Raw genomic sequence first — 44149 nt, 5'->3', positions numbered from 1 at the left:
TGCTCGGGGTCACCGGCACCGTCGACGATGGTGGTCTCGTCCTTGGTCACCACGACCTTGCGGGCGCGGCCCAGCTGGTCGAGGGTGGCGTTCTCGAGCTTGAGGCCGATCTCCTCGGAGATCACCTGGCCGCCGGCCAGCGTGGCGATGTCGCCCAGCATGGCCTTGCGGCGGTCGCCGAAGCCCGGAGCCTTGACCGCGACGGAGCGGAACAGGCCACGGATCTTGTTGACCACGAGGGTGGCCAGGGCCTCGCCCTCGATGTCCTCGGAGATGATCAGGAGCGGCTTGCCGGACTGTACGACCTTGTCGAGCAGCGGCAGCAGGTCCTTGTTGGCCGAGATCTTCGAGTTGACGATCAGGATGTACGGGTCCTCGAGCACGGCCTCCATGCGCTCGGAGTCCGTCACGAAGTACATCGACGTCATGCCCTTGTCGAAGCGCATGCCCTCGGTGAGCTCAAGCTCAAGGCCGAAGGTGTTGCTCTCCTCGACGGTGATGACGCCTTCCTTGCCGACCTTGTCCATCGCCTCGGCGATGAGCGAGCCGATCTCGGGGTCGGCGGCGGAGATGGAGGCGGTGGAGGCGATCTGCTCCTTGGTCTCCACGTCCTTGGCCAGCTTGGACAGCTCCTCGCTGACCCGCTCGACCGCCGACTCGATGCCCTTCTTCAGCGACATCGGGTTGGCGCCGGCGGCGACGTTGCGCAGGCCCTCGCGCACCAGCGCCTGGGCGAGCACGGTGGCCGTCGTGGTGCCGTCACCCGCGACGTCGTCCGTCTTCTTGGCGACTTCCTTGACCAGCTCGGCGCCGATCTTCTCCCACGGGTCCTCGAGCTCGATCTCCTTGGCGATGGACACACCATCGTTGGTGATCGTGGGAGCGCCCCACTTCTTCTCCAGCACGACGTTGCGGCCCTTGGGACCCAGGGTCACCTTGACCGCGTCGGCCAGCTGGTTCATGCCGCGCTCGAGACCGCGCCGGGCGTCCTCGTCAAACGCGATCATCTTGGCTGCCATAAGGCTAGACCTCCCAGATGCAGGGTGGCTTCAATGGACCGAGCCGACGCCCGCGACGGCATGGGCCTGCATCTCCGTTCGGCAGACCCCATCGTCCCGATCCAGTGTTGGCACTCTCGAACAGAGAGTGCTAACGAACTGTTTAGCACTCTACCCTGCCGAGTGCAAGCTGAGACACCCGCATGCCCAGGTCAGTCAGTACGGCGGGCCCGCCCGGACCCGCCGTAGCCGAGTCGACGAAGGATGAGTGGTGGTTTCGCCCGGACTGCGCTGCCGTGCGACCTGCCGGTACATACCAGCTTCGTGAGTTCAGACCGCTCGCACGGACTCCGCTTGGGGGCCCTTCTGCCCCTGCGTGATCTCGAACTCGACGCGCTGGCCTTGTTCGAGCGAGCGATAGCCATCCATCATGATCGCTGAGTAATGGACGAATACATCCTTGCCACCGTCTACCGCGATGAAGCCGTAGCCCTTGTCCGCGTTGAACCACTTGACGGTGCCCTGCGCCACTTCCGACTCCTCTTACTGGGCTCATAGATCCCGCCCATTCCTACGCGAGACCCTCAATCGCCTGACATATGGAGAAATCACCAGACGATCGCCCTCGACCATACCTGTGGCACAGCGTTTGGCAACAGAGTCAATCAACAAATTACGCATTTCATCGGCGAGTGAGTCGTTCAACGTTGAATTGTCGGAAAAAACAGAAGGCGCCCCAGATGGGAGCGCCTTCTGAAGTGAGCGGGTGACTACCCTCCGGCGACCGCCGGGATGATGGAGATCTGCGCGCCTTCGGGGGCGGCCGTGTCAAGTCCGTCGACAAAACGGACATCCTCTTCGCCAACATAAACGTTGACAAAACGACGAATCTTGCCCGATTCATCCAGAATTCTCGCGCCGATCCCCGGGTAGTCGGAGTCGAGCTTCGCCAGCACGTCACGGAGAGTCGCGCCCTCCCCACTCACTTCCGCGTTACCACCGGTGTAGGTGCGCAGAATGGTGGGAATCCGCACAGAAACGCTCATGATTAACTTGCCTTTCCTGGTTGTCAGACAGCCGCGCGGAACGCGTCGAGCGAGGGCCGGATCACTGCCGTGGGCTGGGCGTCGTCGGCGACGGCGTCGAGCGTCTTGAGCCCGTCGCCGGTGTTGAGCACCACGGTCTCGGCCTCCGGGTCGAGCTGCCCGGTCTCGACGAGCTTCTTCAGCACTCCCACGGTGACGCCGCCGGCCGTCTCGGCGAAGATGCCCTCCGTAGAGGCCAGCAGCTTGATGGCGGCGACGATCTCGGGGTCCGTGACGTCCTCCACCGCCCCGCCGGTGCGGCGGGCGATGTCGAGCACGTACGGGCCGTCGGCGGGGTTGCCGATGGCCAGCGACTTGGCGATGGTGTCGGGCTTGACCGGCTGAACCACGTCGTGGCCGGCCTTGTACGCGGTCGACACGGGAGAGCAGCCCTTGGCCTGCGCGGCGAAGATCTTGTAAGGCCGGTCCTCGACCAGGCCGAGCGCGATCAGCTCCTTGAAGCCCTTGTCGATCTTGGTGAGCTGGGAGCCGGAGGCCACCGGGATGATGATCTGCTCGGGCAGCCGCCAGCCGAGCTGCTCGGCGATCTCGTAGGCGAGCGTCTTGGAGCCTTCGGCGTAGTAGGGCCGCAGGTTGACGTTGACGAAGCCCCACTTGTCGCCCAGCGGGTCGCCGATGAGCTCGGAGCAGAACCGGTTGACCTCGTCGTAGGAGCCCTCGATGGCGACCAGCCGGCCGCCGAACACGCGAGCCATGGCGATCTTGGCCTGCTCCAGCCCGGCGGGGATGAACACGCACGCGTCGAGCCCGGCCCGTGCGGCGGCGGCCGTGACCGCGCCCGCGAGGTTGCCGGTAGAGGAGCAGGAAAGGGTGTGGAACCCGAAGTTACGCGCCGCCTCGACGGCGATGGCCACCACCCGGTCCTTGAAGGAGTGGGTGGGATTGCCCGAGTCGTCCTTGACGTACAGGGACTTGATGCCCAGCGCGCGGCCGAGGTTGCCGGCCTTGACGAGCTTGGTCCAGCCGGGGTTCATGTTCGGCTTGGTGGCGACGTCGACGGGCACGGGGAGCAGTGAGCGGTAGCGCCAGATGTTGGCGGGGCCGGACTCGATGTCCTTCCGGGTGACGTCACCGAAGGAGTAGGCCGCTTCGAGCGGCCCGAAACACTCCAGGCAGGCGAAGCTGGGACCGAGTTCGTAACGGGTGCCGCACTCGCGGCAGGAGAGAGCGACAGCGGGTCCGAAGTCGTGCGACATGAAGCGAGGCCTTCCCTCATCTTCGCCTGCGGCCACCTTGACCACAGACCGGAATTGGCACCTTGTCCCGGTCGGCCTCGCCCTGTCGCGAGTCTGAATCCGGGAGGGTTGCCGGGGCTTCGCAGGGCCGGTCCCTCCACCCCTCTGGATGAGCAATATTCAGTTGTCTGAGCTGACTCTACCTGGCCAGGCGCGTCAAGCCACCAACCGTCTCACGAAGCGAGACGTACAGTCTCAGCGGTAATCTTCCCCCAGCACGCCCTGCACGTACTTGCGCGCCTGGTGGATGCGGGATTTCGCGGTGCCGAGCGGGATGCCGAGCTGCTCGGCGACCTCGTTGTAGTCGAGCTGCACGATGTCGCGCAGCACCAGGGCCTGGGCCAGGTCGGGCTTGCTGGCCTCCAGCGACTCCATCGCGTCGAGCAGGTCGAGCCGCGACCCGGCGATCACGCTGACCCGCCGCGCGTCGGGCTTCTGCATGGGGAGCTCGTCGGAGGTCTGCTCGGCCGAGCGGCGCTTCAGCGTGCGGTAGGTCGTACGGGCGCAGTTGGCCGTCACGATGTGCAGCCAGGTGCTGAACCTGGCCCGCCCCTCGAAGCGCCCGATGTTGCGCGCCACGGCCAGCAAAGTGTCCTGGGAGGCCTCTTCCGCATCCTGGTGATAGGGCAGGATTCGGGCGCAATGGCGCAGAACATCGGGTTCGATCCGCCTCAGGAGCTCGCCCAGTGCGCGATGATCTCCGGCAGCGGCGGAGCGGGCGAGTTCCTCGGTTAGGTCATCAAGCGCCATAGCTGGGATCCTATGGTCGGAGGGAGCTTTAATGAACAGCGTCCTGGTCGCCTCTAACAGAGGACCCGTCTCGTTCACCGTCTCGGACGACGGTGTGCTGACGATGAAGCGCGGCGGTGGCGGCCTGGTGTCCGGGCTCTCCGGGGTCCTGAAGGACGACGGCGTGCTGTGGGTCTGTGCTGCTTTGACCGATGGTGACCGCGGTGCCGTACGCCAGGCGCCCGGCGGCCGGCTCGACCAGGCCGGCTACGACACCGGCGCGCTGCGGATGCTCGACATCCCGCCGGCCACCTTCCACCGCGCCTACAACGCCGTGGCCAACTCCACGCTGTGGTTCGTCAACCACCTGCTCTACGACATTCCCAACGCGCCGTTGTTCGGCACCAGGTTCGAGCGCGAGTGGGAGTCCTACCGCGACTACAACGGCGCGTTCGCGCTGGCGCTGGCCGAGGAGGCCGGGCACGAGGCCCGCGTGATGGTCCAGGACTACCACCTCACGCTGACCCCGGCGATGCTCCGCGCCGAGCGGCCCGACCTGCGCATCGCGCACTTCAGCCACACGCCGTGGGCGCCGCCCGAATACTTCTCGCTGCTGCCCGACGACGTCGCGCGCGAGGTGCTCGAAGGCATCCTGGGCGCCGACCACGCCGGCTTCCTCACCGAACGCTGGGCGGGGGCGTTCATGGACTGCTGCCGCGCCCTGCTCGGCGCGGAGGTCGACCGGGCCGGCCGTACGGTCACCCACGAGGGCAGGACCACCCGCATCGGCGTGCACGGCCTCGGAGTCGACGGCGAGGCGCTGTGGGCGCGGGCCCACGAGCCCGACGTCGAGTCCAACATCGCCGCGATCAAGGAGCAGGTCGGCGACCGCCGACTGATCGTCCGCATCGACCGCACCGAACTGTCCAAGAACATCGTCCGCGGGCTGGTGGCCTACCGGGAGTTCCTGCTCGCCCACCCGGAATGGCACGGCCGGGTGGTGCATCTGGCGTTCGCCTATCCCAGCCGGCACGACCTGCCCGAATACCGCGAATACACCGCCTCGGTGCAGCGCTGCGCCCAGGAGATCGAGGACGAGTTCGGCACCGAGGACTGGGATCCGCTGATACTCAACGTCAACGACGACTACCCGCGCTCGCTGGCCGCCTACCGGCTGGCCGACGTGCTGCTGGTCAACCCGATCCGCGACGGCATGAACCTGGTGGCCAAGGAGGGCCCGATCCTGTCGTCGCGCGCCGCGCTGGTGCTCTCGCGCGAGGCGGGCGCGGCGGCCGAGCTGGGCCCGCACGCGCTCCTGGTCAACCCCTACGACGTGAGCGGCACGGCCGTGGCGCTGCACGACGCGCTGGTCATGCCCGAGGAGGAGCGCATGAACCGCCGCGATCGGCTGGAGGCGGCGGCCACCGCCCTCCCGCCGCAGAAGTGGTTCGCCGCCCAGCTGGACGCGCTGGCCTAGCATGTCGGCGATCTCAGAGAGCACCCGGCTGACCAGGGACCGGCCGACCTGGCTGATCTACCTGATCCTCGGTACGTTCGCCACGTTCATCTACGGCCTGAGCGCGGCCCTGCCGCTCCTCCGCCTCCAGCAGCGCACCTCCGGCACGGTCGCCGGCCTGCACGGCACCGCGATGGCCGTGGGCACGATCCTGGCCGGCCTCTCCCTCCCGCTCCTCACCAGGCGCTACGGCAGGCGGACCACCACCTGGATCGGCCTGGCCGGGATGAACGCGGGCGTGCTCCTGATCGTGCTGTTCTCCGCGCTGCCCCTGACGCTGCTCGGCTATGGCGTGGCCGGCGGCTTCGGCTCGATCGCCCTCTACAGCGCCATGGCCGCACTCAGCGAGCACCACGGGCCGGCCGGCCCGGCCGCGCTGAGCGAGGCGAACGCCGTCGGCGTCGTGGCGGGCGTGGCGGCGACCTTCCTGCTCAGCGCGGTCGCGCAGACCGCACTCGGCTGGCGGGCCGCGCTGCTCCTCACCCCCGCGCTCACCGCGCTGCTGGTCGTGACGATGGCGCGGGTCTGGCCCCCGGCAACGACCTCGGCGGCCCTGCTTGTCGGCGAACGGTCGACGCCGCCCGGGTGGCGCTTTTTCGTGGCGGGCGGCGTGCTGTGCTGCTGCGTGGCGCTGGAGTTCTCGTTCAACTTATGGGCCGCCGAACTGTTCGCCGCGCGCACCGGCCTGAGCGCGGCCGCGGCGGCCACCGGGCTGACCGCGTTCCTGGCCGGGCTGGCGGCGGGCCGGTTCGCCGGCGCGTACCTGGCCTTACGCCTGCCACCCGCGCGGCTCTTCCTGGGCGCGCTGGCGGTCACCGCGGTGGGCTGGCTGCTCTTCTGGCTGAGCACCTGGCCCGTCCTGTCCTACGCGGGTCTCGCGCTCAGCGGGCTCGGCGCGTCCCTGCACTTCCCGCTCGCGCTGGCCGCGCTGATCACGCACGCGGGCGACCGGCCCGACCGGGCCGGCGCGGCCGCGCCGATCTGGGCCGGGTCCGCGATGGCCCTCGGCCCACTCGCGCTCGGCGCGCTCGCCGACGGCTTCGGCACCTGGAACGCGTTCCTGCTGGTCCCCGTCCTCATCGGGCTGGCCGCCGGCGGTGTGCTCATCGCCAGGCCACGCGCCTGAGCGCTTATCGCCAGGTCGCGTGCTTGAGTACGCCGGGCAGGCCGGGGGTGTTCCATGAGTCGACGACGAGGACGCCGCTCTTGGGCAGGTACCACTCCCGCTGGACGAAGGTGGCCCGCGCCTTGCCCGTCCCGGTGACGCAGGTGCCCTTCCACGCGCGGTAGTACGCCTTGTGGCCGGGCCCGACCTGGCGCAGCCCCTTGGCCGCCGAGCCGTTGAACGTCTGGCTCCACTTGCGGTTGAGCGGGCAGGGCTCCACGTCGGTCGCCGAGTAGAAAGGCCGGTCGGGCGTGTACGGATTGAGCTCGTGACCCACCTTGATGGCCGCGGGCCCGAGCACCCAGAAGCCGCGGCACTCCGGCGTGAAGTACTCCCCTTTGGGCTTGGCGCACTTGCCGGTGACGACATGGATCCAGTCGCCCTTGCCGTACACCTTCCATGAGCTCGGAAGGGACAGCGTCAGCCCTTGGCGCAGCTTGAGCGGATGGTTCGCGGTGCTCGCCGAGGCAGGGGCGGCCGGGACGAGGAGGGCGGCGGCCACGGACAGGCCCGCCACGGCGAGGTATCTCTTCGACATCCCGCGACCGTACCGGCGCGCGCTTGCACGCGGGTTGCGTACTTGTAGGCGAGTTAGCGCGAATTAGTGCCCCTTGAAAGCCGACGCGAGCTCCCGCAGCAGGGCCACCACGCCGTCGGGGCCGTCCACCACGATGTCGGCCCGCTCGGCCAGCGCGGTCACCTCGGCCGAGCCGCTGCACACGTTCACCCCCGGCAACCCTGAGTTCCTGACCGCGTCGAAGGCCGCCAGATCGCCCAGGTCGTCGCCGACGAACATGACCGACCTGGCCGCCCGCTCGGCCAGGAACAGGCCGAGCGCGTGCCCTTTGTCCATGCCCGGCGGCCGCAGTTCGAGCACCAGCCGGCCGGGCTCGACGACCAGCCCGTGCTTCTTCGCCAGTGCGGCCAGCGGCTCACGCAGGGCCTCCAGCGTGCCCTCGGGGTCGGCGCTGCGCCGGGTGTGCACGGCGACCGCCCGGCCCTTGTCCTCGATCGCCACGCCTTTCACGCCGAGGGAGACGAGCAGCAGTTGCAGCTCGGCCTCGGCCTCGAGCACGCCGGGCGGGGGCGGCGGCGCCGAGACCCGGCCGTCCTCCCAGCGCTCGAACCCGTAATGCCCCAGCACCACCAGGCCGGGCACATCGGCCAACCCGGGCGCGTCGGTCGGGCCGGACGCGTCGGTTGAGCCCGGCGCGTCAGCCAGGCCGGACCCGAGCCGCAGAGCCGTGGCCACCGGCCGGCCGGTCACGATCGCCACCGCATTGACGTACCTGCCCAGCTCGGCGAGTACGGGCGGCGCTTCCGGATGAATCCTGGCGGAGGCGGGATCGGCCACGATCGGCGCGAGGGTGCCGTCGAAGTCGAGCCCGATCACGGCTCCCGCCGGATCCTTCAGGATCGCTTCCATACCGGGTGATCCCGTTTGTCTGATGTTCTTCACGCGCCTGCCTTACCCAGCAGGTCAGGGGCGCATGCCAAACCGTCTGGCGGCGCGCTCGCGCTGGCGCGTGGAACGCAGCCGGCGCAGCCGTTTGACCAGCATCGGATCCTGCTGGAGCGCCTCCGGCCGATCGATCAGCTCACCGAGAAGCTGGTAGTAGCGGGTGGCGGAGAACCCGAAGGTCTCCTTGATGGCCTGCTCCTTCGCACCCGCGTAACGCCGCCATTGGCGTTCGAAGGCGAGGAGTTCGAGATCGCGGTCGGAGAGGGGTCGTCTGGACGGTTCCTGGGCAGCACTGTCACCGCTGACCGGCGCAGTGTCCATGGTGTCCTCCTCGGAAGGGCGCGCGACGATCACATCGTGGGCACGCGGGCCCGTGCCAATCGTAATGTGCGGAGTGCGGGTGTTCACGGCGGATTGAGAGACGTACAGTCACCAAATGTGACCTCAGTCATCACACTTCTCACCGACTACGGACTCGAAGATGGCTATGTGGCCGCCTGTCATGGAGTGATAGCCGGGATCGCCCCCGAGGCCAGGGTGATCGACGTGTGCCACCTGATCCCCTCGGGCGATGTACGGCGCGGCGCCGCCATACTCTCCCAAACCATCCCCTATCTCCCGAAGGGCGTACACATCGGGGCGGTCGACCCCGGCGCGGGCGGAGCCAGGCGGGCGGTCGCCGTGGAGGCGGGCGGGCGGGTGTTCATCGGCCCCGACAACGGGCTCCTGTCGTGGGCCATGCACGCCAGCGGCGGGGCGGAGGCGGCCTACGAGATCAGCAACGCCGACTACTTCCTGCATCCGGTCTCGCCGACCTTCCACGGGCGGGACGTGTTCTCGCCGGTGGCCGGGCGGCTGTGCGGCGGGCTCAAACCGGCCGAGCTGGGACCCGAGGTTCCGCTCTCGCGGCTGGTTTCGCTGCCGGAGCCGACCTCGAAGCTCCGCGAGGGGTGCGTCGAGGGTGAGGTGGTTTCGGTCGACCGCTATGGCAACACCCAGCTGTCGATCGCGGCGGGCGACCTGGCGGCGCTGGGCGTGCGGATCGGGGACACGCTCGGGGTCTGGCTGGGGCGCAGGCAGTTGGCGCTGCCGTACCGGGAGACGTTCGCGGCGGTGCCGCCGGGCGAGCTGGTGGCCTTCGCGGACTCGGCCGGGCTGATCGCCATAGCCGTCAACTCGGGCGACGCGGCCCAGCGCCTCGGCCTGCCACCGGGCGCCCACGTGCGGCTCTCGCCCTCGCCCTGACCAGGCCCATGTGCGGCTCTCGCCCGCTCCGCGAGACGAAAGCCGCCAAAAGGAAATTACACCGCGTATCGGTCTGTTTACCGAAGCGTCAGATTGGACCGTCGATCGCGTGTCAGAATGCACGGGCATCGGGCGACCCCTCCCCTGCCCGCGAGGTGCACGTGTTCCCTTTGTCTGTTGTGCTGCTCTCACTGCTGTCCGCGGCCCTGCCGTCGTCGGAGCCACCCGTGCCGGAGCGCTGGCACGCGTGGCCGGTGGCCAGGGTGTTCCCGAGCTCCGTACCCGGCACCAGCCCCTCTGGGGCCCGCGTGACCTATGTCCTGGCCGGCGTCGCCCCGGAGTCGCCGTGCCGGGTGGCCTTCCAGCCCGGGGTCGCGCGGCTGCTGCGCGGGTGCGTCACGGCCTTACGCGCCACGTACGCGGACAGCACGCAGACGTTCGTGGCGACGGTCGGCATCGCCGTACTGACCGGCCCTGACGCCCTCCGGCCTCTTGACCGCCTGACGGACGACCTCCCGCTGACACTCGCGGGCCGCCTGCCGACCGGGTCACCAGAGTCCGGCCCCGGCTGTATGACCGGCGGGTCGCGAGCGATCGCCACCGGCCGTCCCGACGGGCCGTCAGGGGCCGGTACCGGCGGTCCGCCCGACGGCACGCCAGGGACCGGCGCCGACCGTCCGCCCGACGGCACGCCAGACACCGGCGCGGGCCGTCCACTCGGCAGATCGCGAGCGACCGGCACCGGCCAGCTGCCTGGGGCGGCCACCGGACGCTTGCCGGGGATCGGGCCCGAGACCGGTACCGGACGTCTGCCCGGCGAGGCGCCAGAGACCGACACCGACCAACTGCCAGACCCGGCCACCGGACGCTTGCCGAGAGTCGGGGCAGAGACCGGCACTGACCGGCTGCCGGACTCGGCCACCGGACGCTTGCCCGGAATCGGGCCCGAGACCGGTACCGGGCGCTTGGCGGGCCTGGGGTCGGGTGCCGGCCGGGGTGATGGGCTGGGTGACCGGTCCGGGACCATCGCGGGGCGGTTGCCGACCGTGCGGCCGGTGGCCTTTCCCGGTGGGCCGGCCGAGCGGTTCGGCGAGTCGCAGTACGTCACCGGCGCCCTGATCTCGTCGAACGACGCCTACGTCGTCGCGACGGCCGCCGGGTACGCGGACGGCCGGCCATACCAGCCGGGCGAGCTCGTCGCCAGACGCCTCGGTGACACCGCCCGCCGGCTGGCCACGGCCCTGTACGGAAGTCTGACCAGATGATCAGGCCCCTGGCCGGCTCGCTGGCGGTGGGCCTGCTGATGGCCGGGCCCCTGGCGGCGGGGGTCCTGGTGGCCGGGGCGGGACCGAGCGCCTCGGATGACGTGGGCTCGGCGGCCCGCGCCGGACAGTGGCAGCTCGCCACCCTGCGCCTGCCGGAGGCGTGGAAGCTGAGCCGGGGCGCCGGCGTGCTGGTCGCCGTACTGGACACCGGTGTGAACGCCCGCCACCCCGACCTGGCCGGCGCGGTGGTCGCCGGGCCCGACCTGACCGGCGACGCCGGCGAACCGGCCCTGTGGGGCCACCACGGCACCGCCATGGCCAGCCTCATCGCCGGCCACGGCCACAGCGCCCCGACAGTGAACAGCCTGACAGCGAACGGCGGGACAGCACGCATCCCCGCACCACACAGGGCCGCAGTAGGCATCCCTGCGGTGGGCGACCACGGAACAAGGGCTCCCGCAGCAAGCGGGACGGCGATTGGCAAAGTATCGACCGGCACCGAGGGCGGCGGTTACGCGGACAGCGGTGTCATCGGGGTCGCCCCCGCCGCCCGCGTCCTGTCCGTCAGGGTCACGCTGGAGAACGGCGACCCGCTCCGCCAGAAGCAGCATGCCGGCGGCCGCGACGCCCTCGCCAAAGGCATTCGCTACGCGGTCGACCACGGCGCCGACGTCATCAGCATGTCGCTCGGCGGCGGCAGCGGCTCCTGGGAGGGCTCGGCCGCCGAGGAGGAGGCCGTCCAGTACGCCATCAGCCGCGGTGCCGTCCTGGTGGCCTCGTCCGGCAACGACGGCGACACGACCAACAAGAAGAACTTCCCCGCCGCCTACCCCGGCGTGATCGCCGTGGGCGCGGTCGACCGGCGGCTGGAGGTGGCGCCGTTCTCCAACCGCCAGGACTACCTTTCGGTGGTCGCGCCGGGGACCGGCATCGTGACCGCCGACGGCGCCGACTCGTACGTGGTGGGCGACGGGACGAGCTCGGCCGCGGCCATGGTGGCGGGCATCGCCGCGCTGATCAAGGCGATGTACCCCGACCTTTCGCCGTACCACGTGCGGACGGCCATCGAGCAGGGCGCCAGGCGGCGGCCCGCCGACGGCTACAACCGCTCGTACGGGCACGGGGTGGCCAACGCGCTGCTCGCCCTGCGCGCGGCCGACCGCCTGGCGAGGCCCGCCGCCGCGTCCGCCGGGGCCGGTGTGGGGACCGGTGGCTACTTCGGCGACGGCCCGGTTTCCCGCCCGCCGGCGTCCCAGGCGCCGTCGTCGCGGCTGCCGGTGGTGCTCGGCATGGTGCTGCTGACGGCGGTCATGTCGGGCCGGGTGCTCGTCCGGCACCGGTGGCGCAGGAGGGATGTAACCTAGCAAGCGCTTGTGTGATACTCCTCCCTATGAGCCTTGCGATCGACGGCTGGTTCGTCATCGAGGACGCCGGCACCCACCTGATCGGCACCCGGTGCGCGGCGTGCGGCACGGTCTGCTTCCCGCCGCAGCGCGGGTTCTGCCGCAACCCGCACTGCGACGGGGAGTCCATGGAGGAGACCAGGCTGCCGAGCCGCGGCCGCGTCTGGTCGTACACGAGCGCCGCCTACCCACCGCCCGAGCCGTTCGTGGCCGCCGAGCCGTACACGCCCGTGACGCTGGCGGCGGTGGAACTGACCGGCGCGGGCATCGTGGTGCTGGGGCAGGTCAAGGACCTCACGGCGGACGAGCTGGAGGTCGGCATGGAGGTCGAGCTCACCCACGGCCCGCTGGCCGACGGACCCCTGGTGTGGATGTGGGGGCGCGCGTCGTGAGCGTCGTGGTGCTCGGTACGGGCATGCACCCGTGGGGCAAGCAGGGCAAACCGTTCGCGGAGTACGGCGTGGCGGCGGCCCGGGAGGCGCTGCGGGACGCCGGGATCGCCTGGACCGACGTCCAGTTCCTGGTGGGCGCCGACACGATCAGGAACGGCTATCCGGGGTTCGTCGCCGGATCCACCTACGCCCAGGCCCTCGGCTGGTCCGGCGCCCGCATCGCCTCGTGCTACGCGGCGTGCGCGTCGGGGGCACAGGCGATCGACATCGCGCGCATGCGGATCATGGCGGGGCTCTGTGACGTGGCGCTGGTGGTGGGCGCGGACGCCACACCCAAGGGCTTCTTCAAGCCGGTCGGCGGCGACCGTCCGGACGACCCCGACTGGCTGCGGTTCCGGCTGCTCGGTGCCACAAATCCCGCATATTTCGGGCTTTATGCCCGTAGACGGCTGGCCCTGTACGGCGAGACCACCGACGACTTCGCCGCCGTCAAGGTCAAGAACTCCCTGGCCGGTTCGCTGAACCCGATGGCCCGCTACCGCAAGGTCGTCACGGCCGAGGAGGTCCTGGCCTCGCCCATGGTGGCCGACCCCTTGCGCCTCATGGACATCTGCGCGACCTCGGACGGCGGTGCCGCGCTGGTGCTGGCCTCGCCGGAGTACGCCCGCCGGCTGGGCGTGGCCGACCCGGTGCGCATCGCCGCCGTCTCGACGGTGACGCCCACGTTCCCCAACACGGTCCTGGAGCTGCCGAACTTCGCGACCGACTCGTCCGCCGCCGTACCCCCTCCGGAACGCCCCTTCAGGGCCGCCATCGCGCACGCCGCCTACGAGGAGGCGGGCGTCGGACCGGGCGACGTCTCGTTCGCCGAGGTGTACGACCTGTCCACGGCCCTCGAACTGGACTGGATCGAGGACGTGGGTCTCTGCCCGCCAGGCGAGGCCGGCAAGCTGCTGCGGGCGGGCGACACCGCGCTCGGCGGGCGCGTACCGGTGAACCCGTCGGGCGGGCTCGCCTCGTTCGGCGAGGCCATCCCCGCCCAGGCCATCGCCCAGGTCTGCGAGCTTACGCGGCAGTTGCGCGGCCGGGCGGGCGAGCGCCAGGTCGAGGGCGCCAGGGTCGGCCTGGCCGCCAACCAGGGCCTGTTCGGCCACGGCTCGGCCGTCATAACCACCCGCTGACCCAGCCTGCCGTACAACCGCCAAGGCCCTCCGCGGGAAGCTCCCGCAGAGGGCCTTGGCATCGGCGGTCAGCCGACGTGAACCACGTCGTGCGTCTCGGCGAAGTGACAGGCGCTCTCGTGGCCCGTCCCCGGCCGGATCTGCAGCAGCGGCTCCTCCTCCGCACAGATCTCCTGCGCCTTCCAGCAGCGGGTGCGGAAGCGGCAGCCCGACGGCGGGTTGGCGGGCGACGGCGGGTCGCCCTGCAGGATGATCCGCTCACGCTGCTCACGGCCCTCGGGGTCGGGGACCGGCACGGCCGACAGCAGCGCCTGCGTGTACGGATGGGCGGGCTTGTCGTAGATCTCGGTGTCCTTACCGAGCTCGACCACCTTGCCCAGGTACATCACCGCGACCCGGTCGGAGATGTGGCGCACCACCGACAGGTCGTGGGCGATGAAGATGTACGCCAGGTCGAACTCGTTCTGCAGCCGCTCCAGCAGGTTGATGACCTGGGCCTGGATCGACACGTCGAGCGCGGAGACCGGCTCGTCGCAGACGATGATCTCCGGCTGGAGCGCCAGTCCGCGGGCGATGCCGATGCGCTGACGCTGCCCGCCCGAGAACTGGTGCGGGTAGCGGTTGATGTGGTCGGGGTTGAGCCCCACGACCTCCAGCAGCTCCTGCACCTTGCGGCGGCGGTCGCCCTTGGGGGCGACCTCGGTGTGGATGTCGAACGGCTCGCCGATGATGTCGCCGACGGTCATCCGGGGATTCAGGGAGGTGTACGGATCCTGCATCACCATCTGGATGTTGCGCCGCATCCGCTTGAGCTCGCCACCCCTGGCCTTGGCGATGTCCCGGCCCTTGATCTTCACCGAGCCGGAGGTCGGCCGCTCCAGCGCCATCAGCACCTTGGCCAGCGTGGACTTGCCACAGCCCGACTCGCCGACGATGCCCAGCGTCTCACCCTTGTCGAGGTCGAACGAGACACCGTCCACGGCCTTGATCGCGCCGATCTGCCGCTTGAGGACGATGCCCTGGGTCAGGGGGAAATGCTTGACGAGGTCGCGGACTTCGAGAATGCGCTCACCCTTGGTCGCCATCGAGGACCTCCCTCCAGTAGTGGCAGGCGCTGCTGCGCGTGCCGCTGATCTCGTAGAGCGGGGGGTTGTCCGTCACGCAGTTGTCCTGGCGATACGGGCACCGCGGGTGGAAGGCGCAGCCGGTCGGCATGTCGAGCAGGTTGGGCGGCAGGCCCTTGATCGCGTACAGGTCCTGACCCTTTTGGTCGACCCTGGGAATCGACTCCAGCAGCCCCTTGGTGTAGGGGTGGGCCGGGCTCGCGTAGATGTCGTGCACGAGGGCGTTCTCGACGATCCGCCCGCCGTACATGACCGCGATCTTGTCGGCGACGTCGGCGACGACGCCGAGGTCGTGCGTGATCAGGATCATGCCCATGTTGCTCTCTCGCTGGAGTTCGGCGAGCAGCTCCATGATCTGGGCCTGAACCGTCACGTCGAGCGCGGTGGTCGGCTCGTCCGCGATCAGCACCTCGGGGTCCAGCGCGATCGACATGGCGATCATGATGCGCTGGCGCATACCCCCGGAGAACTGGTGCGGGTAGTCGTTCACCCGCTGCTTGGCGGCCGGGATCCGGACCCTGTCCATGAGCTCGATGGACTTCTTCACGGCATCGCGCTTGGACATGCCGCGATGCACCCGGAACATCTCGCTGATCTGCCAGCCCACGGTGAAGACCGGGTTGAGCGCGGACAGCGCGTCCTGGAACACCATGGCGATCCGCTGACCGCGCACCTGGGTGCGCGCCTCGTCCGACAGCTTCAGCAGGTCGGTGCCGTGGAAGCGGATCTCTCCCTTGGGGATGCGGGCCGGCGGCATGTCGAGGATGCCCATGATCGCCTGGGCGGTCACCGACTTGCCGGAGCCCGACTCACCCAGCACGGCGAGGGTCTCCCCGGGGCTGAGCGAGTAGCTGACCCCGTTGACCGCACGCACGATTCCCGGGCGGGTGTGGAACTCCACGTGCAGGTCCTCGATGGCGAGCAGCGGTTCGTTACCCAGCCCTCCCTCGGCGGGCAACGTGTCCGTTGTTGCCTTTCTCACTTGAACCCCCCTCCTACCTGAGCTTCGGGTCGAGGGCGTCGCGCACCGCGTCGCCCAGCATGATGAACGCGAGCACCGTGATGCTCAGGAACAGCGCCGGGAAGAACAGCGGCAGCGGCGCCTCCAGGAACCGGTTGCGAGCATCGGCGATCATCAGACCCCAGGAGATGTTCGGGGACTGGATCCCGACTCCCAGGAACGACAGCGCCGCCTCCGCCGCGATGAACCCGCCGAGGTTGATCGTCGAGACGACGATCACCGGGGCGAGCGCGTTCGGCAGCAGGTGCTTGAACATGATCCGGCTCTGTCCGGCACCCAGCGCACGCGCCGCGAGCACGAAGTCCTGGCTCCTGGCGGTCATCACCGCCGCCCGCATGATGCGGAACGTCATCGGCCAGGACAGCACCGCCAGCGCGATGACCACGATCCAGATGCCCAGGTCGACGTCCCGGAAAGTGGCCGTGATGAGCAGCGAGCCGAGGATCCACGGAATCGCGAAGAAGACCTCCGTGATCCTGGAGGACACCGTGTCGATGGCTCCGCCGCGAGCGCCCGCGAGCAGGCCGAGCAGACCACCGACGACCGCCGTGACGATCATGGTGGTGATGCCGATGACGATCGAGTTGCGCGCGCCGTAGATCGTCCTGGCGTACACGTCGCAGCCGAGGTTGTCCTTGCCGAAGATGTGGCCCGCGCTCGGTCCCTGCCGCGCCGTGGCCAGTTCGCAGGTCTTGGGATCGAACGGGTTGATCGAGGCGAACAGCGACGGCCAGATCGACATGACCAGCAGGATCAGGATGATCCCGACCGAGACGATGAACATCGGCCTGCGCCGCAGGTCGTAGAGCGCGTCGCTCCACAGGCTCGCGGGCTTGTCCTGCCGCTTGGGCTTGGCCTGAGGAGGTGGCGCGGTCACGGTCTGCACAGGTCCTAGCTGTGGGTCATTACTCATAGCGGATCCTCGGGTCGAGCACGGCGTACAGCAGGTCGACAAGCAGGTTCGCCAAGATGTAGACCAGCACCAGAATCGTCACGATACCTACGACAATGGGTTGCTCCCTCAGATATACACCCTGGTAGATCTGAAGGCCGATGCCCGGGATGTTGAAGATGGTCTCGGTGATCACCGCACCTCCCATGAGCGTGCCGACGTCGGCGCCCAGGTAGGTGACCAGCGGGATCAGCGCGTTGCGCAGCCCGTGCCGGCCGATGACTCTTCGTCTCGGCATTCCCTTGGCAGTCGCTGTTCGTATGTAGTCGGATCTCAGCGTCTCCACCAGGCTCGTCCTTGTGAGCCGGGTGAGGTACGCGATCCCCGACCCCGCCAGGACGAATCCGGGCAGCAAGTACGCCTTGAACCCCGCGGTGATGCCCGCGATCGGGAAGATCTCGAATCCCACCTGCTGCTTGAGCCACACGCCCAGCCACAACTGGAGCACGAAGCCGGTCACCAGCGGCGGAACGGAGATGAGCAGCAGCGTCGAGGCGAGGATCATGGTGTCGATCGCCCGGCCGCGGCGCAGCGCGGCCCACAGACCGAGCAGGATGCCGGCGATCGCCTCCATGATGAGGGCGACGAGCGCCAGGTTCAGGGTGACCTGGAACTTTCCGGCCATCAGTTGGGTCACGGGCACTCCGGCGAAGGTCTTGCCGAAGTCGCCGTGCAGGAAGATGTTGCTGATGTAGTACCAGTACTGCAGCAGCAGCGGATCATTGAGGTGATACTGATCCCGCAGGATCAGCACGATGTTGGGATCTTGCCTCTTCTCGCCGGCCAGCGCCGCGATGGGGTCGCCAGGAAGCGCGAAGACGATGGCGAAGATGAAGAGGGTGGCGCCCAGCAGGACTGGTATCGCCTGGATCAGGCGCCGGATAACGTAACGGCCCATTCAAGCCTCCCGTACATGCCAAGAAGGCAGTCGCCGGGACCTGGGGTTCTCACGGCCCCAATGACTGCCTTCGTGGCGGGCTCTCGAGGAGCGGGCGACTAGGCGCCCGCCCCCGCGAACAGCGTCAGGCCTTCTCGACGTCGGCCCACTCAACCTGGTTGAGCAGGTTGATCTTGACGTTCTTGACCTTGGTCGAGTATCCCGAGTTGTTACGGTAGAAGTACACAGGGATGTACGGAAGGTCCTTGATGAGGATGTCGTCCGCCTGCTGGTAGAACTTCAGCCCCTCTTCGGGAGTCGCCGCCTGGTCGCCCTTGGCGACCGTCTCGTCGAACTCCTTGTTGGAGTAGCCCGCGTAGTTCGAACCGGTCTTGATGGCGCCGGTCGAGAAGATCGGCGTCAGGTAGTTCTCGGCGGACGGGTAGTCGATCGCCCAGCCCATCCGGAACATGCCCTTGTATTCCTTCTTGTCGAGGGCGTCAAGGATGCTCGCGAACTTCTCGAACGGCTTGACCGTCACCTCGACGCCGAGGTTGGCGCGGAGGTTGTTGGCCGCGGCCTCGATCCACTCCTTGTGGCCACCGTCGGCGTTGTAGCCAAGCTCCAGCTTCGCCGGACCATTGGCCGCCTTGTACTGCTCCTTGGCCTTGGTCGGGTTGTACTGGCAGGCCTGGCAGGCGCCCTGGCGGTAACCGTCGATGGCCGGGTTGATGAAGTCGTCAGCCGGCGAACGCGTGCCGGAGAAGACCGTCTCGGCGATGGTCTTCCTGTCGATGGCCATCGAGATGGCCTCGCGCATCTTGACGTCCTTGTACTCGTCGTTGTACTTCAGCGGGAAGCCGATGTACCCGACGCCGGCGTCAGGCTGGTCCTGGTAGCGGTCGCCGAGCGCCGTCTTGGCGCTGGAGATCGCCGAGGCGGGCAGCGAGTCGTGGATGTCGACGTTGTCGGCCTGCAGGTCGTTGTAGGCCGTCTCAGAGCTGTTGTAGAGCTTGAACTGCAGCTTGGTCCAGCCGGCCGGCTTCTTGGCCGGGTACTTGTCGTAGACCGACAGGTCGATGGACTGGTCGGTGCCCTTCTTGTAGGGCTTGTCGAGCTTGAACAGGCCCTGGCCGATCGGCTTCTCGCCGTACTCCTGCGTCACCTTGCCGTCGGCGCCAAAGGCGGTCTTGGGCAGCGGGTAGAACGCGGTGTAGCCCAGCATGGTCTTGAACTGGGAGAACGGCGCGGTGAGCGTGACCTGCAGCGTCGAGTCGTCGACCGCCTTGAGGCCCTTCATCTCCTTGGTGGTGACCTGCTTGCCCTCGCCAGGGTTGAGGTCGGCGTAACCCTCGACGCGGCCGAAGAAGTAGCCGGCGCCCTGGGCGTTGTCCTGGTTGGCCGCGTAGTTCCACGCGTCGACGTAGTTCTGCGCGGTGACAGGCTGGCCGTCCTGCCACGTGTACGGCTTGAGCTTGATCGTCCACACCTTGTTGTCGGTGCTCTCGATCGACTCGGCCGCCGCCAGGACGACCTGCTTGTTCTCGTCATAGTTGACGAGCGGCTCGAACACCGCAGCGAGGACTTCAGCGCCCTCGGACTCCGTGGTGTTCGACGGGACCAGCAGGTTCTGCGGCTCGCCCAGTTCCATGCGGACCGGCGTGTCGCCGCCTCCGCTCGACGCGGGGTTGCCGGTCGTGGATCCGCCGCCGCCACACGCGGCGACCGCGAGGGCTAGCAGCGCGGTACCGGCGACGATCTGTGCGCCCTTAGTAACACGCATGGTAAAAAGATTCCTCCCTCAAACAGGTGGGCGTAAGCGCTGAGCTGCGATGATCGTGAGCAGCCTGACGGGGGCTCCTTGTCGTCCCCCGGGTTTGGCTGACCTGGTCAAACCAGCCGACGCCCTGCCAGTCGATCGCGACTATCCCTTACTACTTGCCACCACGGAGTCTCTGGTGCGTTGCAGTTCGGTCACACGTGCGCTTATCCAACGTCACAGTCATTTCTCGCATAGAGCACCAAACCCACCGAAGAACCTCTAAAGCGGACACTACGGGACGTGAACAGCTGATGAAAAATACCCCCTTGGCGCCACTGGTCGCGCCCTAGCCGCCATCCCGCGTGTCGCTGAGCTACGGTTGAGCGAGTCTTGGCATGCCCTGGTACCAGCCTTGGAACCGGTCAACGCGGGACACCGTCCAACAGTCTGTCGCGAACCGTCGCGGCAGACACCTCAACGAGCCGGATCCAATAGAGTCCTTGCCATGAGCCAGCCGGAATCCGCTGTAGCGGACGCCCAGGCGGGCGGCCGAAGCGGGGAGCCGCTGGCCAAGCTCGCCCAGAGATACGGGCTTCGCCGTGCCATCGCGCGGCCGAGGTTCCCTGTCTACGTGCGCCAGCTGTGGGAGCGCCGACACTTCATCCTGACGTACGCGACCTCGCGCAACGTCTCGAAGTACTCCAGCTCGGCTCTGGGCCAGCTATGGCAGGTCCTGACTCCGCTGCTGAACGCCGCCATCTACTTCCTGATGTTCGGCCTGATCCTCGGCGGCAACAAGAACATCGACAACTACCCGGCCTTCCTGCTGACCGGGATGTTCGTCTTCACCTACACGCAGCGCACGGTGACCGCGGGCGCCAAGTCGATCTCGGGCAACCTCTCGCTGATCCGGGCGCTCCACTTCCCCAGGGCCTCCCTGCCGCTGGCCTACACGATCCAAGAGCTCCAGCAACTCGCCATCTCCATGGGCGTGCTCCTGGTGCTCGTGGTGGTCACCGGCGAATGGCCCACGTGGTTCTGGTTGATGATCCCGGTCGTGCTGCTGCTGCAGACGCTGTTCAACATCGGCGCCGGCCTGGTGATCGCCCGGCTCGGCTCCTCCATGCGCGACCTCAATCAGCTGCTGCCGTTCATCACCCGCACCTGGCTCTACGCCTCGGGCGTCTTCTTCTCGATCCAGGACAAGGTCGTCGGCGCCGCGCACCTACCTCAGTGGGTGGCCGACGTGATGTATCTCAATCCCGCGGCCTCCTACATCGAGTGGATGCGCGACATCCTCATCGAGACCTACCATCCGGAGAATGGGCACAACCCCCCGATGATGGTGGTGCTGTCTTGCGTATTCTGGGCAGTGTTCGCACTCGGCTTCGGCTTTTGGTACTTCTGGCGAGCTGAGGAGAGGTACGGGCGTGGCTGAACTGACCAAGGAGCTGTCACAGGTGAAGGGCCAGGAGCCCGCCGTCCCCGGCGAGGTCGTCCCCAAGGCGGACGCCCCCAACAAGGACGTCAGGGTGCACCCCAACCCGGCCCCCGCCGGCAAGCGGCCTCTGGACGTCCCCACGGGCACGCCCACGGTCATCGTGGACGATCTCCACATCGTCTACCGGGTCTACGGCGCGGCCAGCGACAACGAGAAGGGCAACGCGGTCAACGCCCTCACGCGGCTGGTCAAGCGCCAGGGCCGCCCGCAGATGAAGGAGGTGCACGCCGTCAAGGGCGTGTCCTTCGTCTCCTACCACGGTGACGCGATCGGCGTCGTCGGCCGCAACGGCTCGGGCAAGTCCACGCTGCTGCGCGCCATCGCCGGCCTCCTGCCGCCGCACTCGGGCGCCGTCTACACCGACGGCCAGCCGTCGCTGCTCGGCGTCAACGCGGCGCTCATGCGCGAACTCACGGGCGAGCGCAACATCGTGCTGGGCTGCTACGCGATGGGCATGACGCCGAGCGAGGTCAAGGAGAAATACCAGGAGATCGTCGACTTCTCCGGCATCGATGAGTTCGTCCAGCTGCCGATGTCCACCTACTCCTCCGGCATGGGCGCCCGGCTGCGCTTCGCCATCTCCTCGGCCAAGACCCACGACGTGCTGCTGATCGACGAAGCCCTGGCCACCGGCGACCGCGAGTTCCGCAAGAAGAGCGAGGAACGCATCAAGCAGATCCGCGAGTCGGCGGGCACGGTCTTCCTCGTGGCCCACGACCTCAGGGTCATCGAGGAGACCTGCAACCGGGTCATCTGGCTACACAAGGGCAAGATCAAGATGGACGGCGACCCCAAGGAAGTCCTCGCCGCCTACAACAAGGGCTGACCCTCTAGGGCTGACCCTCTAGGACTGACCCCCTAGGACTGACCCCCTAGGGCTGATCCCCGCCCCTCAACCAGGGCTGATGCCCGCCCCTCCCGCGGACGCCGCCGTCAGGCGTCCGCGGTTCTGTCATGCCCGCGGTCATGCCCGCGCGACTCGCGGGGCAAATAACTGACACCGTGGCCGGTGTTCCGATATCATTCGAACGTTGTTTCGATACGAGGACGCCGATGGAGTGGGAGCGCGCGATGGGAGAGCTAGCGGCCGCGATCGACCATCTGGCCGTCGAGGACGTGGCAGACGTTCCCCGGGCCCAACTGACCGAGCAACTCATCGACCTCCACTGGCAGATGGCCAGGCTGCAGGCCCAGATAGCCCGCCGCACCGGCGTCCGCCTGCTGTAGAAATGACGATGCCGCCGGCCCCGGGGATCCGGGACCGGCGGCGAGCCGCGACTCACGCGGCGCCACAGCCCTGCAGTGTGGCGGTGCGCGGGCGCGGCCCATGCCCGGGCGCGTCCGCCCGGGCCGGCCAGAAGACCACCCGCTCTCGCGGGCGGCTCGTGACGTATGCGTGACGGCCGTGTCGAACACCCCGGCACCGTTGGGGCTCGCCGACCGGCCACGCCGGCTCTGTGGCGGTGCGTCCCACGTTTCCGGGACGCACCCGACCCTCGATCATGTTTCCCGCCGGACGCGCCGTCTCGTGGCCGTCGCGGCCCGTTCCTGAGCGCACGCACCTATGACACTCACGAACCGCCACCACGGCTCGAACGCCCGACATCCGGAAGGCGTCGCGGCCAGATCGCGATCACATCGCGATCGGCCTGGGTCAGATCGCCATCACGCCGCGATCGGCCGTGCGGGAGAAGCCCGAGACAGCGTCCGCCGTCGCCTCAGTGGTCCCCGCGAGCGGGGTCACCGTGCCGCCGAGGCTCCCGGCGGCCTTCTTCCCGTAGGTCGAGACCGCGTGGGACGCGTCCTCGACGAGCGGGGCGATCTCGTCGACGGACGCGACCGGCTCCGCCAGACGCGCGGCACCGGGCACCTCGCCCACGCCCGCCTGCTCGCCCGTACGCCGATCCGTGCGCGGGTCCCTGCGCGGGTCCGTGCTCGGGTCCTCAAACTGGTTCTGGAGCTGGTGCTTCAGCCGGTCCTCAAACCGGTTCTCGAACCGGTCCTTGCGCCTGCCCGCACGTGCGTCCGCACGTCCGTCCGGGTGATCCCCTGCCTGGGCGTCCGCGTGGGCGCCTGTGCGAGTGCTCGCATGCGCATGCGCCTCCGAGCCCCAGCCCCTACGCCCATGCGCACGCGGGTCCGCGCCCCAGGTCCAACGCCCGTCCCTACGCCCATCCGCACGCCCGTCCGCACGCCCGTCCATGCGCCCGCCCCTGGGCCCATCTGCGCGCCCGTCCATGGACCCACCCTTGGGGCCGTTCATGGGCCCGTTCACGGGTTCGTTCACGGGTCCGTTCTTCGGCCCGTTCACGGGTCCGTTCATGGGCCCGTTCATAGGTCCGTTCTTCGGCCCGTTCATAGGTCCGCTCTTCGGGCCGTTCATGGGCCCGTTCATGGGCCCGCCCCTGGGGCCGTTCAAAGGCCCGCTCCTGGGCCCGTCCATGCGCCCATCCATGGGCCCTCCCCTGGGGTCGTCCATGCGCCCGCCCCTAGGCCCATCCGCGTGCCGGCCCGTGCGCCTGCTCGGCGGCGGACTCATCAGGCGGCCGCCGAAGTACGGCGAGACCTCCTCGGTGGCGGCGCCCCGCTGGGGAACGGCCCGAAGAGCGACCCCCTCAGCCCGCTCGGAGGCGGCTCGCGGACCGGACACCTCACTGTCGAGAACCCCACCGACCTTTGCCCCGGCGGACAAGCCGTTCAGGCTGTTCACACCACCCAGCGGCTGGATCGGGTCACCGCCCCCCGGCAGGCTCCCGACCGCGGAGTAACGGGCCTCAGCTTGGGCGGCCGACGCGAACGACGCCGCGGCCAGCGCCAACCCCGCGACGGCGACCGCCGTCTTGATAATACGTTTCATGATTTGCCTTCCCGGCTCGTGATCGAGCGCTCTCAAATAATGCTGAGATGCGTCTCGATAACCCCCGAATGCCGTGGCGTACACGCTATGGGCACCACACGAAGCGCGCCGTCCCGGCTGAGCTACTGACGCAGTTGTATCACCGCGGTCGGCCGGGTGCAGGCCACGGAAAGTCCACGTCACACGGCCTTCAGCAGCCCAGAGGCGATCATGGGAGGGGTGTCGAGTCGGGAGACAAATCGGGAAATAGCCGGGGTGTATATCCGATATTCCGTTGACGTCACCCGCATTCAGAAGAGGCGCCCCGACGGCCCGTCGACAACGGTCGGGAAAACAATTGTCACGGGCCGGGGGCTCAATCTTTCCGCTTGCGGGGCACGCGCTTGACCGCTCAGGCCGGCACGAGCATGTCTTCCACGGATACCTCGAACGGGAAGCGATCGGCGAAGGCCGGACGCAGGTCCGTCAGCCACACCGCTGACGGGTCGTACTCGGCGAAGAACGGCCGGCCCACCAGAGAGGGGTCGCGGGCCTGGATCAAGTGGAGCACGAACACCCGCCGACCGGCGATCTCGGTCACGCCGTCCACGCACACCTTTCCGGGGGTGGCCGACATGGAAGGCCCCCGGACGGTCCGGCAGAGCCCTGAGACCTTGGAGTAGGCCTCCCTGAAGACCTCGTACGCGCGGGCGAGCGGAACCGCGAAGTAGTCCTGCGGGCCGGTGTCGCGCTCGACGAACATGTAGTACGGGATCATCCCCATGCTGTGCTGCCGCCGCCACATGCCCGACCATATGGCGGGATCGTCGTTGATCGACCGGATCAGCGGCGCCTGGGTCCTGATCGTCGCCCCGCTGCCGAGGATCCGCTTGACCGCGGACTCGACCAGCGGCGACTCCAGCTCGCGCGGGTGCGTGAAGTGGGCCATGAACGCCAGGTTCTTGCCCCCGGCCACGACCTGCTCGAACAGTTCGAGCGTGGCGTCGGCGTCGGGGTCGGATACGAACCGCTGCGGCCAGTAGGCCAGCGCCTTGGTGCCGATCCGGATCGACTCCAGCTGCTCCAGGCCGATCAGCGGCTCGATGTATCGCCTGATCACCGGCTCGCCCATGATCATGGCGTCGCCGCCGGTGATCAGCACGCTGGTGACCTGGGGGTTCTGACGGATGTAGGAGACCATCTGGTCGATGTCGTCGGAGGCGAACTTCAGGTCCGCGTCGCCGACGAACTGCGCCCATCGGAAGCAGTAGGTGCAGTAGGCATGACAGGTCTGCCCCTGCTTGGGGAAGATGAGCACGGTCTCGGGGTACTTGTGCTGCAGCCCCGGCACCGGCTCCGCGCCGATCCGGGGGACGTTGAGCTCTTTCTGCCCGGCGGGGTGCGGGTTGAGCTGCGCACGCACCCGGTTGGCCTCGGCTTGGATCTCGACGTTGGGCGCCTCGGCCTTGAGCAGGTCGGCCAGCCTCGCGACGTCCGCGGCCGGAAGCATGTCCTCCTGGGGAAAGACGAGACGGTATATGGGATCGTCGGGCGCTGCCGACCAATCGATGAGCTCGTCCACAACGTAGGCGTTCGTCCGGAAGGGCAGCACGGTGGCGACGGCGCGTACCTTCAGCCGCTGCTCATCGTCGAGCCCCGCACGTCGCAGGAGCTCGTCGAGGTGCTTGGACGTGTACGCCCTGAAGCGGCGCGTGCCCGCCTGGTTCAAGATCACTAAGCCTTTCCCATCTTTTTTGTTCGATCCGCTGTAAACCTCTGGCGCCTGTCATGCGTCTACGGTTCTTATACCCGGACGCTATGCACAGCGTCCCCGGTTCCATTGGTCTCCAAGTTTTCGCTGAGGTTTGACCGCTCGCGACATATCTCGATAGGGAATAGACTGGCAAATTGTGACCCCTGATCCCGTTATGCGCGCCTCCGACGCCGACCGCGACCGCGTGGCCGCGGTGCTCGGTGAGGCCCTCGCCACCGGAAGGCTCACCAGCCTCGAACACGCGGACCGCCTCGACGCTGCCTACACGGCCAAGACCGTCGGTGAACTGGTCCCCATCACCTCTGACCTGCCCGATGTGTCGGCGCCAAACATGGTGGCCCTCGGTATTGAGCAGCAGACGATCGACTCGAAGTTCAGCAAGGTGATCAGGAAGGGCCGCTGGGTCGCCTCCCGCCACACCAGGTTGTCGGCGAGGTTCGGCGCGCTGATCATCGACCTGACGGACGCCGTGCTGCCCGGCCGGGAGATCACCATCGAGGCCGACGCCCGCTTCAGCAAGCTGATCGTGCTCGTGCCCGACAACGCCCAGGTGGTCGACGAGGGCGGCTCCATGTTCGGCAAGCGCCAGGTGAGCGGCGGCACGCGCGAGGACGGCCCGCTCATCCGGGTCACGGGCCGATCGATGTTCTCCAAGGTCATCGTCTCGCGCGAGGTCTCCGACTGGAACCTGAACAGCGTCGGCTGACGCGGCCACCCGCCGATCGGCCCGGCGGACAGCCTGCCTACGATGCGGACGGGGGCGAAACGGGGGGCCGACCGCGGCGCGACCGCGTTCCGGCCGCACCACAGGAACGCTCCGCGAGCCGTACGAGGTGACCTTTTGTCCGACACCAGGCCGATCGCGCTCGACGCCATGGGCGGCGACCACGCGCCGCACGAGATAGTGGCGGGGGCCGTGCACGCCGTGCGCGAGCGCGGGCTGGCGGTGGTGCTCGTCGGCTCGCCCAAGGTGCTGTACGAGGCGCTCGCCGACCACGACGCGACCAAGGAGATCCCCATCGTGCGGGCCGAGGAGGCCCTGGCGATGGACGAGGGCGCGCTGGCCAGCCTGCGCCGACCCCGCTCCAGCATCGCGATCGCCTGCCATCTCGTACGGCGGGGCGACGCGTCGGCGGTGGTGTCCGCGGGCTCGACCGCCGGGATCGTGACCACGGGCCGGCTCAGGCTCAAGGCCCAGCAGGGCGTGCTCCGGCCGGCCATCGCCGTCGCGCTGCCCACGCTGCCGAAACCCACGCTGCTCCTCGACGCGGGCGCGAACGCCGAGGTCAAGCCGGAGATGCTTGTGCAGTTCGGGCATCTGGGGTCCGTCTACGCCGAGCTGGCGTACGAGGTCTCCACGCCCAAGGTCGGCCTGCTCACGATCGGCAGTGAGGCCGAGAAGGGTAACAAGATCGTCAAGCGGGCCCACGAGCTGCTGCAAGGCTCCCCCGGCCTCCATTTCATCGGCAACATCGAGGGCCACGACCTGCTGACCGGCATCGCCGACGTGATCACCACCGACGGCTTCACCGGCAACGTCGCGCTGAAGACCATGGAAGGCGCGGTCCGCTACGCGTTCGGCGAGCTCCGGCGGACCATCGACGACAGCAGGACGGCCAGGCTGGGGGCGTTCCTGCAGCGGTCACGCCTGCGCGAGCTGCGCAGCCGCCTGGACGCCGAGGCCCATGGCGGTGCCGTACTCCTCGGACTGAACGGGACCGTGGTGATCGCCCACGGCTCGTCCAGAGCGGCCGGCATCAGCGCCGCCTGCCGGCTCGCCGCCGACCTGTCGGCGCAGGGCGTCGTGGCACGCATCGGCGACAGAATCGCGGCCGCACACCGCCCGCATCGCCTGAGAACCCCATAGTCTGTGGCGGATCCACAAATCTGGGGGTTGTGTGGACGGCTTAACTTCAGCACAGGTCTCGGGGGCGAAGACCAACCATGTGCCGCGCCGGTCGAGCAGGTCGCTCGGCGCGATCATCAGGGCGAACGTCTTCACCCTGTTCAACCTGGTCATCGGCGTGCTCTGGGCGCTGGTCCTGATCTTCGGCGCGTGGCAGGACGGGCTGTTCGGACTGGTCATCGTGGCCAACGCGCTGATCGGCATCGTGCAGGAGCTCCGGGCCAAGCGCACGCTCGACAGGCTCGCGGTGATCAACGAGGCGCCGGTCACGGTCCGCAGGGACGGCCGCGACCAGGAGATCCCGCCTCGCCAGGTGGTGCTCGGCGACCTGATCCTGCTCGGGCCCGGCGACCGCCTGCTGGTGGACGGCGAGGTCGTCGAGTCCGACGGGCTGGAGATCGACGAATCGCTCCTGACCGGCGAGGCCGACCCGGTGCACAAGCTGCCGGGCGACCAGGTGCTGTCGGGCAGCTTCGCCGTCGCGGGCTCGGGCGCGTTCGTCGCGACCAAGGTCGGCACCGACGCCTACGCCGTACGGTTAGCGGAGGAGGCGAGCCGGTTTCACCTCGCGCGCTCGGAACTGCGTGAAGGCGTCGCGAACTTCATCAAGTACATCACCTGGCTCGTCATCCCGATCGGCACGCTGCTGATCTACAGCCAGCTGCGCAATTCGGCCGACTTCGGCACCGCCATCACCGGCGCGGTCGCCGGCATCGTCACCATGATCCCCGAGGGCCTGGTGCTGATGACCTCGATCGCCTTCGCGGTCGGCGTCGTACGGCTCGGCCGCCGCAGCTGCCTGGTCCAGGAGCTGCCCGCGATCGAGGGCCTGGCCCGGGTCGACGTGCTCTGCCTCGACAAGACCGGCACGCTCACCGCGGGCGGCATGGACCTCGGCGAGGTACTCCCCCTGAGCGACGGCCGGCCGATCCACGACGCGCTCGCCGCCCTGGCCAACGTGGACCACCGGCCCAATGCCACGGCCAAGGCCATCCAGTCCCGCTACCCCGCGGCGGCCGACGGGTGGACGGCCGTCGACGTCGTGCCGTTCTCCTCGGCGCGCAAGTGGAGCGGCGCCGACTTCGGTCCCCACGGGGTGTGGCTGCTCGGCGCCCCCGACGTCCTGCTCGACGCCACCGCCGACGGCTACGAGCGGGCCGCCGAGCTGGCCTCGACCGGCGCCCGCGTGCTGGCGCTGTGCCGTACGGACAGCTTGGACAGCTTGGCGTCCGGAAGCGTGGCGTCGGCCGCCGGGACCGAGAAAGCCGCCGACGGAAGAGCGGAGGCCGTCGCGCTCGTCACGCTCAAGCAGCGCATCAGGCCCGATGCGCACGAGACTCTGCGGTACTTCGCCAAGCAGGGCGTCACCGTCAAGGTGATCTCCGGCGACAATCCTGACGCCGTCGCCGCGATCGCCACCGGCCTGGAGATTCCGGACGGCCATCGCGCGATCGACGCGCGTACCCTGCCGGCGGACGACCCGGCCAAGCTGGCCGAGCTGCTGGACACCCACACCGTGTTCGGCCGCGTCACCCCTCAGCAGAAGCGCGCCTTCGTCGGCGCGCTCCAGTCGCGCGGCCACACCGTGGCGATGACCGGCGACGGCGTCAACGACGTGCTCGCGCTGAAGGACGCCGACCTGGGCATCGCGATGGGCGCGGGTAGTCCGGCCACCAAGGCCGTCGCCCAGGTGGTGCTGCTGGACGACAAGTTCTCCTCGCTGCCGCACGTCGTGGGCGAGGGCCGACGGGTGCTGGCCAACATCGAGCGGGTCTCGAACCTGTTCCTCACCAAGACGTTCTACGCCATCGCCCTCTCGCTGCTCACCGGGGTGCTCGGGCTGATGTTCCCGTTCGCGCCGCGCCATTCCACGCTGGTGAACGCGCTGACCATCGGCATCCCGGCGTTCGTCCTGGCGCTCGCGCCGACACTCGAACGCGCCAAGCCCGGGTTCGTGCCCCGGGTGCTGCGCTTCGCCGTACCCGCCGGGCTGCTCTGCGCGGGCGCGGTGTTCCTGGCGTTCTGGGCCGCGCACAGCGGCACCTCCACCCTGATCGAGGATCGTACGTCGGCGACGATCGCGCTCTTCCTCACCACCTGGTGGGTGCTCATCCTGATCACCAAGCCGCTCACCCTGGGGCGGGTCGCCATGATCGGCGCCATGGCCGGGCTGTTCGCGCTGGCCCTCGCGATCCCCTTCATCCGCCATTTCTTCGCCCTCGAACCCGGCGATCTGAGCAACGATCTGACCGCCGTCGGCATCTCCGTGGTGGCTGCCGCGGGCATCAGCGTGGCGGTCAAGGTCGCCGGTACCCTTAGACCATGACCGACCCGCAGACAGTGCTCACCGAGCGCGTCCAGCAGGCGCTGGCGCACGCGTTCGGCTCCGAGTACGCCGACGCAGATCCGCTGATCCGGCCCTCCCAGTTCGCCGACTTCCAGGCGAACGTCGCGATGAGCCTGGCCAAGCGACTGCGACGCGCTCCGCGGGAGGTCGCCGAGGCCATCGCCGCGGAGCTGTCCGACTTCCCCGGCACGGTCGAGGTCAGCGGTCCCGGCTTTCTCAACATCGCGCTCGACGACTCGTGGATCGAGTCCGAGGCGACCGCGATGCTCGACGACCCGCGCGCGGGCGTCGGCTTCGCCACGCCGCCGCAGACCGTGGTGGTCGACTACTCCGCGCCCAATGCGGCCAAGGAGATGCACGTCGGTCACCTGCGCACCACGATCGTGGGCGACGCGCTGGCCCGCATGCACGAGCACCTCGGCAACACCGTCATCAGGCAGAACCACCTCGGCGACTGGGGCACGCCGTTCGGCATGCTCATCGAGCATCTGCTCGACATCGGCGAGGAGGCCGCCGTCGCGCAGCTCGAAGCCGGCATGGGCACCGAGTATTACCAGGCGGCCAGGAGCCAGTTCGACGGCGGCGAGGAGTTCAAGGTCCGCTCGCGCAAGCGGGTGACCATGCTCCAGTCGGGCGACCCGGAGACCCTGCGGCTCTGGCACGTCTTCATGGACGCCACGATCCGCTACTTCAACAAGGTCTACGGCATGCTCGGCGTCACACTCACCGACGCCGACATCGCCGGCGAGAGCATGTACAACCCGATGCTCGAGAAGACCTGCGACGACCTGGAGGCCGCCGGGGTCGCCGTGCTGAGCGAGGGCGCGCTCTGCGTCTTCCCGCCCGGCTTCACCGGCTCCGACGACAAGCCGCTGCCACTGATCGTCAGGAAGAGCGACGGCGGCTACGGCTACGCTTCCACCGACATGGCGGCGATCCGCTACCGGGTCGACGACCTCAAGTCCGACCGCATGCTCTACGTGGTGGGCGCCGACCAGGCGCTGCACTTCCGCATGGTGTTCGCGGCGGCCAAGCTGGCCGGCTGGCTGCCCGAGACGGTCTCGGCCGAGCACGTCCAGATCGGCATGATGTTGGGCAAGGACGGGCGCCGGTTCAAGACCAGGTCCGGCGAGTCGATCAAGCTGATGGACCTGCTGCAGGAGGCGGTCGACCGGGCCGCGGCGGCCATCGCCGACCGCGGCTACGACGAGACCGCGCGGGCCGAGATCGCGCACGCTGTGGGCATGGGTGCGGTGAAGTACGCCGACCTGTCGGTCAGTCACGACAGCGAATACGTCTTCGACTACGACCGCATGCTCGGGTTCAACGGCAACACCGGCCCCTACATGCAGTACGCGACGGCCCGGATCCGCTCCATCTTCCGCAAGGCGGGCGTGGCCCCGGCCGACGCGACCGGCGACATCGTGCTCGGCGAGCCCGCCGAGCGCGCCCTGGCCCTCCACCTGCTGGGCTTCGGCGCACTGGTGGAGCAGGTCGCGGCCCTGTCGGAGCCGCACCGGCTCTGCGCCTTCCTGTTCGAGACCGCCAGCCTCTTCAGCACCTTCTACGAGGAGTGCCCGGTGGCCAAGGACGGGGTCGACGCCGAGACGAAGGCGCACCGGCTCGCTCTCTGCGCGCTGACCCTGCGAGTCCTGGAGACAGGGCTCGATCTGCTCGGCGTCCCGGTGCCCGAGCGCATGTAGCACGTGCGGGCGCGCCTCCACCTGGACGGCGCGCCCCCCGGCTAGGCTTTACGCGGTCATGAACTGAGGCCACTATGGGGGAGTTCTCTGCCTTGAGCACGGACCTGACTGCCGACCCCCAAGCAGCAACCGAGCTGCACCGATATGCCGAGGCGCTGCTGTCTCACCTGGCCGCCAACGGCGCCGCGCCCCCGGCCCCGCCCGACTTTCCCGACAAACCTGGCTACTGGCTGCCACCCGCCGTCGAAGCGCTGGTGGCGATCCTCGCCGGTGACGACCCGCTGGCGCCGCTGAGCAAGGCGGCCGGGCGCGACCAGCAGCAGACCGCGCTCTTCCTGGCGCTCGCCTTGGCCGTCGCGGGTCACGGCAGCCGCATCCACGCCTCCTGGCTCGGCACCGCCTTCGGCGACCTGTCGCTCGACCAGCCGGTCACCCACGGTCAGCGGGCGCTCTGGCTGGCCGCGGCCAGGGGCGCGTACGGCCCCGCCGGGAAGATCTTCGTGCTCCGCAAGCTCGACGCGGTGGCCGTACCCGAGCACGCGGACGCCGCGCAGTGGACGCAGGCGCTCCTCCCCGGCGAGCCGTCGGTGGTGGTGCCCCCTTCGCTGCTCGACTTCCCGGAGATGGCGGAGATCCCCGAACTCGCCACGCCCGTCCAGGCAGCCGCGCGGCTCGCCCGGCTGCGTGCCCGATGCGCGGAGATCACCTCGGCGAAGCAGGCCGAGCACGACTCCTCCACCCCGCTCACCAACAGCTCCGGCAGCCCCGCCGCCGCGTGGGAGGAGGACGAGCCGCTGGCCGTACTCCGCTCACTCATCGGACTCGGCGGCCCCGCAGGACCGATGGCCGCGCTGAGCTCGCACCTCCTCGACGACCTGCGCCCCGGCGCCGATCCGCATCTGGCGGCGCTCGCCCTGCACGTGGCGGGCCCGATCCTGCGCGGCGTAGCGGAGGAGCTCGAATCCGACAGCCGGCTCGCGCCGCCCGACACGGTGACCGTCTCATTGCTCGGCCACGACATCGAGCTGCACCCCGAGGGGCCAGACGATGCCTCGCTCGCGGCGGCCGAACGCGAGATCGTGGACCAGGGCACGCTGCGGCGACGGCCGCCATGGGCGGCCGTCGCGCTGATCGTGGCGGGGGTCGGTCTGCTCCTCGGAGCGCTGCTGGCCGACGGGCTGGGGGTGCCCGTGCTCGCCGCACCGGGGGTGGCACTGCTGGGCCTGGCGGGCTGGCAACTCTGGCGGCGCCGCAAGGCCGTTGAATCGGACGCCCGCTACGTGGCCGCGCAGATCGCCGAGCTCAAGGAGCTGGCCGACGGCGCGGTGTGGGCGCTGCATGGATACGCGCGTGAGGCGGTCACGCGAGCGGAACAGGCCGCGGACGACTCGGCCGAGCTCACCCGGCTGATCCGTCGCGGCCCGCGCGCGGCCTAGGAGTTCTCGATCTCCACGTGGGCCGGCGCGAGCAGGAACACGCGGTCGGCGATGCGCTCGATCCGACCCTCACAGCCATAGGCAAGGCCGGCCGCGAAGTCGACCATCCTGGTCGCCTCCGGCATCGGCATGCCCGTCACGTCCATGATCACCGTCTGGCCATCACGGAAGTGCTGCCCGATCATCGGCGCGTCGTTGTACTTGAGCGGCTGAACCATCACGATTCGTGACGAGTCGGCGGTCGAACGCCAGCGCCTCGCCGCCCGCTCCGTCGCCGGCATGTACTCCTCTTCGTACTGCTCGTCGTCGTAGCCGTCGTCGTAGTGGTCGATCCCGCCCAGGCCAAGGTAGCTCACCACCTTGCGCACTGCCCCCATCGGCTTGTCCTTTCCTCAGGAACTCACCTCAATCGGCACGTCCCACCATTGGACGTTAACCGACGACGAGAAGTTCGCCGTGCGACACGCCCACAACTAATTCCATTTTGTACGGCTAGCGGCCAGGTATCACCTGGATATCTCTCCCCCGATAGCCTCGATACATGCGCGTGTTCACTGTAGATGCCTTCACCGACACTTCTTTCCGGGGCAATCCGGCCGCGGTGTGCCTGCTGGACTCGCCCTCTCCCGAGTCATGGATGCAGGCCGTCGCCACGGAGATGAACCTGTCGGAGACCGCCTTCCTGCTCGGCGATTCGCTACGCTGGTTCACCCCCGCGGTCGAGGTCTCCCTCTGCGGCCACGCCACGCTGGCCACCGCACATGTGCTCTATTCCACAGGTGCGGCCGGCGGTCAGCTCGAATTCAGTACGGCGAGCGGAACACTCACCGTGAATCGCATGGCCAACGGCATGATCACGATGGATTTCCCGGCGAAGGAAGTGTCGCCGACGGCCGTTCCCGACGGGTTGGAAAATGCACTCGGAGCTGCACCGGTGCAGGTCGGGAGGAGCAATCTCGACCTGGTGGTGGAGCTGGAATCGGAGGCGAAGATACGTTCACTCGCACCCGACATCGCGGCACTGGCCACCATCGAGGCCCGTGGCGTGATCGTCACGGCGCGGGGCTCGTCGACCGACTTCGTCTCCCGCTTCTTCGCCCCGAACGTGGGCGTCCCAGAGGACCCGGTGACGGGCTCGGCACACTGCGCACTGGCCCCTTATTGGGGGCAGCGACTGGGACGGGACACCATGGTGGGCGCGCAACTGTCGGCCAGGGGCGGGCTGGTGCACGTGCGATTGGACGGGGATCGCGTACACCTGGCCGGGCGAGCGGTCACGGTGCTGTCGGGGGAACTGCACGTCTGACGGGATGAGTGGATCGTGGCAGGACCCTGCATGTTCGACGGTGGGAACCGCACCTTTGACCGGACCCGCACGCGCGATGGGACGTCCGCTGGACGCGGCCCGCACGCTTCACGGGCCTGCGCGAGTGACGGGACGTCCACTGGACGGGACCTGCACGTGCGAGGCGGACTGCATGTGCGACTGGGCCTGCACGTGCGAGGCGGACTGCATGTGTGACTGGGCCTGCACGTGTATCGGCAGTCTGACTGTTGGCAGGGACCCGCACGCTTGACGGGACCAGCAATTTGACGGGACAGACTTGCCGAGCCCGTATCCCGGACATCCAGGGACCGCCGTGACGGTCGTCCGTACCGGCCGAGCCTCAGCCGGCGGAGCCGTGACGGCGGCGGTGCAGTTCCCGGGGTTCCGTACCGGGCCGACCTCAGCCAGAGGCGTTGTGACGACGTCGGTGCAGCTCCCAGGGGTCCATATCGGGCCGACCTCAGCCAGAGGCGCTGTGACGACGTCGGTGCAGCTCCCAGGGGTCCATATCGGGCCGACCTCAGCCAGAGGCGCTGTGACGACGTCGGTGCAGCTCCCGTACCTGGGCTGCAAGCTCGGGCACCGGTCCCTCCACCACGGCACCCGGAACGACCTGCTGGATCGGCAGTGTCCGCACCGGCGGCGCGGGAACGCCCAACTCGGCGAGCCACCCGGCAAGCTGCTCCGACGAACTCGCGTACACAATGCGCCCCAGCCCGACCCACCCGTGCGCGGCCGCACACATCGGGCAGTGCTCCCCAGAGGTGTAGACGGTCGCGGCCGCCCTTTCCTCAACCGTCATATGCGCTGCTGCCCACCGAGCGAGCTCGAACTCCGGATGCCGGGTATTGTCACCGGCGGCCACGCGGTTGTGATCCTCGACGAGGACGATCCCGTCAGCGGACACGAGCACGGACCCGAACGGCTCGTCTCCCACCTCCAGCGCCTCCGTCGCCAACTCCACACATCGCCGCAGGTGCCGCAGGTCGGTTTCGGTCGCCACAGTGCCTCTCCCGGAGTTCCGATCTTCGAGGTCCATGCTAGGGCTTCGGGATTTAGCACCTCTCAGCGCATCGGTGCCAGCGCACCAGGCGAGGGCGACGCGGGTCTCATCGCACCGGGCCAGAACCGCGTAGATCTCAGCACGCCAGACCGGGCCGGTGAGGGCGAACGTACCTCCTGAACGTGACCCGAGCGCGGCTTCGTACGCGTGGCCGGATCGCTGCCGAGCCATCGCACGGTGAATGCGGCCGGATCAGCCCTGACGACTGGGATCTCAGTAGGAGACAGTGAGCCGACCCACCACGTACCGCAGAGGCACGCCCCCCCGCTACTGCAGAGGCGCGCAGCTTACCCCCCGTACCCCAGGAGCGCGACTCGCCTCCGTAGCCTGAGGCGCACGTGATGCCCAAGTACCTCAGAGGCGCGCGGCCTACCCCCGTACCCCAGGGACGCGCGACTCACCCCAGGCCCTACGGCGCGTGACCCCCAAGTACCGCAGAAGCGCGCGGCCTACCCCCGTACCCCAGGGACGCGCGACTCACCCCAGGCCCTACGGCGCGTGACCCCCAAGTACCGCAGAAACGCGCGGCCTACCCCCGTACCCCAGGGACGCGCGACTCACCCCCGGAACCAGGGGCGCCCGACCCCCAGTACCGGAGGGCCGCGCGACGGCGATCATCCTGTTGCCAGTGAGGTCTGCGGGCACATCTGCCGGATGCCCGAGGGGCGGCGCGCCCGTGGCGCGCCACCCTCCGAGTGGTCAAAGACCGCCTACAAACAGTCAGGGACCCTAGCGATCAGAGGCTGTTGGTGCGGTCGCCGCAGTGGGGGTCCGAGCCGCTACGGTCGAAGACGAAGTTGAAGTCGACGTGGACCTTGTCGCTCCGCTTGACCCGGATGTTGGGGACCGACCTCCCGCCGCCGCCGGGCGACACGTTGTCCCCGGACGTGTACGACCAGATCGTCTTGTCCGGCAGGCCCCGCCGCTCCAAGCGGATCCTCAGGCGGACGTTGTTCTTGTTCCTGAGGCCGGGGCCACCGAGGTACCAGTTGATCCGGTTGAAGTAGTCGTACCTGCCCTGGGTGTAGTAGTAAGCCTTGATGTTCCCGTAGTTGCTCTTCGCCGCCTGGCAGCCGCCGGCCAGGTAGGCGGCGGCGCTGGTGGTGACGCTGGAGACGTTCGACGTGCTGAGCGGCGCCGATGCCTGTGCCGCGGTGTCCATCGTGCCCAGCGAGAGCACTGTCACGGCCACTGCAGTGGCGAGCTTCGTGATCGGCTTCATGTCCTGCTCCTCCGTTCGAGATCTTCCGTTCGAGCTTGTGAGAGGAAGATAGGGAGCCGGACGTTGAGTATTTGTTGAGGATCTGTCAGGTGAGTCAGGTACGACCGACAAGGTCCCACGAGGACCGGTCTATCCGCTCACGAACGTCGGCAGGCCCAAGCCTGTACTCAGGAACGTGGCAGGTCCGGTCTGTGCGCTCACGAACGCAAGCAGGCCCGGCCCGTACTCACGATTGTGGGCAGGACCGCTCTGCGCGCTCACGAACACAAGCAGGCCCGCCCTGCACTCACGATTGTGGGCAGGACCGCTCTGTGCGCTCACGAACGCGGACCCGCCATGGGATCTGCGAACGCGGGCCAGCCTCTGTGACCCACAGAACTTCTCCGGCGCATGTCACCAACGGCACAGAACCGCTGAGACCCGCGAAACTACTGCGATCTCGATCTCGCAGCCCCGCCTGACAGCCAAAGGGCTTGTGTCCTCAGGGGGTTGAGCAGGCGCCGCTCACAGCAGAGGCGCCCCGCACGTTGGAGGTGCGGATGATCAGTGCTGTCTCGATCGTATTGCCTCCTTCCAACGAGGCGGTCCGTCGCGTTGCTCCCTTTCGACCAGGCGGTCCGTCGCGTTGGCCCCTTCGAACGAGGCGGTCCGTCGCGTTGCTCCCTTCGAACGAGGCGGTGCGTTCGGTCAGCTGCGGTCAGGCGTCGCGGCGGGTGATCGCCAGGGTTGCCGCTAGGAGGGAGATCACGACGTAGCTCACGAGGATGATGGTGGCCGAGGCGGGACCGAAGCCACCGGAGTCGGGAACGCCGGCCACTTGCCTTGTCAACGACGAGACCGTCAGGGAGCTCATCCAGTCGTTCCAAGGAGCGGGGACGAAGCGCTCCAGCCCGGTCGGGGCAAGCAGGAGGGCAACCAGCCCAATGAGCGCTCCCGGTGTCGACCGCAGAATGGTGGCCAGGCCTAACCCCATCACCGCGGCAACAGCGGAGCTGGCGCCTGTCCCCAGCACCTCGGTCAGGGCGGCCGGTTCGGAGAACGAGGCGCCGATCGGGCGCCCACCCACCACTGCCTGTGCGGTGAAGTATGTGGCGAACGCCAGCACCTGGCCCGCGACCGCGGCTACGGCGGCCACGACGACGGCCTTGGCCAGGAGGAGCATCCAAGGGCGCCGGATCGTGGTCAGCGTCAGCCTGATCATGCCGGTGCCGTACTCGCCGGAGATGGCAAGCACGCCCAGCATGCCGAAGAGTATGGGGGTGATGTCGGCGCCGAAGCTGAGCCCGGTGCCGACGGGCTCCCCGCCGAAACCGTTGGTGTCGAAGTAGTGCGAGATCGAGAAGGCGGCGAAGCCGGTGAGCGCCAGGGCCGAGAGCGTGGCGGCCAAGACATAGTAGGTGGATCGGAGCGAGCGCAGCTTGAGCCATTCCGATGCGATGACGTTGATCATTTGGTTATCTCCGTGAAGGCCTCTTCCAGCGATGCCCGACGCGGCGCCAGTTCGTGAACGGCGCAGCCGTTCGCCAGGGCGACGTCGCCGATGGTGGCCGCGGTCAAGCCGGACACCAGCAACTCCTCACCTACCTGCGAGGAGAGAGCCGAAGACGCGGCACCGACCTGCGAGGAAAGGGCCGAAGACAGAGCGGTTTCGCTTGCGGCGGGCACGCCCGTCTCGTGCGTGGGGCGCACGCCCATCTTCTGCGCGGGGCGCACGGTTGCCCCCGCGGCTTCGAGCACCCTGGCCAAGCGGTCCGCATGGGGCGATCGGACCAATACGCCCCCTTGAAAGCGCGCCAGGAGCTCCGCTGTCGTGGTGTCCTCGATCAGCTGACCGTGGCCGATGATGATGAGCCGGTCGGCGGTGAGGGACATCTCGGTCATCAGATGGCTCGACAGCAGAACGGTGCGCCCCTCGGCCGCCAGCGATCTCAGCAGCGTCCTGAGCCAACGGATGCCGTCGGGGTCGAGGCCGTTGACCGGCTCGTCGAGAATGAGCACGCCCGGGTCACCGAGCAGCGCCGCCGCGATGCCGAGGCGCTGCCGCATCCCCTGGGAGAACCCGGCGATTCGCTTGCGCGCCGCTCCGGCCAGGCCGACCTCCTCGAGAACTTGTACGACCCTGCCGCGCGCGATTCCGCCGGCATACGCCAGCGCTTGGAGGTGATCGAACGCACTGCGCCCGCCCTGCACCTCGGCGGCGTCCAGCATGGCACCCACCTGACGCATGGGGTCCTGAAGGTCGCGTTTGCAGACGCCGTTGATCAACGCCTTGCCCGTCGTGGGCGTGTGAAGGCCGAGGATCACTCGCATGGTGGTGGACTTGCCGGCTCCGTTGTGCCCGAGAAAGCCCGTGACCTGTCCGGGCTTGACGTCGAACGTCAGTCCCGAGACTGCCCGCGTGGAGCCGTACAGCTTCGTCAGATCTGCGACTTCGATCATTTTCCCACCTGTTGGATGCGTTCGGCGGGGCAGCGTGTGCCCGGAGCGGGCAGCGCGCCCGTTGTCAGATAGGTGAAAACGTGCCGCCGCAGGCAGATGTTGGCTGCCCATGACGCGTGTCCGTCGCCGTGCCACAGGACCTGCGCGGAAGGAATCTGCTCGGCGACGTGCTGCTGCCCGAGATAGTTGGTGTTGTTGTCGAGCTCCCCGATCGCGAAGAGGATCGGTGGGACGTCCTTGACGCGCAACGGATGCGGCGCCCAGGACGCGCCGCCGCCGCGCCCCCAGCACCGCCCGAGCTCGAAGCGCCCCTCGAGCCAACCGAATCTCGACGCGATCTCACGGAGTCTGGCCTCGATGCCCTGGAACTCCTCGTACGTCGGCAGCTTCGGCATGAAGTCGTTGCACAGGGAGTCTTGGCTCACGGACGAGCCGCCCTGATCCGGCGCCAGCTTTGTCAGGAAGTCTCCGGCATCGCCGTCGAGGGCCTTACGGATTGCGGTGGCGAGCTGGGGCCAGAACGCCGGATTCATGCCTTTGACCGCGCCGGCGTACAGCTGCCCCTCATGCACCGTCCGGTCGGCCGACGCCGGCAGTGGCGCGCGGCGCACCCTGGCAACGAGCTCGTCCCACGCCTTGGCGGCGTCCGTGCCGCGCAGAGCGCAGTCGGTGCGGCGGGCGCACCAGTCGCGGAAGCGGGTGAGATGGCGCTCCTGCGTGAACGCGTAGTTGCGGATCCAGGACTCGAATTCCTGCTGGGTGTGATCGGCGGTTCCGTCGAAGTACATCCGACCGACCCGCTGCGGGAACAGCTCAAGATAGGCCTGGGCGTAGACGGTTCCGTACGAGTTGCCCGCGTAGATGAGTTTGTCCTGGCCGAGTGCGGCGCGCAGCGCGTCGATGTCATGTGCCACATTCCAAGCCGTCATGCCGTACCACGCCGACTTGACCATTTTGCGGCAGCTTGCCTGATGGGCGGCGTTCTTGGCGGCGTGGGCGTCCCAGTCCTGCTTCGTCCGCGCAAGGATCAGGCCGAAGATGGAGGCATCTGGCTCCGCGCAGCTCGCTCTCTTGCCGCTCTGGGGCTCGGACAGCCCGCGCGGATCGATGGCGATGACGTCGAACCGGCGCTGCAGCTCGTTGAGCAGTGCCGGTAGCTCCGGTGGGGCGTCGGGGCCGGTTTTCCGCCTGAGCACTGATGTGCTGGTGCCCGGACCCCCGAAGTTGACGATCAGTGGCCCCATGCTCGCGCCTGTCGCGGGCAGTTTAGCCACGTGCACCGAGGTCTTGGGCCCGCCCGGATCGGCCCAGTCCACGGGAACGACCAGCTCGGCGCAGCGCAAGCCGTCACCACACTCCTTCCAAACGAGGCGATACGCCCGCGCCGAGGCCAGCGCGATGCCGCCGAATGACACGGCGAGGCAGGCGGCGAGACACAGGGCGATGAGTCCGCGTCGATTCATGCGGGCCACGATGCTGCACGGCGGCGGGTGCGCGCATCGAAGCCAGGTCCGATCTTGCCTATCCGACCACGGTCGTACGGTGCAGGCCTGTGAGAGCGGAGTACGACTACGGTCTGACGGCCCGTGCTCCGATTCGCCCGCGCTCGTTCATCGATAACGTCGGGCCGTGAACCTGCTCGCCCGACGGCCCTCGCACAGGCTGCTCATTCTGGCTGACACCATTGTCGCGGTGCTGCTCGCGCTGGCGTCCACGATGAATCCGCCCGGCCTGGAAGTGAGCGCCGCGTCCGCGTTGAGCTGCTGGCTGCTCGTGATACCTGTGGCGGTGCGGCGGATCTGGCCGGAGTCCGCATACTACGGTGCGCTCCTGGCCGGCCTCCTGGTGCTCGCGCTACAGGTGAACCGGCTGATGCCGGTCATGGTGGCAGCCTTGACCGTCTACCTGGTGGCGTGCACCCGGCCCGTACGGCGTTCGGCGATCGCCCTCGTGTCAGGCCTGCTCGTCAACGGAGGCGCCCTGCTGGCCTCGGCGATGAGCGCGGCACCACGGACGGACGGCTGGCCAAACCCTGTCTTCATCGTCGGGATGGCCTGGCTCGTCCTGACGGCGAGCTGGAGTCTCGGCACGACAGCACGCACCCGCCGCGAGTTCGCCGCGCGCGAGGCCGGGAGGCAGGCCGAGAGGGCTGTGGTCGATGAGCGCCTGCGGATCGTGCGCGAGCTGCACGACGTCGTCGCCCATTCGATGAGCGTGATCACCGTCAAGGCGGGGGTGGCGGCCAAGGTCATGGACAAGCACCCGGAGGAAGGGCGCGAGGCGTTACGGGCCATCGAGGAGATCGGGCGCAGCTCTCTCGTGGAGATGCGCCAGTTCCTCGGCGCGCTGCGCGCACCCGGCAGCGCACCCGACAACGCGCCGCTGCCCGGCCTCGCCGACCTGCCGTCGCTGGCACACCGGGCAGCCGAGGCCGGCGTGCGCGTCGACCTCTCGGTGAGCGGGGCCGTGCCCGAAAGCATGGAATTATCCGTCTACCGCATCGTGCAGGAGGCGATCACCAACGTCGTCAGACACGCCGCTCCCGCCCATTGCCAGGCCAGCGTGTCGGTGGTCGATGGGATATTGAGCATCTCCGTCGTCGACGACGGGCCGGGGCAGCGACGCCTGCCGGGCGTGGTGGGCGGACACGGTCTCAGGGGAATGCGTGAACGGGCCACACTGCACGGCGGCACCTTCGAGGCCGGACCTCTGCCGGGGAGCGGGTTCGGCGTGTACGCATCATGGGAGATCCCTTGACTGCCCCAGCTCACGCCGGTCATCAGAGATCCCGACGTTCAGCTCCACTGACCGCCCGGGCTCACGCCGATCACCAGAAATCCCAGCGCACAGCTCCACTGACCGCCCCGGCTCGGTGGTGTCCCATCCAGTGGTGGATCAACGATCTCGTTGTGTGTTTCCTACGTGGGCGAACAGGGCTGAGCGGATGGGAAATTACACCGCTCTGCGGGACGTCATCCCCGGCTCACGCCGGTCACCAGAGATCCCGACGTACGGCTCCGCCTCGCGTCGGGCCTTCGGGACCATATCGTGGACGGCGCCATGCCCAGGGCGGCGCCACCCCTCAGTGTGCTTGGGCTCTGGGGAGCTTCGCCACACCCGTGCAACGCAGCTCGAAGACGGCGATGTCCCGCGACAGCGGCGGTTCTGTGGGGAGTGTCCCGGCGAGGGGCGGCAAGTCGGCAGTGGAGGGACCGTTCCGGCTGGTGAGAGCTGTGCCCGCCACCCGCCTTCGACCGCGCTCCCACCGTTTGCCGGCCTGTCCCGATCTGTGCGCGAGCGTCAGGGGTTGATCCGCCATGGGGTGCGCGATGTTGGACCGTGAGCGTAAGTCGGCATCTGTGGTGTTGAAGGGTAAGTCGGCATCTGTGGTGTTGAGTGGCATAAAGACAGAAGGCGGCGTCGACTGGGACAGTGTCCAGCGGATCAGGCCGAGCCCGCTGACGGTGGGCGTGTTGTGGGAGATCTCTTGATTCGAGTGCTCGTCGCCGACGATCAAGCACTGCTGCGTGGCAGCTTCCGTTTGCTGATCGACTCGGAGGACGATCTCACTGTGGTCGGGGAAGCGGCCGACGGACAGCAGGCGGTGGCTCTTGTGCGGACGGAGTCACCCGATGTGGTGCTCATGGACGTCCGGATGCCGGAGATGGATGGCATCACCGCGACCAAGCAGATCGCCGGGGATACGCGGGTGCTCATTTTGACCACGTTCGACCTGGATGAGTACGTCTATTCGGCGCTGCGGGCAGGCGCCAGCGGATTCCTGCTCAAGGACGCGCCCCCCGACGATCTTCTGAAGGCGATCCGGGTGGTCGCGTCGGGCGAGACGCTGCTCGCGCCGAGCGTTACCACGCGATTGATCGCGGAGTTCGTCCGGCGGCCGGCCCAGCCGGTCTTCCGCGGGCTCGACAAGTTGACAGATCGGGAGCGCGAGGTGCTCACCCTCATCGCCCACGGACTGTCCAACGCCGAGCTGAGTGCCCAGCTCCAAGTGAGTCCCGGGACCGTGAGGACGCATATCAGTCGCCTGCTGGCCAAGCTGCAGGCCCGAGACCGCGCCCAACTCGTCATCGCCGCCTACGAGGCCGGCCTCGTCACGCCGCGTTAGTCCAGCGGGTGGATGCGGTGGAGTCCGGCAGATGACGTCCCGCAGAGCGGTGTAGTTTCTCAACGCGTTAAGCCCTGTGCGCCCACGTAGGAAACGAACAGCAAGATCGTTGATCCACCGCTGGGAGGAACACCACCGTCCGGATGCATTACCCCCTATCAAGTCGCCCCGTCACACCGCGTTCCCCTTACACCGCATTCCGTCACACCGCGTTAGTCCAGCGGCTGGATGCAGTGGAGTCCGGATGCGTCACCGCGTTACCGCCGAGGGGCACCAACGCCTGAGCGGGGAAGCCGCGTTGCCGTCGAAGAACTACCTGCATCGGAGTGCAGACACCGTCTTACCACCGAAGAGTCGGCAGCGCCGGAGTGCTAACACCGCACGCCCGTCGAGGAGACGCTCGCTGACGACTGGGTGTGGACATCGCGAGTTGCTGCGCTGACGCCCACAATGACGCGTCGCGTCCACTCGGGCGCCGCCGCCCGTAGACTCCCCTTCGATCTGGATCTGTGTGCCGCGGCCCGGCACAGGGTCGCGGGCATTCCCCACGACATCGCTCCGCAAGCCGTTCCCCTCCCACGTTCGCCGTCGCTCCAGCAGGCCGCCTTGTGCAGATCGAGCTCTCAAGGCCCAGGAACGCAAAAGGCCCCACGCCCAAGACGTGAGACCCATCACCGCGAACGAGCCGAGTGCTCTGGCGCCCGTAAGCCCTGACCGAGCCCAGCGCGCCACCACCCTCCCGCACAACCCTTCCGCGCCCGACCCCCCGGGAACGACCCGTACCGACCCGTAACGCAAAAGAAGGACCCCAACGCGCAAGGCGCACGACCCAACAACGCAGAAAAGGGGCCCCACGCACAACGCGCAAGGCCCCGCAACGCGTGAGGCCCCTGAAACGCGGAAAAGGGCCCCACGCGTGTGCGTGGAGCCCTTCCCCGTCATCAAAGATTGTCCGGCGGTGACCTACTCTCCCACACCCTCCCGAGTGCAGTACCATCGGCGCTGGGAAGCTTAACTTCCGGGTTCGGAATGTAAC

39 protein-coding genes, 1 rRNA gene and 1 riboswitch are annotated in these 44149 nt (G+C 68.5%); of the genes, 18 read left to right on the top strand and 22 right to left on the bottom strand.

The genetic code is table 11. From position 1 onward, the window contains the following. The 5 genes from groEL to AB0C30_RS58055 form a co-directional block, all read right to left on the bottom strand. The coding region (gene groEL / locus AB0C30_RS58075) for a chaperonin GroEL (protein WP_357961767.1) at window positions 1-1019 on the bottom strand (1019 nt) is incomplete at its 3' end. Window positions 1020-1328: 309 nt separating this feature from the next. Next, window positions 1329-1529 (bottom strand): cold-shock protein, encoded by a 201-nt coding sequence (locus tag AB0C30_RS58070; protein WP_068927743.1) that lies wholly within the window; start codon window positions 1527-1529, stop codon window positions 1329-1331. 239 nt (window positions 1530-1768) lie between these two features. Then, window positions 1769-2044: a MoaD/ThiS family protein gene (locus tag AB0C30_RS58065; RefSeq protein ID WP_357961764.1), complete on the bottom strand. Its 276-nt coding sequence runs from the start codon at window positions 2042-2044 to the stop codon at window positions 1769-1771. Window positions 2045-2067: 23 nt separating this feature from the next. After that, window positions 2068-3300: a threonine synthase gene (gene thrC / locus AB0C30_RS58060; protein WP_357961761.1), complete on the bottom strand. Its 1233-nt coding sequence runs from the start codon at window positions 3298-3300 to the stop codon at window positions 2068-2070. 13 nt (window positions 3301-3313) lie between these two features. Then, a riboswitch (SAM riboswitch) is annotated at window positions 3314-3455 on the bottom strand. A 79-nt stretch (window positions 3456-3534) separates the two neighbouring features. After that, window positions 3535-4089 carry an RNA polymerase sigma factor gene (locus AB0C30_RS58055; protein ID WP_357961758.1) on the bottom strand — a complete coding sequence of 185 codons (555 nt, stop codon included), beginning with the start codon at window positions 4087-4089 and terminating at the stop codon, window positions 3535-3537. A gap of 31 nt (window positions 4090-4120) precedes the next feature. Between AB0C30_RS58055 and AB0C30_RS58050 the strand changes: the two genes are divergently transcribed. Continuing rightward, the gene (locus AB0C30_RS58050; RefSeq protein ID WP_357961755.1) at window positions 4121-5545 is read left to right on the top strand and encodes a trehalose-6-phosphate synthase; all 1425 of its coding nucleotides are present in this window, start codon (window positions 4121-4123) and stop codon (window positions 5543-5545) included. Between the two features lies 1 nt (window position 5546). Next, window positions 5547-6710, top strand: coding sequence for an MFS transporter (locus AB0C30_RS58045; RefSeq protein WP_357961752.1), 1164 nt, complete (start codon window positions 5547-5549; stop codon window positions 6708-6710). Between the two features lie 4 nt (window positions 6711-6714). Here AB0C30_RS58045 and AB0C30_RS58040 read toward each other — a convergent pair whose 3' ends face one another. The 3 genes from AB0C30_RS58040 to AB0C30_RS58030 all read right to left on the bottom strand — a co-directional run bounded on the left by AB0C30_RS58040 (window position 6715) and on the right by AB0C30_RS58030 (window position 8532). Next, window positions 6715-7287: a hypothetical protein gene (locus AB0C30_RS58040; protein ID WP_357961748.1), complete on the bottom strand. Its 573-nt coding sequence runs from the start codon at window positions 7285-7287 to the stop codon at window positions 6715-6717. Between the two features lie 63 nt (window positions 7288-7350). Next, a complete protein-coding gene (gene otsB, locus AB0C30_RS58035) occupies window positions 7351-8175 on the bottom strand; it encodes a trehalose-phosphatase (protein ID WP_357961745.1) in 825 nt (274 codons plus the stop codon). 54 nt (window positions 8176-8229) lie between these two features. Beyond that, window positions 8230-8532 (bottom strand): DUF3263 domain-containing protein, encoded by a 303-nt coding sequence (locus tag AB0C30_RS58030; protein ID WP_357961742.1) that lies wholly within the window; start codon window positions 8530-8532, stop codon window positions 8230-8232. Window positions 8533-8649: 117 nt separating this feature from the next. Here AB0C30_RS58030 and AB0C30_RS58025 point away from each other — a divergent pair, with 117 nt between their 5' ends. The 5 genes from AB0C30_RS58025 to AB0C30_RS58005 all read left to right on the top strand — a co-directional run bounded on the left by AB0C30_RS58025 (window position 8650) and on the right by AB0C30_RS58005 (window position 13697). Further along, the gene (locus AB0C30_RS58025; protein ID WP_357961739.1) at window positions 8650-9456 is read left to right on the top strand and encodes an SAM-dependent chlorinase/fluorinase; all 807 of its coding nucleotides are present in this window, start codon (window positions 8650-8652) and stop codon (window positions 9454-9456) included. A 170-nt stretch (window positions 9457-9626) separates the two neighbouring features. Beyond that, window positions 9627-10721, top strand: a complete 1095-nt coding sequence (locus AB0C30_RS58020; RefSeq protein WP_357961736.1) for a hypothetical protein — start codon at window positions 9627-9629, stop codon at window positions 10719-10721. Next, window positions 10718-12085: a S8 family serine peptidase gene (locus tag AB0C30_RS58015; protein ID WP_357961734.1), complete on the top strand. Its 1368-nt coding sequence runs from the start codon at window positions 10718-10720 to the stop codon at window positions 12083-12085. Before AB0C30_RS58020 ends, AB0C30_RS58015 begins: the two co-directional genes overlap by 4 nt. Before the next feature lie 26 nt (window positions 12086-12111). After that, entirely contained in the window at window positions 12112-12516 is a 405-nt protein-coding gene (locus AB0C30_RS58010) for a Zn-ribbon domain-containing OB-fold protein (RefSeq protein ID WP_357961731.1), read from the top strand. After that, the gene (locus AB0C30_RS58005; protein WP_357961728.1) at window positions 12513-13697 is read left to right on the top strand and encodes a lipid-transfer protein; all 1185 of its coding nucleotides are present in this window, start codon (window positions 12513-12515) and stop codon (window positions 13695-13697) included. The genes AB0C30_RS58010 and AB0C30_RS58005 overlap by 4 nt, the downstream gene beginning before the upstream one ends. Before the next feature lie 68 nt (window positions 13698-13765). On the opposite strand, the gene AB0C30_RS58000 is transcribed toward AB0C30_RS58005, so the two are convergent. From AB0C30_RS58000 to AB0C30_RS57980, 5 genes are all read right to left on the bottom strand, one after another. After that, on the bottom strand, window positions 13766-14782 hold the full coding sequence (locus AB0C30_RS58000) for a dipeptide ABC transporter ATP-binding protein (protein WP_357961726.1): 1017 nt from the start codon (window positions 14780-14782) through the stop codon (window positions 13766-13768). Beyond that, window positions 14766-15803: an ABC transporter ATP-binding protein gene (locus AB0C30_RS57995; RefSeq protein ID WP_357961724.1), complete on the bottom strand. Its 1038-nt coding sequence runs from the start codon at window positions 15801-15803 to the stop codon at window positions 14766-14768. Before AB0C30_RS57995 ends, AB0C30_RS58000 begins: the two co-directional genes overlap by 17 nt. Before the next feature lie 13 nt (window positions 15804-15816). After that, window positions 15817-16755, bottom strand: a complete 939-nt coding sequence (locus tag AB0C30_RS57990; RefSeq protein ID WP_357961721.1) for an ABC transporter permease — start codon at window positions 16753-16755, stop codon at window positions 15817-15819. Continuing rightward, a complete protein-coding gene (locus tag AB0C30_RS57985) occupies window positions 16748-17692 on the bottom strand; it encodes an ABC transporter permease (protein WP_357961719.1) in 945 nt (314 codons plus the stop codon). Before AB0C30_RS57985 ends, AB0C30_RS57990 begins: the two co-directional genes overlap by 8 nt. A 124-nt stretch (window positions 17693-17816) precedes the next feature. After that, window positions 17817-19454 carry an ABC transporter substrate-binding protein gene (locus tag AB0C30_RS57980; protein ID WP_357961715.1) on the bottom strand — a complete coding sequence of 546 codons (1638 nt, stop codon included), beginning with the start codon at window positions 19452-19454 and terminating at the stop codon, window positions 17817-17819. Window positions 19455-19938: 484 nt separating this feature from the next. On the opposite strand from AB0C30_RS57980, the gene AB0C30_RS57975 reads away from it, so the two are divergent. The 3 genes from AB0C30_RS57975 (at window position 19939) to AB0C30_RS57965 (ending at window position 22161) form a co-directional block, all read left to right on the top strand. Continuing rightward, the gene (locus AB0C30_RS57975; protein WP_357961712.1) at window positions 19939-20871 is read left to right on the top strand and encodes an ABC transporter permease; all 933 of its coding nucleotides are present in this window, start codon (window positions 19939-19941) and stop codon (window positions 20869-20871) included. Further along, window positions 20864-21760, top strand: coding sequence for an ABC transporter ATP-binding protein (locus AB0C30_RS57970; protein ID WP_357961709.1), 897 nt, complete (start codon window positions 20864-20866; stop codon window positions 21758-21760). The genes AB0C30_RS57975 and AB0C30_RS57970 overlap by 8 nt, the downstream gene beginning before the upstream one ends. Before the next feature lie 245 nt (window positions 21761-22005). Then, window positions 22006-22161 carry a hypothetical protein gene (locus AB0C30_RS57965; RefSeq protein WP_225302514.1) on the top strand — a complete coding sequence of 52 codons (156 nt, stop codon included), beginning with the start codon at window positions 22006-22008 and terminating at the stop codon, window positions 22159-22161. Window positions 22162-22588: 427 nt separating this feature from the next. On the opposite strand, the gene AB0C30_RS57960 is transcribed toward AB0C30_RS57965, so the two are convergent. Together AB0C30_RS57960 and AB0C30_RS57955 are read right to left on the bottom strand one after the other, a co-directional pair. Then, the gene (locus AB0C30_RS57960) at window positions 22589-23221 is read right to left on the bottom strand and encodes a hypothetical protein (protein WP_357961706.1); all 633 of its coding nucleotides are present in this window, start codon (window positions 23219-23221) and stop codon (window positions 22589-22591) included. A gap of 961 nt (window positions 23222-24182) precedes the next feature. Next, on the bottom strand, window positions 24183-25505 hold the full coding sequence (locus AB0C30_RS57955) for a lysine 2,3-aminomutase (RefSeq protein WP_357961704.1): 1323 nt from the start codon (window positions 25503-25505) through the stop codon (window positions 24183-24185). Between the two features lie 175 nt (window positions 25506-25680). On the opposite strand from AB0C30_RS57955, the gene AB0C30_RS57950 reads away from it, so the two are divergent. The 5 genes from AB0C30_RS57950 (at window position 25681) to AB0C30_RS57930 (ending at window position 32936) form a co-directional block, all read left to right on the top strand. Continuing rightward, window positions 25681-26250: a DUF1707 domain-containing protein gene (locus tag AB0C30_RS57950; RefSeq protein ID WP_357961702.1), complete on the top strand. Its 570-nt coding sequence runs from the start codon at window positions 25681-25683 to the stop codon at window positions 26248-26250. Window positions 26251-26385: 135 nt separating this feature from the next. After that, the gene (gene plsX, locus AB0C30_RS57945; RefSeq protein WP_357961700.1) at window positions 26386-27411 is read left to right on the top strand and encodes a phosphate acyltransferase PlsX; all 1026 of its coding nucleotides are present in this window, start codon (window positions 26386-26388) and stop codon (window positions 27409-27411) included. 31 nt (window positions 27412-27442) lie between these two features. Continuing rightward, window positions 27443-29776, top strand: coding sequence for an HAD-IC family P-type ATPase (locus AB0C30_RS57940; RefSeq protein WP_357961697.1), 2334 nt, complete (start codon window positions 27443-27445; stop codon window positions 29774-29776). Further along, on the top strand, window positions 29773-31500 hold the full coding sequence (argS, locus tag AB0C30_RS57935; protein ID WP_357961694.1) for an arginine--tRNA ligase: 1728 nt from the start codon (window positions 29773-29775) through the stop codon (window positions 31498-31500). Before AB0C30_RS57940 ends, argS begins: the two co-directional genes overlap by 4 nt. Before the next feature lie 92 nt (window positions 31501-31592). After that, window positions 31593-32936, top strand: coding sequence for a hypothetical protein (locus AB0C30_RS57930; RefSeq protein WP_357961691.1), 1344 nt, complete (start codon window positions 31593-31595; stop codon window positions 32934-32936). Here AB0C30_RS57930 and AB0C30_RS57925 read toward each other — a convergent pair. Beyond that, window positions 32933-33313, bottom strand: a complete 381-nt coding sequence (locus AB0C30_RS57925; protein ID WP_357961688.1) for a cell division protein SepF — start codon at window positions 33311-33313, stop codon at window positions 32933-32935. The two genes, AB0C30_RS57930 and AB0C30_RS57925, sit on opposite strands and share 4 nt — an antisense overlap. A 164-nt stretch (window positions 33314-33477) precedes the next feature. On the opposite strand from AB0C30_RS57925, the gene AB0C30_RS57920 reads away from it, so the two are divergent. Continuing rightward, window positions 33478-34242, top strand: a complete 765-nt coding sequence (locus tag AB0C30_RS57920; protein WP_357961685.1) for a PhzF family phenazine biosynthesis protein — start codon at window positions 33478-33480, stop codon at window positions 34240-34242. Between the two features lie 541 nt (window positions 34243-34783). Here the strand turns inward: AB0C30_RS57920 and AB0C30_RS57915 are convergent. From AB0C30_RS57915 to AB0C30_RS57895, 5 genes are all read right to left on the bottom strand, one after another. After that, complete coding sequence (locus AB0C30_RS57915) at window positions 34784-35266, bottom strand: nucleoside deaminase (RefSeq protein WP_357961683.1); 483 nt, start codon at window positions 35264-35266, stop codon at window positions 34784-34786. 796 nt (window positions 35267-36062) lie between these two features. Continuing rightward, a complete protein-coding gene (locus AB0C30_RS57910; RefSeq protein WP_357961680.1) occupies window positions 36063-36548 on the bottom strand; it encodes a hypothetical protein in 486 nt (161 codons plus the stop codon). A gap of 697 nt (window positions 36549-37245) precedes the next feature. Beyond that, window positions 37246-37998: an ABC transporter permease gene (locus AB0C30_RS57905; protein WP_357961677.1), complete on the bottom strand. Its 753-nt coding sequence runs from the start codon at window positions 37996-37998 to the stop codon at window positions 37246-37248. Next, window positions 37995-38987, bottom strand: a complete 993-nt coding sequence (locus AB0C30_RS57900; protein WP_357961675.1) for an ATP-binding cassette domain-containing protein — start codon at window positions 38985-38987, stop codon at window positions 37995-37997. Before AB0C30_RS57900 ends, AB0C30_RS57905 begins: the two co-directional genes overlap by 4 nt. Then, window positions 38984-40450 (bottom strand): alpha/beta fold hydrolase, encoded by a 1467-nt coding sequence (locus AB0C30_RS57895; RefSeq protein WP_357961770.1) that lies wholly within the window; start codon window positions 40448-40450, stop codon window positions 38984-38986. Before AB0C30_RS57895 ends, AB0C30_RS57900 begins: the two co-directional genes overlap by 4 nt. A gap of 166 nt (window positions 40451-40616) precedes the next feature. On the opposite strand from AB0C30_RS57895, the gene AB0C30_RS57890 reads away from it, so the two are divergent. Further along, a complete protein-coding gene (locus AB0C30_RS57890; protein WP_357961673.1) occupies window positions 40617-41744 on the top strand; it encodes a sensor histidine kinase in 1128 nt (375 codons plus the stop codon). A 730-nt stretch (window positions 41745-42474) separates the two neighbouring features. Further along, the gene (locus AB0C30_RS57885; RefSeq protein ID WP_357961670.1) at window positions 42475-43113 is read left to right on the top strand and encodes a response regulator transcription factor; all 639 of its coding nucleotides are present in this window, start codon (window positions 42475-42477) and stop codon (window positions 43111-43113) included. A 950-nt stretch (window positions 43114-44063) separates the two neighbouring features. Here AB0C30_RS57885 and rrf read toward each other — a convergent pair. Next, a 5S ribosomal RNA gene (gene rrf / locus AB0C30_RS57880) occupies window positions 44064-44149 on the bottom strand; the annotation flags it as partial.

Origin of the sequence: Nonomuraea sp. NPDC048901, from assembly GCF_040649695.1 — a bacterium.
Taxonomy (GTDB): Bacteria; Actinomycetota; Actinomycetes; order Streptosporangiales; family Streptosporangiaceae; genus Nonomuraea.
This window is presented reverse-complemented; position numbering and strand designations above follow the sequence as displayed.

What these genes read in the sequence shown, in the direction of transcription:
- AB0C30_RS58065 (WP_357961764.1), bottom strand. Translation starts at nt 2,044, where the DNA reads ATGAGCGTTTCTGTGCGGATTCCCACCATTCTGCGCACCTACACCGGT.
- thrC (WP_357961761.1), bottom strand. Translation starts at nt 3,300, where the DNA reads ATGTCGCACGACTTCGGACCCGCTGTCGCTCTCTCCTGCCGCGAGTGC.
- AB0C30_RS58055 (WP_357961758.1), bottom strand. Translation starts at nt 4,089, where the DNA reads ATGGCGCTTGATGACCTAACCGAGGAACTCGCCCGCTCCGCCGCTGCC.
- AB0C30_RS58050 (WP_357961755.1), top strand. Translation starts at nt 4,121, where the DNA reads ATGAACAGCGTCCTGGTCGCCTCTAACAGAGGACCCGTCTCGTTCACC.
- AB0C30_RS58045 (WP_357961752.1), top strand. Translation starts at nt 5,547, where the DNA reads ATGTCGGCGATCTCAGAGAGCACCCGGCTGACCAGGGACCGGCCGACC.
- AB0C30_RS58040 (WP_357961748.1), bottom strand. Translation starts at nt 7,287, where the DNA reads ATGTCGAAGAGATACCTCGCCGTGGCGGGCCTGTCCGTGGCCGCCGCC.
- otsB (WP_357961745.1), bottom strand. Translation starts at nt 8,175, where the DNA reads ATGGAAGCGATCCTGAAGGATCCGGCGGGAGCCGTGATCGGGCTCGAC.
- AB0C30_RS58030 (WP_357961742.1), bottom strand. Translation starts at nt 8,532, where the DNA reads ATGGACACTGCGCCGGTCAGCGGTGACAGTGCTGCCCAGGAACCGTCC.
- AB0C30_RS58015 (WP_357961734.1), top strand. Translation starts at nt 10,718, where the DNA reads ATGATCAGGCCCCTGGCCGGCTCGCTGGCGGTGGGCCTGCTGATGGCC.
- AB0C30_RS58010 (WP_357961731.1), top strand. Translation starts at nt 12,112, where the DNA reads ATGAGCCTTGCGATCGACGGCTGGTTCGTCATCGAGGACGCCGGCACC.
- AB0C30_RS58000 (WP_357961726.1), bottom strand. Translation starts at nt 14,782, where the DNA reads ATGGCGACCAAGGGTGAGCGCATTCTCGAAGTCCGCGACCTCGTCAAG.
- AB0C30_RS57990 (WP_357961721.1), bottom strand. Translation starts at nt 16,755, where the DNA reads ATGAGTAATGACCCACAGCTAGGACCTGTGCAGACCGTGACCGCGCCA.
- AB0C30_RS57985 (WP_357961719.1), bottom strand. Translation starts at nt 17,692, where the DNA reads ATGGGCCGTTACGTTATCCGGCGCCTGATCCAGGCGATACCAGTCCTG.
- AB0C30_RS57980 (WP_357961715.1), bottom strand. Translation starts at nt 19,454, where the DNA reads ATGCGTGTTACTAAGGGCGCACAGATCGTCGCCGGTACCGCGCTGCTA.
- AB0C30_RS57975 (WP_357961712.1), top strand. Translation starts at nt 19,939, where the DNA reads ATGAGCCAGCCGGAATCCGCTGTAGCGGACGCCCAGGCGGGCGGCCGA.
- AB0C30_RS57965 (WP_225302514.1), top strand. Translation starts at nt 22,006, where the DNA reads ATGGGAGAGCTAGCGGCCGCGATCGACCATCTGGCCGTCGAGGACGTG.
- argS (WP_357961694.1), top strand. Translation starts at nt 29,773, where the DNA reads ATGACCGACCCGCAGACAGTGCTCACCGAGCGCGTCCAGCAGGCGCTG.
- AB0C30_RS57925 (WP_357961688.1), bottom strand. Translation starts at nt 33,313, where the DNA reads ATGGGGGCAGTGCGCAAGGTGGTGAGCTACCTTGGCCTGGGCGGGATC.
- AB0C30_RS57920 (WP_357961685.1), top strand. Translation starts at nt 33,478, where the DNA reads ATGCGCGTGTTCACTGTAGATGCCTTCACCGACACTTCTTTCCGGGGC.
- AB0C30_RS57910 (WP_357961680.1), bottom strand. Translation starts at nt 36,548, where the DNA reads ATGAAGCCGATCACGAAGCTCGCCACTGCAGTGGCCGTGACAGTGCTC.
- AB0C30_RS57905 (WP_357961677.1), bottom strand. Translation starts at nt 37,998, where the DNA reads ATGATCAACGTCATCGCATCGGAATGGCTCAAGCTGCGCTCGCTCCGA.
- AB0C30_RS57900 (WP_357961675.1), bottom strand. Translation starts at nt 38,987, where the DNA reads ATGATCGAAGTCGCAGATCTGACGAAGCTGTACGGCTCCACGCGGGCA.
- AB0C30_RS57895 (WP_357961770.1), bottom strand. Translation starts at nt 40,450, where the DNA reads ATGAATCGACGCGGACTCATCGCCCTGTGTCTCGCCGCCTGCCTCGCC.